The sequence below is a fragment of the Pseudomonas sp. MDT1-16 genome, assembly GCF_054898115.1.
Genome location: NZ_CM142717.1, coordinates 4,888,981 through 4,944,924 on the forward strand (window position 1 = coordinate 4,888,981; position 55,944 = coordinate 4,944,924).

At 59.6% G+C, this 55,944-nt stretch carries 51 protein-coding genes, 1 tRNA gene and 10 pseudogenes (1 of these 62 only partly in view); 29 read left to right on the forward strand and 33 right to left on the reverse strand.

Annotation, left to right across the window (positions count from 1 at the left end; all coding sequences use genetic code 11):
- The 11 genes from ACYZT3_RS22420 to edd all read right to left on the reverse strand — a co-directional run.
- Positions 1–824 carry the 5' portion of a D-hexose-6-phosphate mutarotase gene (locus tag ACYZT3_RS22420; RefSeq protein WP_282377275.1) on the reverse strand. Its footprint begins 31 nt before the window's first position, so the window shows 824 of its 855 coding nt (coding positions 1–824); it begins with the start codon at positions 822–824; its stop codon lies off the left edge, out of view.
- A gap of 107 nt (positions 825–931) precedes the next feature.
- Complete coding sequence (locus ACYZT3_RS22425) at positions 932–2,278, reverse strand: carbohydrate porin (protein ID WP_282377276.1); 1,347 nt, start codon at positions 2,276–2,278, stop codon at positions 932–934.
- A gap of 94 nt (positions 2,279–2,372) precedes the next feature.
- Entirely contained in the window at positions 2,373–3,533 is a 1,161-nt protein-coding gene (locus ACYZT3_RS22430) for an ABC transporter ATP-binding protein (RefSeq protein ID WP_461969232.1), read from the reverse strand.
- A gap of 3 nt (positions 3,534–3,536) precedes the next feature.
- Positions 3,537–4,382, reverse strand: coding sequence for a carbohydrate ABC transporter permease (locus tag ACYZT3_RS22435; protein ID WP_282377279.1), 846 nt, complete (start codon positions 4,380–4,382; stop codon positions 3,537–3,539).
- Entirely contained in the window at positions 4,375–5,283 is a 909-nt protein-coding gene (locus ACYZT3_RS22440) for a carbohydrate ABC transporter permease (RefSeq protein ID WP_282377280.1), read from the reverse strand. The genes ACYZT3_RS22435 and ACYZT3_RS22440 overlap by 8 nt, the downstream gene beginning before the upstream one ends.
- 155 nt (positions 5,284–5,438) lie before the next feature.
- Positions 5,439–6,746 (reverse strand): ABC transporter substrate-binding protein, encoded by a 1,308-nt coding sequence (locus ACYZT3_RS22445; RefSeq protein WP_462030794.1) that lies wholly within the window; start codon positions 6,744–6,746, stop codon positions 5,439–5,441.
- Positions 6,747–6,862: 116 nt separating this feature from the next.
- Positions 6,863–8,122 (reverse strand): D-mannose isomerase, encoded by a 1,260-nt coding sequence (locus tag ACYZT3_RS22450; RefSeq protein ID WP_462030795.1) that lies wholly within the window; start codon positions 8,120–8,122, stop codon positions 6,863–6,865.
- Between the two features lie 156 nt (positions 8,123–8,278).
- Positions 8,279–9,748 (reverse strand): ATP-binding protein, encoded by a 1,470-nt coding sequence (locus tag ACYZT3_RS22455; protein ID WP_462030796.1) that lies wholly within the window; start codon positions 9,746–9,748, stop codon positions 8,279–8,281.
- The gene (locus ACYZT3_RS22460; protein WP_056725962.1) at positions 9,738–10,469 is read right to left on the reverse strand and encodes a response regulator; all 732 of its coding nucleotides are present in this window, start codon (positions 10,467–10,469) and stop codon (positions 9,738–9,740) included. Before ACYZT3_RS22460 ends, ACYZT3_RS22455 begins: the two co-directional genes overlap by 11 nt.
- A 183-nt stretch (positions 10,470–10,652) precedes the next feature.
- Positions 10,653–11,603: a glucokinase gene (locus tag ACYZT3_RS22465; RefSeq protein ID WP_462030797.1), complete on the reverse strand. Its 951-nt coding sequence runs from the start codon at positions 11,601–11,603 to the stop codon at positions 10,653–10,655.
- On the reverse strand, positions 11,600–13,426 hold the full coding sequence (edd, locus tag ACYZT3_RS22470; RefSeq protein WP_462030798.1) for a phosphogluconate dehydratase: 1,827 nt from the start codon (positions 13,424–13,426) through the stop codon (positions 11,600–11,602). The genes ACYZT3_RS22465 and edd overlap by 4 nt, the downstream gene beginning before the upstream one ends.
- A 220-nt stretch (positions 13,427–13,646) precedes the next feature.
- Here edd and gap point away from each other — a divergent pair, with 220 nt between their 5' ends.
- From gap to ACYZT3_RS22520, 10 genes and pseudogenes are all read left to right on the forward strand, one after another.
- Complete coding sequence (gene gap / locus ACYZT3_RS22475; protein ID WP_462030799.1) at positions 13,647–14,648, forward strand: type I glyceraldehyde-3-phosphate dehydrogenase; 1,002 nt, start codon at positions 13,647–13,649, stop codon at positions 14,646–14,648.
- A 25-nt stretch (positions 14,649–14,673) separates the two neighbouring features.
- A complete protein-coding gene (locus ACYZT3_RS22480) occupies positions 14,674–15,138 on the forward strand; it encodes a methylglyoxal synthase (protein WP_282377288.1) in 465 nt (154 codons plus the stop codon).
- Positions 15,139–15,215: 77 nt separating this feature from the next.
- The gene (locus ACYZT3_RS22485; protein ID WP_282377289.1) at positions 15,216–15,734 is read left to right on the forward strand and encodes an RNA polymerase sigma factor; all 519 of its coding nucleotides are present in this window, start codon (positions 15,216–15,218) and stop codon (positions 15,732–15,734) included.
- A 155-nt stretch (positions 15,735–15,889) separates the two neighbouring features.
- A complete protein-coding gene (locus ACYZT3_RS22490; protein ID WP_462030800.1) occupies positions 15,890–16,801 on the forward strand; it encodes a FecR family protein in 912 nt (303 codons plus the stop codon).
- A gap of 122 nt (positions 16,802–16,923) precedes the next feature.
- On the forward strand, positions 16,924–19,488 hold the full coding sequence (locus ACYZT3_RS22495) for a TonB-dependent receptor (RefSeq protein WP_462030801.1): 2,565 nt from the start codon (positions 16,924–16,926) through the stop codon (positions 19,486–19,488).
- Between the two features lie 114 nt (positions 19,489–19,602).
- Positions 19,603–20,211, forward strand: a complete 609-nt coding sequence (locus ACYZT3_RS22500; protein ID WP_462030802.1) for a biliverdin-producing heme oxygenase — start codon at positions 19,603–19,605, stop codon at positions 20,209–20,211.
- A 148-nt stretch (positions 20,212–20,359) separates the two neighbouring features.
- Entirely contained in the window at positions 20,360–20,749 is a 390-nt protein-coding gene (locus ACYZT3_RS22505) for a YbaN family protein (protein ID WP_462030803.1), read from the forward strand.
- Positions 20,750–21,068: 319 nt separating this feature from the next.
- A pseudogene (locus tag ACYZT3_RS22510) lies at positions 21,069–22,208 on the forward strand (methyl-accepting chemotaxis protein); the annotation flags it as partial.
- 330 nt (positions 22,209–22,538) lie between these two features.
- Positions 22,539–23,066, forward strand: a pseudogene (locus ACYZT3_RS22515) (methyl-accepting chemotaxis protein); the annotation flags it as partial.
- 147 nt (positions 23,067–23,213) lie between these two features.
- Positions 23,214–24,545 (forward strand): CoA transferase, encoded by a 1,332-nt coding sequence (locus tag ACYZT3_RS22520; RefSeq protein WP_282382870.1) that lies wholly within the window; start codon positions 23,214–23,216, stop codon positions 24,543–24,545.
- Here ACYZT3_RS22520 and ACYZT3_RS22525 read toward each other — a convergent pair.
- Positions 24,523–24,696 (reverse strand): annotated as a pseudogene (locus ACYZT3_RS22525) (AlkA N-terminal domain-containing protein); the annotation flags it as partial. The gene ACYZT3_RS22520 and the pseudogene ACYZT3_RS22525 sit on opposite strands and share 23 nt — an antisense overlap.
- 189 nt (positions 24,697–24,885) lie before the next feature.
- Here ACYZT3_RS22525 and ACYZT3_RS22530 point away from each other — a divergent pair.
- The 8 genes from ACYZT3_RS22530 to ACYZT3_RS22565 all read left to right on the forward strand — a co-directional run bounded on the left by ACYZT3_RS22530 (position 24,886) and on the right by ACYZT3_RS22565 (position 31,211).
- Complete coding sequence (locus tag ACYZT3_RS22530) at positions 24,886–25,251, forward strand: DUF5064 family protein (RefSeq protein WP_282382873.1); 366 nt, start codon at positions 24,886–24,888, stop codon at positions 25,249–25,251.
- Positions 25,252–25,438: 187 nt separating this feature from the next.
- Complete coding sequence (locus tag ACYZT3_RS22535; protein ID WP_462030804.1) at positions 25,439–26,926, forward strand: sensor domain-containing diguanylate cyclase; 1,488 nt, start codon at positions 25,439–25,441, stop codon at positions 26,924–26,926.
- 6 nt (positions 26,927–26,932) lie between these two features.
- Positions 26,933–27,151, forward strand: a complete 219-nt coding sequence (locus tag ACYZT3_RS22540) for a cysteine-rich CWC family protein (protein WP_462030805.1) — start codon at positions 26,933–26,935, stop codon at positions 27,149–27,151.
- Between the two features lie 33 nt (positions 27,152–27,184).
- Positions 27,185–27,877, forward strand: coding sequence for a pseudouridine synthase (locus ACYZT3_RS22545; RefSeq protein WP_462030806.1), 693 nt, complete (start codon positions 27,185–27,187; stop codon positions 27,875–27,877).
- Positions 27,878–28,192: 315 nt separating this feature from the next.
- Entirely contained in the window at positions 28,193–29,077 is an 885-nt protein-coding gene (locus ACYZT3_RS22550) for an alpha/beta fold hydrolase (protein WP_282382881.1), read from the forward strand.
- A 162-nt stretch (positions 29,078–29,239) separates the two neighbouring features.
- A tRNA-Gly gene (locus ACYZT3_RS22555) sits at positions 29,240–29,313 on the forward strand.
- A gap of 466 nt (positions 29,314–29,779) precedes the next feature.
- Positions 29,780–30,043, forward strand: a complete 264-nt coding sequence (locus ACYZT3_RS22560) for a short-chain dehydrogenase (protein WP_282382883.1) — start codon at positions 29,780–29,782, stop codon at positions 30,041–30,043.
- 439 nt (positions 30,044–30,482) lie between these two features.
- Positions 30,483–31,211, forward strand: a complete 729-nt coding sequence (locus ACYZT3_RS22565; RefSeq protein ID WP_462030807.1) for a class I SAM-dependent methyltransferase — start codon at positions 30,483–30,485, stop codon at positions 31,209–31,211.
- Positions 31,212–31,262: 51 nt separating this feature from the next.
- Here the strand turns inward: ACYZT3_RS22565 and tam are convergent, their stop codons facing one another.
- Entirely contained in the window at positions 31,263–32,033 is a 771-nt protein-coding gene (tam, locus tag ACYZT3_RS22570; RefSeq protein ID WP_462030808.1) for a trans-aconitate 2-methyltransferase, read from the reverse strand.
- A gap of 379 nt (positions 32,034–32,412) precedes the next feature.
- On the opposite strand from tam, the pseudogene ACYZT3_RS22575 reads away from it, so the two are divergent.
- From ACYZT3_RS22575 to ACYZT3_RS22585, 3 genes and pseudogenes are all read left to right on the forward strand, one after another.
- Positions 32,413–32,917, forward strand: a pseudogene (locus ACYZT3_RS22575) (inclusion body family protein).
- 121 nt (positions 32,918–33,038) lie between these two features.
- Entirely contained in the window at positions 33,039–33,578 is a 540-nt protein-coding gene (locus tag ACYZT3_RS22580; protein ID WP_462032411.1) for an AidA/PixA family protein, read from the forward strand.
- A 122-nt stretch (positions 33,579–33,700) separates the two neighbouring features.
- Entirely contained in the window at positions 33,701–34,099 is a 399-nt protein-coding gene (locus ACYZT3_RS22585) for a low affinity iron permease family protein (protein WP_282382893.1), read from the forward strand.
- 53 nt (positions 34,100–34,152) lie between these two features.
- Here ACYZT3_RS22585 and ACYZT3_RS22590 read toward each other — a convergent pair whose 3' ends face one another.
- The 7 genes from ACYZT3_RS22590 to ACYZT3_RS22620 form a co-directional block, all read right to left on the reverse strand.
- Complete coding sequence (locus ACYZT3_RS22590) at positions 34,153–34,656, reverse strand: DUF4142 domain-containing protein (RefSeq protein WP_282382897.1); 504 nt, start codon at positions 34,654–34,656, stop codon at positions 34,153–34,155.
- A 73-nt stretch (positions 34,657–34,729) separates the two neighbouring features.
- Entirely contained in the window at positions 34,730–34,888 is a 159-nt protein-coding gene (locus tag ACYZT3_RS22595) for a stress protein (protein ID WP_282382899.1), read from the reverse strand.
- A 115-nt stretch (positions 34,889–35,003) separates the two neighbouring features.
- Positions 35,004–36,353, reverse strand: coding sequence for a sensor domain-containing protein (locus ACYZT3_RS22600; RefSeq protein ID WP_462030809.1), 1,350 nt, complete (start codon positions 36,351–36,353; stop codon positions 35,004–35,006).
- A 103-nt stretch (positions 36,354–36,456) separates the two neighbouring features.
- Positions 36,457–37,095 (reverse strand): LysE family translocator, encoded by a 639-nt coding sequence (locus ACYZT3_RS22605; RefSeq protein WP_462030810.1) that lies wholly within the window; start codon positions 37,093–37,095, stop codon positions 36,457–36,459.
- Positions 37,092–37,574 (reverse strand): fosfomycin resistance glutathione transferase, encoded by a 483-nt coding sequence (fos, locus tag ACYZT3_RS22610; RefSeq protein WP_282382908.1) that lies wholly within the window; start codon positions 37,572–37,574, stop codon positions 37,092–37,094. Before fos ends, ACYZT3_RS22605 begins: the two co-directional genes overlap by 4 nt.
- 4 nt (positions 37,575–37,578) lie before the next feature.
- On the reverse strand, positions 37,579–37,728 hold the full coding sequence (locus ACYZT3_RS22615) for a hypothetical protein (RefSeq protein WP_462030811.1): 150 nt from the start codon (positions 37,726–37,728) through the stop codon (positions 37,579–37,581).
- Positions 37,725–37,976, reverse strand: a complete 252-nt coding sequence (locus ACYZT3_RS22620; protein WP_462032412.1) for a PA3715 family protein — start codon at positions 37,974–37,976, stop codon at positions 37,725–37,727. Before ACYZT3_RS22620 ends, ACYZT3_RS22615 begins: the two co-directional genes overlap by 4 nt.
- A 263-nt stretch (positions 37,977–38,239) precedes the next feature.
- Between ACYZT3_RS22620 and ACYZT3_RS22625 the strand changes: the two genes are divergently transcribed.
- Both ACYZT3_RS22625 and ACYZT3_RS22630 read left to right on the forward strand, forming a co-directional pair.
- Complete coding sequence (locus tag ACYZT3_RS22625; RefSeq protein ID WP_462032413.1) at positions 38,240–38,479, forward strand: CopG family ribbon-helix-helix protein; 240 nt, start codon at positions 38,240–38,242, stop codon at positions 38,477–38,479.
- Positions 38,469–38,758: pseudogene (locus tag ACYZT3_RS22630) on the forward strand (type II toxin-antitoxin system RelE/ParE family toxin). Before ACYZT3_RS22625 ends, ACYZT3_RS22630 begins: the two are co-directional and overlap by 11 nt.
- Before the next feature lie 31 nt (positions 38,759–38,789).
- Here the strand turns inward: ACYZT3_RS22630 and ACYZT3_RS22635 are convergent.
- Positions 38,790–39,701: a LysR family transcriptional regulator gene (locus ACYZT3_RS22635; RefSeq protein WP_282382914.1), complete on the reverse strand. Its 912-nt coding sequence runs from the start codon at positions 39,699–39,701 to the stop codon at positions 38,790–38,792.
- 77 nt (positions 39,702–39,778) lie between these two features.
- Between ACYZT3_RS22635 and ACYZT3_RS22640 the strand changes: the two genes are divergently transcribed.
- A complete protein-coding gene (locus ACYZT3_RS22640; protein ID WP_282382918.1) occupies positions 39,779–40,267 on the forward strand; it encodes a DMT family transporter in 489 nt (162 codons plus the stop codon).
- A gap of 43 nt (positions 40,268–40,310) precedes the next feature.
- On the opposite strand, the pseudogene ACYZT3_RS22645 reads toward ACYZT3_RS22640, so the two are convergent.
- Positions 40,311–40,833 (reverse strand): annotated as a pseudogene (locus ACYZT3_RS22645) (MFS transporter); the annotation flags it as partial.
- Positions 40,779–41,281: pseudogene (locus tag ACYZT3_RS22650) on the reverse strand (LysR substrate-binding domain-containing protein); the annotation flags it as partial. The pseudogenes ACYZT3_RS22645 and ACYZT3_RS22650, both read right to left, overlap by 55 nt.
- Positions 41,282–41,511: 230 nt before the next feature.
- On the opposite strand from ACYZT3_RS22650, the gene ACYZT3_RS22655 reads away from it, so the two are divergent.
- Positions 41,512–42,747, forward strand: coding sequence for an aminotransferase class I/II-fold pyridoxal phosphate-dependent enzyme (locus ACYZT3_RS22655; protein ID WP_282382920.1), 1,236 nt, complete (start codon positions 41,512–41,514; stop codon positions 42,745–42,747).
- 21 nt (positions 42,748–42,768) lie between these two features.
- Positions 42,769–43,935 (forward strand): MFS transporter, encoded by a 1,167-nt coding sequence (locus ACYZT3_RS22660; protein ID WP_282382922.1) that lies wholly within the window; start codon positions 42,769–42,771, stop codon positions 43,933–43,935.
- Here the strand turns inward: ACYZT3_RS22660 and yiaY are convergent.
- Positions 43,932–45,080: an L-threonine dehydrogenase gene (yiaY, locus tag ACYZT3_RS22665; RefSeq protein WP_282382925.1), complete on the reverse strand. Its 1,149-nt coding sequence runs from the start codon at positions 45,078–45,080 to the stop codon at positions 43,932–43,934. The two genes, ACYZT3_RS22660 and yiaY, sit on opposite strands and share 4 nt — an antisense overlap.
- A 156-nt stretch (positions 45,081–45,236) precedes the next feature.
- Between yiaY and ACYZT3_RS22670 the strand changes: the two genes are divergently transcribed.
- Positions 45,237–46,256 (forward strand): DUF4917 family protein, encoded by a 1,020-nt coding sequence (locus ACYZT3_RS22670; protein ID WP_462030812.1) that lies wholly within the window; start codon positions 45,237–45,239, stop codon positions 46,254–46,256.
- Positions 46,257–46,370: 114 nt separating this feature from the next.
- Here ACYZT3_RS22670 and ACYZT3_RS22675 read toward each other — a convergent pair whose 3' ends face one another.
- The 3 genes and pseudogenes from ACYZT3_RS22675 to ACYZT3_RS22685 form a co-directional block, all read right to left on the reverse strand.
- The gene (locus ACYZT3_RS22675) at positions 46,371–46,715 is read right to left on the reverse strand and encodes a YegP family protein (protein WP_462030813.1); all 345 of its coding nucleotides are present in this window, start codon (positions 46,713–46,715) and stop codon (positions 46,371–46,373) included.
- Positions 46,716–46,772: 57 nt separating this feature from the next.
- Positions 46,773–47,078: pseudogene (locus ACYZT3_RS22680) on the reverse strand (ribbon-helix-helix domain-containing protein).
- A gap of 14 nt (positions 47,079–47,092) precedes the next feature.
- Positions 47,093–47,674, reverse strand: a complete 582-nt coding sequence (locus ACYZT3_RS22685; protein ID WP_462030814.1) for a DJ-1/PfpI family protein — start codon at positions 47,672–47,674, stop codon at positions 47,093–47,095.
- 285 nt (positions 47,675–47,959) lie between these two features.
- On the opposite strand from ACYZT3_RS22685, the gene ACYZT3_RS22690 reads away from it, so the two are divergent.
- Positions 47,960–48,850 carry a DMT family transporter gene (locus ACYZT3_RS22690; RefSeq protein ID WP_462030815.1) on the forward strand — a complete coding sequence of 297 codons (891 nt, stop codon included), beginning with the start codon at positions 47,960–47,962 and terminating at the stop codon, positions 48,848–48,850.
- Between the two features lie 74 nt (positions 48,851–48,924).
- Here the strand turns inward: ACYZT3_RS22690 and ACYZT3_RS22695 are convergent, their stop codons facing one another.
- The 4 genes and pseudogenes from ACYZT3_RS22695 to ACYZT3_RS22710 all read right to left on the reverse strand — a co-directional run.
- The gene (locus ACYZT3_RS22695; RefSeq protein ID WP_462030816.1) at positions 48,925–50,139 is read right to left on the reverse strand and encodes a class I SAM-dependent methyltransferase; all 1,215 of its coding nucleotides are present in this window, start codon (positions 50,137–50,139) and stop codon (positions 48,925–48,927) included.
- Between the two features lie 254 nt (positions 50,140–50,393).
- A complete protein-coding gene (locus tag ACYZT3_RS22700) occupies positions 50,394–51,011 on the reverse strand; it encodes a TPM domain-containing protein (protein WP_282383344.1) in 618 nt (205 codons plus the stop codon).
- Between the two features lie 37 nt (positions 51,012–51,048).
- Positions 51,049–51,346: pseudogene (locus ACYZT3_RS22705) on the reverse strand (TPM domain-containing protein); the annotation flags it as partial.
- Positions 51,338–51,493 (reverse strand): annotated as a pseudogene (locus ACYZT3_RS22710) (LemA family protein); the annotation flags it as partial. The pseudogenes ACYZT3_RS22710 and ACYZT3_RS22705, both read right to left, overlap by 9 nt.
- A 240-nt stretch (positions 51,494–51,733) precedes the next feature.
- Here ACYZT3_RS22710 and bglX point away from each other — a divergent pair.
- The gene (bglX, locus tag ACYZT3_RS22715; RefSeq protein ID WP_282383347.1) at positions 51,734–54,025 is read left to right on the forward strand and encodes a beta-glucosidase BglX; all 2,292 of its coding nucleotides are present in this window, start codon (positions 51,734–51,736) and stop codon (positions 54,023–54,025) included.
- Between the two features lie 123 nt (positions 54,026–54,148).
- On the opposite strand, the gene ACYZT3_RS22720 is transcribed toward bglX, so the two are convergent.
- A complete protein-coding gene (locus ACYZT3_RS22720; RefSeq protein ID WP_462030817.1) occupies positions 54,149–55,306 on the reverse strand; it encodes a phospholipase D-like domain-containing protein in 1,158 nt (385 codons plus the stop codon).
- 1 nt (position 55,307) lies between these two features.
- Positions 55,308–55,898 carry a YceI family protein gene (locus ACYZT3_RS22725; protein ID WP_282383351.1) on the reverse strand — a complete coding sequence of 197 codons (591 nt, stop codon included), beginning with the start codon at positions 55,896–55,898 and terminating at the stop codon, positions 55,308–55,310.
- Positions 55,899–55,944: the final 46 nt, after the last annotated feature.

The following is a 55,944-nucleotide window of genomic DNA, read 5'->3' on the forward strand; positions in this document are numbered from 1 at the left end:
TGCGCCCTCTCCCCCGGCGCCAAACTCAGGCTGTCCGTCCCACCGCTCGCCGCCTCCACACACACAAACTCCGACATCTCATTCCAGCTCACCCCCAACAACGGCCGCGAGCCCGGATGCCAGACCACCGTGTCCGCATCGTCACCGGTATCGATGCACAACTCCCGCCGCCAGGCATGGTCCTTGAGCTGTAATTCGCCGTCATGCTGGAACACTCGCTGGCAGCCACCCTCTACCCGCAACTCGCCTTCCTGATGACAAATCTGACGGTTCAACTGGTCGTAACCTTGCGCTCCATCGAGTCCAGACAGCGCTACCTCGCCGACGTCGCCAATACGCCAATACGCGTGCAACGCCTGACTCAATTGGCACGGCAGGCTGTCCTGATGCTCGGTACTCAGGCGTAGATCCATGCGTTCACCCAAGTGCGCATGCAAGTCCACTTGCCAGTCGCACAACTGAAGTTGCCAGTGCAGGCGCACGCCATCGTCATCAGTGCTGCTGTCCAGAAGCTTCCAGTCGATCAGCCGTGCCCAACCATGGGAAGGCCAGGCGTTTTCGCTCGGATGACGGCCATACCACGGCCAGCACACCGGAACGCCGCCACGAATCGCACCGACCTGCGGCCACTTCGCCGCGCACCAGAGCCAGGGTTTCTGGCCCTTTGGCTGAAAGTGCAACAACTGCGCACCCTGCCGACTGAACACCGCGTGACACAGCGGATGGTCGATCACCAGCACGTCGCGCTTCTGATAGCGCTCCCACGCAAACACCGGACGTTCGCGCAAGGATTTGAAGAAGCGTTGTAGCGGATGCTCATGCATGTGCCACGGTCCTGAAAATCACCCGGGGTGCGCCGCCCCAAAAAAAAGCGGACAGCCAAGGCTGTCCGCAAAAATGCGCACATAGAGAGGAGCTTATCGCAACAGCGTTAGAACACCGACTGAATTTTCAGGCCGGCGACCAGCGCGTTGTCGACTTCATCCACACCGCCCGGGTGAGTGATGTATTGCAGGTTAGGACGCACAGTCAGCCAGTTGGTAACGTGGAAGCCGTAGTTGATCTCGTAGTTGTACTCGGTGGTACGCAGTGGCGAGAACAGCGGATCCTCGTAGTCGGTGACACCATTGGAGGCGTTGACCAACTCGGCGTTTTTCTTCACGTCATCGTTGACATGAATACGGGCGAAACCGATACCCATGTCATCTTTTGGACGTGCATCGAACGGGCCCTTGTACACAAACATCAGCGACTGATAGTTGTCGACGACATTGGTGTCCTTGTCGTGGAACGTGGCGTTGGCTGCAATGTTCAGACCACGGCTCTTGTCACCGTTGTGGTCGGTCAACTGTTGCTGCGCCACGAACCAGTAACCGGACTTGCTGCTGTGGCTGCGATAGGCGTTGCCGCTGGTTGCCGCATCATTGCCGTTGTCGTCTTTACGAACGTCATCGGCCTTGGCCGTACTTTTGTAGTAACCGACACGGTATTCGCCCGGCAGGTTGTTAGGGTTAGGCAACCAGACCAGTTCGACCGGCAAGACGGTGCCTTTGGTACCACTGCCGCTGAGCTTGAAGCCGTTACCGTGCTCCAGTTGCGACGGGTTCTGGTTGTACGCGCCGATCTGCGCGTAGAACTCAGGCGAGATGTTGTACTTCACGCGGACAGCGGCCTGGCTGACTGGCCAGTTGTACCAGATGTTGGTCGCCCAGTTACCCACTTGGGAGCCGCAGAATGCCAGGTTCTGGAACTCGCATGGGAAGGTGTTGAAGTCTTCGCCTTCGCCGAAGTAACCGGCTTTGACGTCCAGTTTTCCGTCGAGGAACTGGTGCTTGATCCACAACTGGGTCAGACGGACCATATGGCCACGGCCGTAGACTTCCTGGGAGGAACTCAAGGTGCCGGCACGCGGGTCGCCGACACGGTCATTGGAGATGTTCTGACCGTTACGGTTGGTGAACTGGATCTTGGCCTGGGTGTTATCCCAGCCCCACAATTTTTGCAGGTCCAGTGCCACGCCCAGGCCAAACTGGTCAGCGTAACGCGCCGTCTTGTCGTTGTTGTAGCCGCCGTGGAGGTTGGCGCCCACTTCACCGACATAGTCCATCTTGATGTCGATACCCTGCTCGATCAGCCTGGTCCGCTCGCCGCCCCAATCACCGGTCATCCATTCGGAATCGGCGCTGAACGCGTCAGCTGCGTGCACACTACCGGCCAGCATCATTGCCGCAATGGCTGACAACTGGCAGATAAGCTGAGCGTTGTTGTTCTTCTTCATCCCTACATCCTCGTTTTATTGTTATTAACTGTTTTTATATAACGCGGTTTACATCCCCAGTGGGAGCGAGCTTGCTCGCTCCCACACTTGCTCTTCAGCGGCCTTTGAATTGGGCGACATTGGCACTGTGGGCCTTGGTTTCAGACTGACCGGCCACCCCCAGGCGTTCACCGGTCTTGGCATCGAACAGCAGCACTTTCGATGGGTCGAATTGCAGGGTCAGGGTCTCGCCCACGGCCGGCGCGACGTCCGGCGCCAGACGGCAGCAGACTTTGGTGTCGTTGAGATTGACGAACACCAGGGTGTCGGGACCGGTCGGCTCGGTGACCTGGACTTCGGCGCGAATGGTCGGCAAACCGTTCGGCTCGTTGCCCGCCAGCACGATCTGCTCCGGGCGCATGCCGAGGATCACTTCGCGGTCTTCAAGACCGGCGTCTTGCATGCCCAAAGGCAATTCGCAGCGCGCCTGTCCGCTGTCGAGCAGCGCCACCAGACGACCGTCCTTGCGCTGCAAACGCAGCGGGATGAAGTTCATCGGCGGCGAACCGATGAAGCTCGCCACGAACAGGTTGGCCGGGTTGTTGTAGATGTCTTTCGGCGTGCCAAATTGCTGAATGATCCCGTCCTTCATCACCGCAACCTTGTCGCCCAGGGTCATGGCTTCGATCTGGTCGTGAGTCACGTAAACCGTGGTGGTTTTCAGGCGCTGATGCATCAGTTTCATTTCGGTGCGCATCTCGACGCGCAGCTTGGCGTCGAGGTTGGACAGCGGTTCGTCGAACAGGTAAATCTTCGGCCGTCGCGCCAGAGCACGACCCATCGCCACGCGCTGTTGCTGACCACCGGAGAGCTGGCCGGGTTTGCGGCTGAGCAGATGTTCGATCTGCAACAGCTTGGCGACGCGAGCGACTTCTTCGTCGATTTCGGCGGCCGGCATTTTGCGAATCTTCAGGCCGAACGCGATGTTGTCCCGCACGCTCATGGTCGGGTACAGCGCATAGGACTGGAACACCATGGCAATGTCGCGATCTTTCGGACTCATGCCGCTGATGTCAGCGTCGTCCACCAGGATGGCGCCGCCGCTGATGTTTTCCAGACCGGCGATGCAGTTCATCAAAGTGGATTTGCCGCAGCCCGACGGGCCGACGAGGATCAGGAACTCACCGTCATCGATCTTCAGTTCGATGTTTTTCAGGGTGTCCGGCAAACCGGCGCCGTAGGTTTTGTTGACGTTGCGTAATTCGAGAGTTGCCATGTTCTACCCCTTGACCGCGCCGGACGTCAGCCCACGCAGGAAATACTTGCCAGCGAATATGTAGACCAGCAGAGTCGGCAGCCCGGCGATCATCGCGGCGGCCATATCAACGTTGTATTCCTTGGCCCCGGTGCTGGTGTTGACCAGGTTGTTCAGGGCCACGGTAATCGGCTGGGCATCGCCACTGGCGAAGACCACGCCGAACAGGAAGTCATTCCAGATTTGCGTGAACTGCCAGATCAGGCAGACCATCACGATCGGGATCGACATCGGCAGCAGGATCTTCCAGAAAATCGTGAAGAAGCCTGCGCCATCAAGCCGTGCAGCCTTGACCAGCGCATCCGGAATGCTCACGTAGTAGTTGCGGAAGAACAGCGTGGTGAACGCCAGGCCGTAGACCACGTGCACCAGCACCAGACCGGTGGTGGTGTTCGCCAGGCCGATCTTGCCGAGGGTAAACGAGGCTGGCAGCAGCACGGTCTGGAACGGCAGGAAGCAGCCGAACAGCAGCAGGCCGAAGAACAGTTGCGAACCGCGGAAGCGCCACATCGACAGCACGTAGCCATTCATTGCACCGATGAAGGTGGAGATCAGAACCGCCGGCACGGTGATTTTCACCGAGTTCCAGAAGTAGCTGCCCACGCTGTCCCAGGCCTTGATCCAGCCAATGCCGTCAATCACTTGCGGCCAGCTCAGCAGGTTGCCGGTGCGGATGTCTTCCGGGGATTTGAAACTGGTCAGCAGCATCACCACCAACGGGATCAGGTAGATCGCGGCGGCCAGCAGCAAGGTGGCGTAGATGGCGATGCGGCTGAAGCTCAAGGCCGGTTTGCCAAGTTGATTACTCATGGCGTTTTCCTCGCAATTCGGAGTACAGGTACGGCACCAGAATCGCCAGGATCGCGCCAAGCATCATCATGGCGCTGGCCGAACCAATGCCCATCTGGCCACGGCTGAAGGTGAAGGAATACATGAACATTGCCGGCAAGTCGGACGAGTAACCGGGACCGCCCGCCGTCATCGCCGCCACCAGATCGAAGCTCTTGATCGCGATGTGCGCAAGGATCATGAAGGCGCTGAAGAACACCGGGCGCAAGCTCGGCAGAACGATCTTCATATAGATGGTCGGCAGGCTCGCGCCGTCGACTTGCGCGGCACGGATGATCGATTGATCGACACCACGAAGGCCCGCCAGGAACATCGCCATCACAAACCCGGAGGCTTGCCACACAGCGGCGATCACCAGGCAATACACCACGCGATCCTGATCCACCAGCCAGTCGAGACGGAAGCCTTCCCAGCCCCAGTCACGCAACATTTTGTCCAGGCCCAGACCCGGGTTGAGCAGCCATTTCCACGCGGTACCGGTGACGATCATCGAGAGCGCCATCGGGTACAGGTAAACGGTGCGGATGAAGCCTTCCTTGCGAATGCGCTGATCCAGCAGCACCGCCAGGAACACCCCCAGCACCAGGCTGATGCCAATGAACATGCCGCCGAAGACCGCGAGGTTTTTGCTCGCGACCCACCAGCGGTCGTTGTCCATCAGGCGGATATACTGCTGCAGGCCGACCCATTTGTAGCTCGGCATGAAGCTGGAATTGGTAAAGGACAGAACGAATGTCCAGATGATGTAACCGTAAAAACCAACCAGGACGATCAGCATGCTTGGCGCCAAAACCAGTTTGGGGAGCCAGCGCTGCAGTGCGTCGAACGGTGAGGCTTTGCTGAAAACCGCCACAGAGCTCATCGGGATAATCCAGTGGAGAGAAGAAAAGTCGGCACGGTGATCCCTTGTGGGAGCGAGCCTGCTCGCGAAGGCGGTGTCTCAGTCGACATCATTTCTGAATGTCAGACCGCTTTCGCGAGCAGGCTCGCTCCCACAGGGTCACGCGGCGTCTGGGATTACTGGGCGGCTTTGACGGCCGATGCCAACTGGGCGCTGGCCTTGGCCGGGTCCGCATCCTTGTCGTTCATGAAGTTGGTCACCACATCGAAGATCGCGCCCTGTACGGCCAGGGAAGTGGCCATGTTGTGCGCCATGCTCGGTTGCAGGCCACCCGTCTTCTCGTCAGCCAGGAAATCCTTGGCCGCCGTTTGAGCGCAAGAATCGAAGCCCAGACCGCTCATATCGTTAAGCATGTCGGTACGCACCGGGATCGAGCCTTTGTTGATGCTGAAGATTTTCTGGAAGTCTTTACCCAGCGCGACCTTGGCCAGGTCTTGCTGAGCGGCGATGTCGCCTTTGCGATCCGCTTTCAACTTGAACACGGCCAGCGAATCGATGTTGTAGGTGAAGGCTTTTTCGGTGCCCGGGAACGGCACGCACTGGTAATCCGTGCCGGCTACTTTCTTGGCCGCGGTCCATTCGCTCTTGGCCCAGTCGCCCATCATCTGCATACCGGCCTTGCCGTTGATGACGTCGGCGGCGGCGATGTTCCAGTCACGACCGGCGCGGTTCGGGTCCATGTAGCCAGTGATTTTTTTCAGCTCGGTGAACGACTTGGTCATCTCGGCACCCGAGAGGGTTTTCTGATCCAGCTCTACCAGGGCTTTTTTGTAACCGTCAGCGCCCATGACCGAGAGCACCACGTCCTCAAACACGGTGCTGTCCTGCCAAGGCTGGCCACCGTGGGCAAGCGCGATGAAGCCTGCGGCTTTGAGCTTGTCGCCGGCGGCATAGAATTCTTCGAGGGTGGTTGGGGCTTTTTCGATCCCGGCTTTCTTGAAGACTTCCGGGTTGATCCACAGCCAGTTGACGCGGTGAATGTTCACCGGCACGGCGACGTAGTCACCTTCGTACTTCACGGTGTCGGAGACTTTCTTCGACAGCAGGCCATCCCAGCCTTCGGACTTGGCAACGTCTTTCAGGGTATCGGTGCTGAGCAGGCCAGTGCTGCCCCACTCCTGGATGTCTGGTCCTTTGATCTGTGCAACGCCCGGCGGGTTACCGGCGACGGCGCGGCTTTTGAGTACGGTCATGGCAGTGGAACCGCCACCACCGGCGACTGCGCCGTCCTTCCAGGTGAAGCCGTCTTTTTCGACTTGGGCCTTCAGAACATCGACCGCTGCCTTTTCACCACCAGAGGTCCACCAGTGAACGACTTCCACCGAACCTTTGGAATCGGCGGCAAGCGCACTCAGCGGGAATGCAGACAGGGGAAGCAATGAAGCGAGAGAAATGACAGTGGCGAGGCGAGTGATCGCATTCATCTGAAGTACCTTTCTTGTTGTTATGCATGCAAGTCTGGTGCTTGCGCTACATAGGATTCTAAACAGGAGTTGTCCCTTCGCAGGTAACGAAGGGACGTTCGAATGTCACCGTATGGTTACACAGGAGCGCTCTGGGATAACTGTGCCAGGGCAGTCGCCATGCTGGGTGCCAGAGGCAGTCGCGGGATCAATACGGCTTGCCAGGCGTGATAGAGATCAGGCTTACCGGCCCAGATATCGGCGCTCGGGCGGTTCTGCGGATCGAGTTCGTGGTGCCAGCTGCCGTTTTCACGGTCGATGAAATGGTTGTCGCAGAATTCCCAAAATAGTCGGTACCAGCTTTCGTATTGCGCATCGCCAGTGCGTTTAAGCAGTGCACTGGCGGCGGCGCTGGCTTCGCAATGGGTCCAGTGCAAACGATGGCGGACCACGGCGCGATTGTCCCAGTCGAGGGTGTAGACAATCCCAGGCGTACCGTCGACGTTCCAGCCGTGGCGGCAGTTGTGGTCGAAGAGTTTTTGCGCGTCAGTGGCCAGCCAACCTGGCGTGAGCATCCCTGCCTGCACCCGCGCCGCTTCGAGGTGCAGCAACAGCCGCGCCCATTCGAAACCGTGGCCCGGCGTAGTGCCGTAAGGGCGAAAACCGTCGGCCGGGTTGTCGTGGTTGTAGTCGCGAAGCGGCTGCCAGTCGCGGTCGAAATGCTCGACCACCAGGTAATCGTTGGCGGCGGCGTGACCGTGGATCACCCGCTCGACGATGCGCTGGGCGCGGCACAGCCAGCGGTTGTCGTCAGTGACATCCGCCAGCGCAAGGAAGGCTTCGGTGGCGTGCATGTTGCTGTTGGCGCCGCGATAGCGTTCCTCTTCACTCCAGTCGCGGTTGAAGGATTCGCGCATCGCGCCCTCCTCCTCGCTCCAGAAATGCGTGTCGATGACGTTGATCGCGTCATCGAGCAAAGCTTGCGCGCCGGGACGCTGGGCGACTACAGCGGAACTGGCGGCCAAGGCCACGAAGGCATGCAGGTAAGCAGCTTTGCAGGTGTTGCCGTCGCGATGATGTGCGGCGGCGAACCAGCCACCGTGCTCGGCATCGCGCAATGGGCCGCTGAGGGCTTTGACGCCGTGATCCACCCGCTCGGCAAAACCCGGCAAGCCCTGAATGTGGGCCATGGCAAAGCTGTGGGTCATGCGGGCGGTGTTCATGGTTTCGGCTTGAGCGTTGGCCGGGAGGTGGCCCTTTTCATCGAGATTGCCGAAGCCTTCGGGAAGCGTTGAAGCCTTGGCAAACGCCAGCAGGCGCAGACCTTCGGCGGCGAGCCATTGTTGATGGGCAGGTGCGTTCAGCCAACTGCTGAAAGCAGGTAGGAAGGTGTCCATGGGGTACCTTTTTTGTTGTTATGACTGGGGGGCAGTCTAAACAACGGTCGGGGGTGGGCTTGTAACGAAGGGCGCGAGTTATGTCACCGGGTTGTGACATTTGACTGGAGAAATGTGTTGAAAGGTCTGACGCCGAAGAACGATAACGCGGTATCGCTAATCCACACTGCGCGGCAACTGCAACGTCACCCGCAACCCACCTTCACGCAAATTCTGCAGGCTGACCTCACCCCCATGGCTATGCGCAATATTTCGCGCAATCCCCAACCCCAACCCATAACCCTGCTGCTGCCCAGCCAGGCGAAAGTGCGGTTCGAACACCTGCTCCATCCGTTGCTCAGGCACCCCTGGCCCCTCATCGTCCACATGCAGGATGAACGCACTCTGGTCGTCATCAATGTGCAAATGCGCTTTCTGCCCATACTTCAAGGCATTGTCGATCAGGTTGCCGATGCAACGCTTGAGCGCCAAAGGTTTACCGGGATACGCCGCCAGCGCACGCCCTTGTTGAGTGACGCGACCATTGCCGTTGGGCGCCAGGTACGGCTCCACCAGACAATCAAGCACGTGGTTGAGGTCCACCGGTTCGATGTTTTCGTGGATGTCAGTGTCTTTCACGCATTGCAGCGCGCCTTTGACCAGCAGCTCCAGCTCATCCAGATCACGGCCGAACTTGGCTTGCAGTTTTTCGTCTTCGAGCAATTCAACCCGCAGCCGCAACCGGGTAATCGGCGTGCGCAAGTCATGGGAAATCGCGCTGAACAACTGGCTGCGCTCGGTCAGGTAGCGGCTGATGCGCTCGCGCATCGCATTGAAGGCGCGGCCCACTTCGACCACTTCGCTGCCGCCTCCCTCCGCCACTGGCTCGACTTCCGCGCCGAGTGACATGTCCCGTGCTGCCCGCGCCAAACGCTTGAGCGGCCCGCTCTGCCAGTGCACCAGCAGGCCAATGAACAACAGCAAGAAACCGCTGGTGAGCACGATGAACCAGACTTGCTGCGCCGGCAGGCCTTGCTCTTCAAGACTGGTGTAGGGCTCGGGCAACAGTGAGGCGATGTACAGCCACTCGCCCGGTGCCATTTGGATTTGGGTGACCAATACCGGCGGATTCACCGGTTCCAGGGTCAGCGCGTAATGGGCCCAGGAGCGAGGTAATTCATCGAGTTTCAGGCCGCCGTTGAAGATCCGCAGGTCTTCGGGGCTGACGAACGTCACCGAGATATCCGTGTCCTGGCCCAGCGACTGGCGCAGCACTTCGTCCACCGCTTTGAGTACTGCTTCTTTGCGCGGGGTGATCGGCAGCACTTCCATGCCCAAGGGTTTGTCATTGAGCGTCACCACGAAACGGGTGCCGCCCATGCTGCGCAACTGGTCGAGCACCAATGGCCGAAACGCTACCGGCAGAGAGCGGAAGTAACTGACGCTGGCCGTCATCGAATGGGCGAGGCTACGGGCGCTGGTGACCAGGCCTTCAAGCTGGGTGGCGCGCAGTTGCGAGACCCAGATCACGCTCGACAACGCCTGGGCGAACAACACCGCCAACAGCGTCAGCAACAGCATCCGCCCAAGCAGCGAGCGCGGCATGGGGATTCGTGCGGCGACTTTGCGGAAAAACTCAGTGGCCATTGCTGGCAACCACATTGGCGGCCAGTTGGTAGCCGCTGCCGCGCACGGTACGGATGAGCCGCGGCGGTTTTTCGGTGTCGCGCAGACGCTGGCGCAGACGGCTGACCGCCATGTCGACGATGCGATCCAGCGGCATCAAATCGCGGCCTCGGGTGGCGTTGCCGATGGTGTCGCGGTCGAGAATTTCCTGAGGGTGATCAAGGAACAGTTTCAGCAGCGCGAAATCGGCGCCGGAGAGAATCACTTCTTCGCCGTCGATGTGGAACAGTCGGTGACTGACCATGTCCAGGCGCCAGTCATCGAAGGCCAATACTTCACCGCCCGAACGCTCCTGACCGAACTGCGCGCGGCGCAACAAGGCTTTGATGCGCGCCTGCAATTCCCGTGGGCTGAAGGGTTTACCAAGGTAGTCGTCCGCCCCCAATTCCAGACCGATGACGCGGTCGGCCTCGTCGGAACTGGCGGTGAGCATGATGATCGGCACCTGCGCCTGACGCGGGTGCTGACGGATCCAGCGGCATAGGCTGAAGCCGTCTTCGTCCGGGAGCATCACATCGAGGATCACCAGATCGCTCGGTGCCTCGTTCAGCGCCTGACGAAAGCCTGCACCGTCGGGCGTGGTGCGAACCTGGAAACCGGCGCGGGTCAGGTAGGTGTCCAGCAACTCGCGTATCTCTTGATCGTCATCGACCAACAAAATCGACTTGTTGACTGAGCTCACAGGAAGGCGTCCTTGTTGTGTGAATTGGGCGGATTATGCCTGATCGATCATGGTTCTATGTTGTTTGTACTGGCCTCTTCGCGGGCAAGCCTCGCTCTTACAGGTAGAGGGTTGGTCGCCATTTTTGTGAACGACTCCAATTCTGTAGGAGCGAGGCTTGCCCGCGAATGAGGCGACTCGGTCTTAAGCCTGATCGAGTGCCACACCTGCGCCAACAAGGCCGGAATACGGCGCCGTCACCAGCCACACCGGGATGCCTTTGAAGTAATCGCTCATGCAGCCCTTGTCCGCAAAGCACCGGGCAAAGCCGCTTTCGATGAAGAAATCGGCGAACCGCGGAATCACCCCACCCACGATGTACACGCCACCGCGTCCGCCCGTGGTCAGCACGTTGTTGCCGGCCACACGACCCAGCCAGCAGCAGAACTGCTCAAGCACTTCCAGGGCAATTGGATCGCCGGCCAGACCGGCAGCGGTAATCGACTCGGGAGAATCCAGCACCGGCTCATGACCGTCTACCGCACAAATCGCCCGGTACACCCGAGGCAAACCGCTGCCGCTCAAGGCTGTTTCAGCGCTGACATGGCCGATCTCATTGAAGATGTGTTGCCACAGCTGAGTTTCCCGCGGACTGCTCAGCGGCAAATCGACGTGACCGCCCTCCCCCGGCAACGCGGCGAAACGACCTTCACCCAGATCCAGCAACGTGCCGACGCCCAGGCCCGTGCCCGGACCGATAACTACCGCCGGCCGCAACGGTTCCGGCGTGCCTTCGCAGACCACCCGAAACTCGTCCGGCTGCAAACGGGTCATGCCCAGTGCCATGGCCGAGAAGTCGTTGACCAGCAACAGTCGATCCACCTGCAAGGTCTTGCAGAAACCCTTGCGGCTGAGTCGCCAGTGATTGTTGGTGAACTTGAATTCATCGCCACTCACCGGTCCGGCCACCGACAGGCACACCGAACCGATCGAACCCGACGCCAGGCCTAGCCCGCTCAGGTAGAGGGCAATAGCCTCTTCCGGGCTGGCGTGAGCGGCCGTCGCCAGCACCTGGATCGATTCCAGCTGCTGGTTTTTCCACAACGCGAAACGTGCGTTGGTCCCACCGATGTCACCGACCAAAGCCAGTTTCAATTAAGCGTCTCCAGGGCAGAAGTAAAGGCGCTGGCGCCTTGCTCCGCCGAGCTGAAGGCCATGCGCATGAAACCAAACAGCTCGCGACCGCTGCCGATGTTATTGCCCAACAGGCCCTTGGCAGGTTCGCGCGCTGCGAATTCTTCGGCGTCCACCTTAAGCTCCAGAGTGCCTTTGACGCCATCGACGCGGATGATATCGCCCTCTTGGACGCGCGCCAAAGCGCCGCCCACATACGCTTCGGGGCTGACGTGAATCGCCGCCGGGATTTTCCCCGACGCACCGGACATGCGCCCATCCGTCACCAGCGCCACTTTGAAGCCGCGATCCTGCAGCACGCCGAGGAACGGCGTCATCTTGTGCAGCTCCGGCATGCCGTTGGAGCGCGGACCCTGGAAACGCATCACAGCGACGAAATCCTTCTCCAGCAAACCGGCCTTGAATGCATCGGCCAGATCCTGCTGATCCTGGAACACCATGGCGGGTGCTTCGACGATCTGGTTCTCCAGCGCCACGGCGGAAACTTTCATCACGCCACGGCCGAGGTTGCCTTCCATGACCCGCAAGCCGCCCTCTGGCGAGAACGCGCGAGCGACCGGACGCAGGATGGTTTCGTCGAGGCTTTCGATCGGGCCTTCGCGCCAGACCAGTTCGCCATTTTCGAGGAACGGTTCCATGGTGTAGCGGCTCAGGCCATGGCCCAGAACCGTATTGACGTTTTCGTGCAGCAAGCCGGCTTCCAGCAGTTCGCGGATCAGGAACGACATGCCGCCCGCGGCCTGGAAGTGGTTGATGTCGGCTTTGCCGTTCGGGTAGACGTGGCTCAGGGTCGGCACCACCTCGGAGAGGTCGGCCATGTCCTGCCAGGTCAATTGAATGCCCGCCGCCATGGCGATCGCCGGCATGTGCAGCGTGTGGTTGGTCGAGCCGCCGGTGGCGTGCAGGGCCACGATGGAGTTGACCAGCGAACGTTCGTCGACGATTTCGCCGATCGGCATGAAGTCGCCGCTCTGCTTGGTCAGACGGGTGACCTGATGCGCCGCTTCGCGGGTCAGGGCATCGCGCAACGGCGTGTTCGGGTTGACGAAAGAGGCGCCCGGCAAGTGCAAGCCCATGACTTCCATCAGCAACTGGTTGGTGTTGGCGGTGCCGTAAAAAGTGCAGGTACCCGGGCTGTGGTAGGACTTCATCTCCGATTCCAGCAGCTCCTCGCGGCTGGCCTTGCCCTCGGCGTAGCGCTGGCGAACGTCGGCTTTCTGCTTGTTGGAAATGCCCGAGACCATCGGCCCGCCCGGCACGAAGATCGTCGGCAAGTGACCGAAGCGCAGCGCGCCCATCATCAGGCCCGGCACGATCTTGTCGCAGATGCCGAGCATCAGCGCGCCGTCGAACATGTTGTGGGACAGCGCCACGGCGGTGGACAGCGCGATCACTTCGCGACTCGGCAGGCTCAGTTCCATGCCCGGCTCGCCCTGGGTCACGCCATCGCACATGGCCGGGGTACCACCGGCGAACTGGCCGACGGAGCCGATTTCACGCAGGGCTTTTTTGATCTGTTCAGGAAAGACTTCGTACGGCTGGTGCGCCGAGAGCATGTCGTTATAGGACGAAACAATCGCAATGTTCGCGGAGTTCATCATTCGCAAACTGTTCTTGTCGTCGGTGCCGCACCCGGCTACGCCGTGGGCGAAGTTGGCGCACTGCAGCTTGCCGCGCATAGGACCGTCGCTGGCAGCTCCACGAATCAGTGCAAGGTAAGCCTCACGCGTGGCGCGGCTGCGGGCGATAAGCCGTTCGGTGACCTCAAGAACGCGGGGATGCATGTGTAGAACTCCAGGCTAACGGATGTGGCGACCTGATTGTCTATGCTGATCAAGAACCGTAGTGATTGGGATGACAGACGGTTTTCTTGATCGGTCGGACCAGTTGATTCAGGTCACTCGTTGTAGATTGAACAAAATATTGCCATTAAAAAGGCTTGTTTTCTATTTTTATGCGAATAATCTTGTAATTCCAACAACAAATCGACGGCGGCCCTGTTAAATGACTCTTCGAATCGCAATCAATGGTTTTGGCCGAATTGGCCGTAACGTCCTACGCGCACTGTATACCCAAGGTTATCGTCAGGACCTGCAGATCGTTGCCATCAATGACTTGGGCGACAGCTCGATCAACGCTCATCTGCTCAAGTACGACACTGTTCACGGCACGTTCGACGCCGATGTTCAGCACGATCAGGAAAGCCTGACCGTCAACGGCGACCGTATTTCTGTCAGCGCCATTCGTAACCCGGCCGAACTGCCCTGGGCCGCGGAAAAGATTGATGTCGTGTTCGAATGCACCGGTTTGTTCACCGACCGAGCCAAAGCCGCCGCGCATATTACGGCCGGCGCACGCAAAGTGATCATCTCGGCCCCGGCCAAAGGTGCCGACGCCACCGTGGTGTATGGCGTTAACCACGACATTCTGCGCCAATCGCACCAGATTATTTCCAACGCCTCGTGCACCACCAACTGCCTGGCCCCAGTGGCCCAGGTGCTGCACCGCGAGCTGGGCATCGAAAGCGGTTTGATGACCACTATTCACGCCTACACCAACGACCAGAACCTGACCGACGTCTACCACACCGACCCGTACCGCGCCCGTTCGGCTACCCAGAACATGATCCCGAGCAAGACCGGCGCTGCTGAAGCGGTCGGTTTGGTGCTGCCGGAACTGGCGGGCAAACTGACCGGCATGGCGGTGCGTGTTCCAGTGATCAATGTGTCGCTGGTGGACCTGACCGTGCAACTCAAACGCGAAGCGTCGGCCGATGAAGTGAACGCGCTGCTGAAAGAAGCCAGCCAACACTCGAAGATTCTTGGCTACAACACCCTGCCGCTGGTCTCCAGCGACTTCAGCCACAATCCCCTGTCGTCGATCTTCGACGCCAACCACACCAAGTCCAGCGGCAAGCTGCTCAAGGTATTGGCCTGGTACGACAACGAATGGGGCTTCTCCAACCGCATGCTCGATAACTGCCTGGCGCTGTGCAACGCCGAATAATCGTTGCCACCTGTAGGAGCATTCGATGATCGGTATCAGCTTTACGCAAAAGACCATGGCAGCGCGCAAGCGTATTGCCTTGGTCGCCCATGACCACTGCAAGGTGTTTTTGCTGGACTGGGCCGAGCGGCAGAAAGGCAGGCTCGCACAGCATGAACTGGTCGCCACCGGCACCACCGGGTTGTTGTTGCAACAACGCCTGGATTTGCCTGTGGAGAGCATGATCAGCGGCCCGTTGGGCGGCGACCAGCAACTCGGTGCGCGAATCGCCGAGCAGCGGGTCGACATGCTGGTGTTCTTCTGGGACCCGTTCGAACCACAGCCGCACGACCCGGACATCAAGGCGTTATTGCGAGTCGCGGCGGTCTGGAACATTCCCGTCGCCTGTAACGAATGCAGTGCCGACTACCTGCTCAGCAGCCCGATGATGGAGCAGGCGCACGAACACCGGATCCCCGACTACGCGACCTATCTGTTGGGTCGCGCCTAAACCTTCACAAATCAATACTTGACCACTCGAGCGGATGATAAGCATTATCATTTGCTCGAAATGGATCAGGTCCTCCCGTGAGTCAATCTCGCTTCAATCACGTCTTCATCGCCCAGCGAGTCTCTCTGCTGCGCACGTTGGAGCGGATGGTCAACAATCACAGCACCGCCGAAGACCTCCTGCAGGAGACCTACCTGCGAGTGACCCGGGCGCTCAGTGAGCGGGCCATCGATCACCTTGAACCCTTCGTTTTCCAGACCGCCCGCAACCTGGCGCTGGACCATTTGCGTGCGCGGCGCATTCAGTCCCGCACCCTGCTCGACAACGTCCCGCTTGACGTGGTGGAAAGCGTCGCCGCCCCCGCCAGCAGTGCCGAGGACGCCGCCCATGCCGAACAATTGCTTGAGCGTTTGAACGTGAGCCTCAATGAGCTCAGCCCCCGTCAGCAGCAGATTTTTATCCTCAGCCGTCTGCACGGGCACAGCTATCTGGAGATCGCCGAGAAGCTCGGCGTGTCATTGAGCACCGTGCAAAAGGAGCTGAAACTGATCATGGCGGTCTGCGTCGGCGTGGCCGAACGGTTAAACGGCGACTGAGTCCACAGGGCTTTGCTACCCTTGCCCCACTTTCAAGCCTCATTAAAAAAACAGCCGTGCCAAGACACTGCCGAGGAAACACCGTGACGGACACGCTTCCAGTGCCTCCCCCCGCCCCCCCTCCGCCCTCCCCAGCGCGGGACCCCGCACGTGCGATGGACCAGGCCCTGGACTGGCTGATCGTGCTGGACAGTCCGAGCGAGGAACAGACCCGACAGTTTCACGACTGGCTGGCCGCCAATCCGTTGCATGCCGAGGCGTTCGCCAAGGCTCAGGCGATCTGGGAGGGCCCGCAGGTCGTGCAATGTGCGCAAAGCCTGGCCGCCCGCCCGCCGAAAGTGACTGTCCTGTCGCGCCTGCGGCCTCACTGGAAACCGCTGACCACCGCCGCCGTGCTGATCCTCGGTGTGTTCAGTTTCAGCAATCTGCCCATGCGCCTGCAGGCTGATCACCTGACCGTGGTCGGTGAACGTCAACGTCTGCAATTGGAGGACGGCTCGAAGGTCCTGCTCAATACCAATTCGGCCTTCTCCAGCACCATCAACGATCAACAGCGCATTGCCCGCTTGTATCAGGGCGAAGCGTTTTTCGAGGTGGCGGGCAATCGCGGCCAGCCGCTGGAAATCGACGCCGGACCAGTCAAGGCCAGCGTTCGGGACACCGCATTTGCGGTGCGATATCTGGACGGTGTGGCACAGGTTCGGGTGCAGCGTGGGGATGTCGACTTGCGAGCGACCCGCGACGACGCGCGAATTCGATTGTCCGCCGGAGAAAGCATCCGCATCGGCCCCAACGGATTTGATCGCCCCGCCAAACTCGATGCCGAGACCGATCTGGCGTGGGTCCAGGGTCGACTGGTGTTCGAAAACTGTCCGCTGAGCCAGGTGCTGGCGGAGCTGCGTCGTTACTATCCAGGCTGGATCATCATCAACAACAACGAGCAGTTGGCCGACATCGCTGTCACCGGCAATTACCGACTCGACCAGCCGTTGGACGTGGTCCGTTCGCTGGCCCACATCACCTCGGCGCGGCTTCAGGAATTCCCGGCGCTGGTCATCTTGAACTAAATGAGAATTATTTTTACTCGATAGCCAAACCCCGTACGTCTCGTTATAGCCAATGCAATTGATTCGCATCTCTGGATGCCAACCAGCACCTATACAGATTCGTGCGACACGGAGCGCTATCGATGTCCTCTCGCCTTACCCGCCAACCCTCTTCACCTTCTCGCCTGCTGACGCTGCTGACCGCCGCCATCCTGATGGCAGGCAGCGCGCCGCTGATGGCCGCCACCGCTGCAGAGCAACCGACCCGCAACATGGGCGATTACGCGTTCGCCATCCCTCAGCAGTCGCTGGTCTCGGCACTCAATGCCTTTACCGCCGTGACAGGCTGGCAAGTTGGCTTGCCGGCAGAACTGGCTGAAGGCGTGGCCTCGCCGGGCGTACGGGGTTCGCTACTGCCGGAGAAAGCCCTCGATCGCCTGTTGGTGGGGACCAACCTGAGCTATCGCAAACTGGGCAACAACAACATCGTGCTGGAGAAGCGCAGCAACAGCGGCGCGCTCAACCTGGAACAGGTGACCATCAGCGCCACCCGTCAGGAACAGGACGTGAACAGCGTGCCGAGCACCGTCACCGTCCAGACCCGCGAAGCGCTGGACCGTAACAATGTGAATAACATCAAGGATCTGGTGCGCTACGAGCCCGGTGTTTCGGTGAGCGGCGCCGGTCAACGCGCCGGTCTCACTGGCTACAACATCCGCGGCATCGACGGCGACCGCGTACTGACCCAGATCGACGGTGTGCAGGTGCCCGACAGCTTCTTCAACGGCCCGTACGCCCAGACCAACCGCAACTACGTCGACCCCGAGATCGTCAAGCGCGTCGAGATCCTGCGCGGCCCGGCGTCGGTGCTCTACGGCAGCAACGCCATCGGCGGCGCGGTCAGCTACTACACGCTGGACCCGGACGACATCATCAAACCGGGCAAAGACGTCGGCGCACGCCTGAAGACCGGCTACAGCTCGGCCGACGACAGCTGGTTGACCTCCGGTACCGTGGCCGGTCGCACCGGCGACTTCGACGGCCTGTTGCACTTGAGTCAGCGCAATGGTCATGAAACAGAATCCTACGGCGAAACCGGCGGCACCGGCCTGACCCGCACCGAGGCCAACCCCGAGGACGTGCGCACCACCAACGTGCTGGCCAAGCTGGGCTGGGACTACGCCGACGATGCGCGCTTCGGTCTGACCTACGAGCACTACAAGGACGACCGCGACACTAACCAACTGAGCGCGGTGGGCGGCCCGTTCAACGCAGGACGCGGTTTCGGCTTCTATAAATCCCGTACCGGCAACGACACCGTCACCCGCGAACGCTTCGGTCTGGAACACAGCTTCGGCCTGGACAGCGTCCTGGCTGACAACATCAAATGGACGCTGAACTACCAGATCGCCAAGACCGACCAGCGCACCGAAGAAATCTACGCGCCGTCGCGCACCGTGCTGCGCAACCGCGATACCACCTACAAGGATCGCCAATGGGTGTTCGATGCCCAGGCTGACAAGTCGTTTGCCATCGCCGACACCGATCACCGTGTCACCTATGGCACCACCCTCAAACAGGACAAAGTCACCGGTCTGCGTACCGGCAGCGGCACCTGCCTGACAGTGGCCGGCGCCTGCCGGGTCATCGGTGCCGCCAGCGCTGCCGACACCCTGAAACCCGCCAGCGACTTCCCGGACCCGACCATCAACAGCTACAGCGTGTTCGCTCAGGATCAGATCAGCTGGGGCAACTGGACTTTCCTGCCCGGTGCACGCTATGACTATACCCAGCTCAAGCCACACATCACGGACGAGTTCCTGGCCACCGCAGACCAGAGCGGCAACGGTGCGGTGAGCGATGACACCAAAACCTGGCATCGTCTGTCGCCAAAATTCGGCACCACCTATAGCTTCAACGACAACTACACCGGGTATGGCCAGTACGCCGAGGGCTTCCGGACGCCGACCGCCAAGGCCCTGTATGGTCGCTTCGAAAACCTGGCCGGCGGCTATCAGGTCGCACCTAATCCCGACCTGGAGCCGGAAAAGAGCAAGAGTTATGAAACCGGTTTGCGCGGCCAGTTTGAGGCGGGCACTTTCGATATGGCGGTGTTCTACAACAAATACCGCGACTTCATCGACGAAAACGCCATGACTCCCGGCTACACCGAGACCACGTTCCAGAGCAACAACATCAAGCACGCCACCATCAAGGGTCTGGAGCTCAAGGGTCGCCTGAACCTGGATAATTTCGGCGCACCAAACGGTCTCTACACCCAAGGTTCGGTGGCCTACCTCTATGGCCGCAACGATGACAGCGGCGAGCCGCTGAACAGTATCAACCCGCTGACCGGCGTGTTCGGTCTGGGTTATGACCAGGACAACTACGGTGCCCTGTTGAGCTGGACACTGGTTAAACGCAAGACCCGCGTCGACAGCACCAGCTTCAAAACACCGGACGGCACCAGCACCCAGTTCAAGACCCCGGGCTATGGCGTGCTCGACCTGGCCGGTTTCTACAAGGTGACCGACGATGTAACCGTCAACGCCGGCCTCTACAACCTGACCAACAAAAAGTATTGGCAGTGGGACGACGTGCGCGGTTACGACAGCGTCGGCGAAGCCTCGGTGACGCAACCGGCCAACCTCGATCGCCTGACTCAACCGGGTCGCAACTTCGCGGTCAATCTGGTCTGGGACATCTGACCTGATTCACCTCACGGCGCCGCGGAATAGAAGCAGCGCCGGGAGGTTTTTTTACTGTCCGGCGCCCCGTCATTCGTCTCGTTACCAAGCGCCTCTTTTTCTCAAGGACTTCTCATGACCACTCAGGACACTGCTCAACGCCCGACTCTGCGTTCGCAACGCTTGAACCAGATCACCCATGAACCTCACACCCAACTCGATGCGCTGGTCAAAACGCACGCACCGTTTGAAACCCAGGCCAACTTCGCGCGTTTCGTGGTTGCTCAATATTTGTTTCAGTCGGAACTGGTGTCGCTGTACAACGATGCCGAGCTGACGTCCATCGTTGCGGACCTGCCGGCACGCTGCCGTGCGGAAGCGGCCAAGGCTGACCTGGCTGATCTGGACACTGAAGTGCCGGCGCCCGTCGCAGGTGCCGTGAAGAATCCAGCCAAAGCCGAGGCCCTGGGTTGGCTCTTCGTGTCTGAAGGCTCGAAACTCGGTGCGGCGTTCCTGATCAAGCGTGCCGTAGGCCTGGGGTTGAGCGAAACCTTCGGCGCTCGTCACCTCGCGGAACCGGCCGGTGGCCGCGCTGAAGGCTGGAAAAGTTTCGTCAAAACCCTCGACGGGCTGGCGTTCAGCGCTCAGGAAGAAGCTGAAGTGGAGAAAGGCGCAATCAATGCGTTCAACCGCTTTACCGTGCTGCTGGAACAGGCTTACGCCTCCACCCCTGAACTCGCCTGACAACACCGCACCTGTAGGAGCGAGCGATGCGGCGATCCGACTTGCCCGCGAAAAACGATAACGCGGTCTGTCTGAAGTACCGCGTCGTACCATTCGCGGGCAAGTCGGATCGCCGCACCGCTCGCTCCTACAAGTCACCGTAAACTTTATGAGCACCACTTCAAAACTCGCGCGAATCCTCTTCGGCCTGCTGGCCTACGTCAGCCTGGGCATCGGCCTGATCGCCATCGTCGTACCCGGCCTGCCGACCACCGAGTTCATCCTGCTGGCTGCTTGGGCCGCGACCAAAAGTTCGCCGCGCCTGAGTGCCTGGCTGGAAAATCACCGGCTGTTCGGACCGATCCTGTGTAACTGGCGCAACGGCAAAATCATCGCCCGCCGAGCCAAGGTCAGCGCCACCGTCAGCATGCTGCTGGGCGCCGGGTTGATGCTGGTGATGCTCGATCATGGCTGGCCGATTTACCTGGCCATCGCCGGCATGAGCCTGGGTAATGTGTGGATCTGGTCACGGCCGGAATCACTGCCGACAATCTCCTGAATTTCTGTCCTTTTCAGGGCATTTTCCTGCGCAAACGTTTACCTGCTACCGTTCGTCGGATTTGCGTTCATGCAACCGCCGCCCCCGCCGATGTGCATGAAATGGCGCTGAATGGACTTGGCAAGCCGGGTCGATCCCGACTCACAGCCAACACCTCATCCATTCGCGAGTTCGTCCTATGTTCGACTCTCTCTCCATCCGCCTGAAAATCGTCCTGCTGTCCGGTCTGTGCCTGCTTGGCGTGGTCGTCTTGATCGTCGGCATGAACCTCTACCAGACCGATCAGAACGATGAACTGGTCAGTGCCTCCAGCAGCAAGATGCTCACCGCCAGTGTGCAGAACCTGCTCCAGGCCAAGGCCGCCGAGCAAGCGGTGCGGGTGCAGAAGACCTTCGGCGAAAGTCTGCTGGTGGTGACCGCCCTGGCCGATCAGATCAAGGACTTGCGCACCCTGGCGAGCAAGCGCTCCCTTGAAGCTGGCGCCCTGCGCGAAGAGTTGAACCAGAGTCTGAAAACCGCCTTCGATCGCAACAGCAAAGTGCTGGGGATCTGGCTGGCGTTCGAGCCCAACGGGCTGGACGGCAAAGACAGCGAGTTCGCCAACGATGCGGCTCGCCAGTCCAACGAAGCCGGTCGTTTCGCCAGCTACTGGAGCCGTGCCGGCGGTGCCGGGATCAACACGATCATGGTCGAAGACGACATGACCAAAACCACCTTGAGCCTTAGCGGCACACCCTACAACAGCTGGTACACCTGCCCTCGCGACAGCAAGCGGACCTGCCTGCTCGACCCCTATGCCGACACCGTCGGCGGCAAGGAAATGCTGATGACGACCATTTCCGTACCGCTGCTGGTGGATGGCAAATCCATCGGCGTGGTCGGTGTGGACATTGCCCTCGACGCGCTGCAAGCGGCGACTGTCGACTCCCAACGTGATCTGTTCAACAGCGCCGGGCACATGCTGATCGTCTCCGGCAGCGGCGTGCTCGCCGGTTACAGCGAGGACGCGAGCAAGGTCGGTAAAAGCATCGGTGACACCTTGGGCGCGGACGGCAAGGACGTCCTGCAAATGCTCAGCGCTGGCACGCCGAAGATCCTCGAACAGGGCGACCTGATTCGCGCGGTGTACCCGGTCAGTCCGATTGCCGAGTCCAAAGCCTGGGGCGTGGTGATCGACCTGCCGAAACAAGTGCTGCTGGCCGACTCGGTAAAGTTGCAAGCCGTACTCGATGACGCCCAGCAAAGCGGCACCCTCAAAGCGGTGTTGGTGGCGGTAATTGCCGGCCTGGTCGGACTGTTGCTGATCTGGCTCACGGCGTCCGGCGTGACTCGGCCAATCAATAGCGTGGCCGAGATGCTCAAGGCGATTGCCAGCGGCGACGGCGACCTGACTCAGCGTCTGCACTACGGCAAGAAAGACGAACTGGGCGAACTGGTGAGCTGGTTCAACCGTTTCCTCGACAAGCTGCAACCGACCATCGCGCAGATCAAACAAAGCATCACCGATGCGCGCGGCACGGCCGACCAGTCCTCGGAAATCGCCCGCCAGACCAGCGAAGGCATGCAGGTGCAGTTCCGCGAAATCGACCAGGTCGCCACCGCGTCCAACGAAATGAGCGCCACCGCCCACGACGTCGCCAACAGTGCCTCGAACGCGGCTAACGCGGCCAAGGGTGCCGACCAGTCGGCCCGTGACGGCATGTCGATCATCGAACGCAGCACCCGCGACATCAATCAACTGGCCGACGAAGTCAGCAAAGCGGTGACGGAAGTCGAAGCGCTTGCGGTCAACAGCGAGCAGATCGGCTCGGTGCTCGAAGTGATCCGCAGCATCGCCGAACAAACCAACCTGCTGGCGCTCAACGCGGCGATTGAAGCAGCCCGTGCCGGCGAGAGCGGTCGCGGGTTTGCGGTGGTCGCCGATGAGGTGCGCAACCTGGCCAAACGCACACAGGATTCAGTGGAAGAAATTCGCATCGTGATCGAACGCATCCAGACCGGCACTCGCGGCGTGGTTGCCACCATGCATTCGAGCCAGACCCAGGCCCACAGCAACGCCGGACAGATCCAGCAAGCGGTGCAGGCCTTGAGCAAAATCAGCGACGCGGTGACGGTCATCAGCGACATGAACCTGCAAATCGCCAGCGCCGCCGAACAGCAGAGCGCCGTGGCCGAAGAGGTCAACCGCAACGTCTCGGCGATCCGCACCGTCACCGAAACCTTGACCGGGCAGGCCACCGAGTCAGCGCAGATCAGCAGCCAGCTCAACGCGTTGACCACCCATCAGATGAAATTGATGGATCAGTTCAGGGTGTAATGATCGTTCCCACGCTCTGCGTGGGAATGCAGCCAGGGACGCTCTGCGTCCCCAAAGCGGACGCGGAGCGTCCGGTGAGGCATTCCCACGCGGAGCGTGGGAACGATCTATCAACTATGATCGAGCTCTCGTTCCGGAGGGCCTTCGATGACTGATTTACTCACGTCCATTCAAGCCGCACTCGGCTTGCCTCATACCCAGGTCAAGTTCACCTCGAGCGGCGCCCTGCCCTCGGCGTTTGCCGTCACCGACCTGGCGTGCGCCAGCATTGCCGCTGCCGGCCAGGCTGTCAGCGAATGGCTCCGGCAACAAACCGGTCGCTTGCCCCCCCTTGAGGTCGACCGCCGCCTGGCCTCTTTCTGGTTCGCCACTTCGATCCGCCCGATAGGCTGGAGCGTCCCGCCGCTCTGGGACCCGGTTGCCGGTGACTACGCCACACAGGATGGCTGGATCCGCCTGCACACCAATGCACCCCATCACCGCGCCGCTGCCGAAAAAGTGCTCGGCGCCTGTGCCGACCGTGCAGCGATGGCGAGCAAGGTTGCTCAATGGGTCAAACGTGATCTGGAGCAGGCCGTGGTCGATGCCGGTGGCTGCGCCGCCGAGATGCGCACCTGGGCGCAATGGCAGGCGCATCCCCAAGGCCAGGCCGTGAACGCCGAGCCGCTGATTCAGTTTGCTGACAACCGCCGACAGAACGCGAAACCATGGCAAGGCTCGGTGGCGCAACCGCTGGCCGGGATCAAGGTCCTGGATTTAACCCGAGTGCTCGCCGGCCCGATTGCCAGCCGCTTTCTGGCAGGCCTTGGCGCCGACGTTTTGCGTATCGACCCACCGATCTGGAACGAACCCGGCGTGGTGCCCGAAGTCACCCTGGGCAAACGCTGCGCGCGCCTGGACCTGCACGACAAGACGGATCGCACGGTGTTCGAAAGCCTGCTCAAGGACGCTGACATTCTGCTTCACGGCTACCGCGCGGATGCACTGGAACGCCTGGGTTACGGCGTCGCCGAACGCCAGAAACTGGCGCCCGGCCTGATCGATGTCAGCCTCAATGCCTACGGCTGGAGCGGCCCGTGGCAGAACCGCCGCGGTTTCGACAGCCTGGTACAAATGAGCAGCGGGATCGCCGACACTGGCATGCAGTGGAAACACGCGAACAAGCCGACGCCATTGCCATTGCAAGCGCTCGATCACGCTACCGGGTATTTGATGGCGGCCAGTGCGATTCGATTGTTGGGGCGTAGTGGATCGGCGCGGTTGTCGTTGGCGCGTACGGCGAAGTTGCTGATTGAAAACGGCGCGGGGACGGATGAGCCGTTGCGGGCAGAAGATGACAGCGATCAAGGGCTGTTGGTTGAGCAGACGCCCTGGGGACCGGCGCATCGGTTGCAGGTGCCGCTGAAGATTATCGGGACGCCGTTGCAGTGGGCGATTCCGGCTTCTGAATTGGGGGCGCATCGTGCGCAGTGGACTTGATCGAAAGTGTGCCATGAACACCGTTCAACCCGGTGCTGTGCGAGTAAACGCCATCGACCTCGACCTCGACCCCAACAATCGCCCGCGCCGACAAGAACCCCAGCATCGCCGGCCAGTCATAGGGCGGCAGGAACTCCAGCAGCACCGTCATAACACCTCCAATTGCCGATGAGACCACGCTGACCAGGATGAACCAAGTTCTCCCGACAGACTGGAAAAGTCGTGATGATCGGTTCACTCTCGGACTCGGCGACACCCGGATTAGCGATCAATAAAAGAAACTCCGAGGGCAGGCTTGAGGTCTGCTCTGATTCAATGCCTTTTTGAAGGAGAGACGCCAATGGCAACGTTCGAGCCCGGTCACCTGCACATCGAGCGCCACGCGCTGAACAAGGAAGATTACAGTTTCAGCCTGAGCATCGACTATGAAGTCGCCCAGGACCCCAAGGAAGGTCAAGGCATGCTCTTCAAGATGCATGGTTCAGTCGAGGGTAAGGACCTGAAGGAAGAGTTCTTCTTGCCCAAGGATCAGGCATTCGACTTCGCCCGGCATGCCACGCGCATTGCGCAGAAGTACGGGATGCCCAAAGAGGCCAGTATCGGCACGATACATAAGGAGTACGACGCCATGTTTGAAGATGTGCGGGCGCAGCTGGATGTGAAATCCGGTGACCCGGTCATACCTGAGCATTTGGATCGAATCTGAAGGCGACCCCCTCTCCCTCTCCCTCTCCCCACTGGGGAGCGGGCTGGTGAGGGGTCGATCTGCCCAACAACTCAGCTCTTTATCAAGACATTCAAAATCGCCCGCCATTCCCCCCACAAATGCAGCAGTTATTTCCCCACAGTGCCATTAGAATGCCTGCCATCGGGTCACTGCCAACGGAATCGTCATGCCGCTTCACTCGCCGCTGTATTCGCAACGTTCGTTGGTCCTCACGCTGATCGCGCTGCTGGGCGCAGGTTTTCTCGCCACGTCCTTCCTCAGTTACTACGCCTCGCGAGCGTCGATCCGCGACAACATCATCAACACCGAACTGCCGCTGACGTCGGACACGGTCTACTCGGAAATCCAGAAAGACCTCGTCAGACCGATCCTGATTTCCTCGATGATGTCCCGCGACACCTTCATGCGCGACTGGGTGGTGAACGGCGAAAAAGACCCCGAGAAAATGACCCGTTACCTCAACGAGGTCATGACCCACTACGGCGCCTACACCGCTTTTTTCGTCTCCAACACCAGCCTCACCTACTACCACGCCAAGGGCGTACTCAAACAGGTCAAAGTCACTGAACCCCGCGATGCGTGGTATTTCCGCGTACGAGACATGGCCGATCCCTACGAAATCAATGTCGACCCGGACCTTGCCAACAAGGACAACCTGACCTTCTTCATCAACTACAAGGTCTACGACTACAACAACCGTTTCATCGGCGCGGCGGGCGTCGGTCTGACGGTGGATGCGGTGATCAAGCTGATCGACAAATACCAGCAGCGTTACCAGCGCAGCGTGTACTTCGTCGACAACTTCGGACGCCTGGTGCTCACCGGGACCGAGGGCGGCCCGCAAGGCGCGAAGATCGGGCAGAGTCTCGGCGAACTCGACAGTATGAAAAGCCTCGTCAGTCAGTTGCCCAAGCCACACAGCGGCAGCTACGAATACTCCGTCCGGGGCCAGGGACATTTCCTCAATGTGCGTTTCATTCCGGAGCTGAACTGGTACTTGTTCGTCGACAAACGCGAAGACGGCGCCCTCAGTGAAATCCGCCAGTCGCTGTACCTCAACCTGTTGATCTGCCTGATCGTCACGCTGATTGTGCTGATCCTGCTCAACCGGGTGATCAAGCGCTATCAGGGCAAGATCCAGGCCCAGGCGATCCTCGACAGCCTGACCGAGTTGCCGAACCGTCGCGGCTTCGACTTGCTGGCGGCGCAAGCCATGCACGAAGCCCAGCGCGAGCCCAAACCACTGACCGCGATGCTGCTGGATCTGGACCACTTCAAGGCCTTGAACGACACCTACGGCCACCTTGCCGGCGATCAGGTGCTGATTGGTTTCGCTCGGGATCTGGAGAGCTGTCTGAGACATTCCGACATTGTCTGCCGCTGGGGCGGTGAGGAGTTCATCGTGCTACTCAAGGACACTGACGGTGAGACCGGTCTGATGATCGCCGAGAAAATTCGTCAGCATGTCGAGCAACAGCGTTATGCCTACAACGATAAGGCCTTGCAGCTGACCGTGAGCATCGGCGTTACCACCCTGCAGACCGATGACACCTTGCACACGCTGCTCTCGAGGGCTGATCATGCGATGTACCGGGCCAAGCAAGCCGGCCGTAACCGCACCTGCGTGGAAATGCCTCACTCCAGTTATGCATAACCCTAAATGAGCAAGCCTGACCTCTGCCCAGCGTGCGGCGCCTCCAACGACTGTACACTGGCCGACCCGCGAACCGCCGATCGAGCCTGCTGGTGCTACGGCGTCAGCATCGACCCGGCAGTGCTCGAAGCGCTGCCGGCCGGCCTGCCCGACACATCCTGTTTGTGCCCCGGCTGCGCTCGGGTCGAGGCGCAGTTGCAAGCATCCGCCCGGCCAATCACGTAAGATGCGCGGCCCTTTTCCCACCGACCTCTAACCATGCGTGTTGACCGTTTCCTCAGCAACCTGCCGCGCTTCAACCGTAAGCAGGTGCGTCTGTTGCTGGTGGAAAAGCGCGTCAGGATCGACGGGGAAATCGTCAGTGACCCTCACGCCGAAGTACGCGAGTTCAGCCGTGTCGACGTCGATGACGAGGTGCTGCAAGTCGGCAAACCGGTGCGTCACTTCATGTTGCACAAACCAGCCGGCTGCGTCAGCGCCACCCGTGATTCGGAGCACCCGACCGTACTCGACCTGATCCATGAGCCGGACAAGGATGAGCTGCACATCGCCGGTCGGCTGGACTTCAACACCACCGGTCTGATGCTGATCACCAACGACGGCAGCTGGTCGCGACGCCTGACCCAACCACAGACCAAACTGCCCAAGGTTTATTACGTCGAGACCGAGCAGGACATTGGCCCGGAGTATGCCGTCGCGTTCACCGAGGGGCTGTACTTCGCCTTTGAGGATCTCACCACCCAACCCGCCGAGCTGGTGCTGCTCGGGGCAACATCGGCGCGGCTGAGCATTGTCGAAGGTCGGTATCACCAGGTGAAGCGGATGTTCGGCCATTTCGACAACAAGGTGCTGCGCCTGCACCGCGAAAGCATGGGCCCGCTGGTGCTCGACAGTGCGCTGAAACCGGGCGAGTACCGCGCATTACGCACCGAAGAGATTCAATTGATCTAAGCAGGCGACCGCTCAGCAGAAGTTGTCGAACAATTTGCCAAAGATACTTGCGCGATGACGTGACCGCTGCTTGAATCAGGACGCCGGCCGAAATGTGACCGGCTAGTCACAACATACTTCTAAGAAACTTTTTTGCCGGTAGAGAACCCTCAGGTTCCGCCTCTCCCCCGGCAAACTGCCCGCCAATAACAATACCCGTCGACCGGACTGCAATGGATCGACATGGGCCTCTCAAATTCCAGGCGTATGCCTACCTGTCACAAAGCTCGTGCAATCTGATTTGCACGCATACCCGCTTGCCAGGAGTCTTATGACATGAGGCCAGAAATCGCTGTGCTGGATATACAGGGTCAGTATCGGGTTTACACGGAGTTCTATCGCGCAGACGCCGCAGAGAAGACCATTATTTTGGTCAACGGCTCGATGGCCACGACTGCGTCGTTTGCACAAACCGTGAAAAATCTTCACCCGCAGTTCAATGTGGTTTGCTACGACCAGCCCTACGCGGGCAAGTCCAAAGCCCACAACCTGCATGAGAAAATGCTGTCCAAGGAAGTCGAAGGGCAAATCCTCCTGGAACTGATCGACCACTTTGGCGCCGAACACGTGCTGTCGTTTTCCTGGGGTGGCGCCGCAACCCTGGTCGCCCTGGCCCACCAGCCACGACGAATCGAAAAAGCCGTGATCAGCTCGTTCTCCCCGGAGATCAACGCGCACATGCTCGACTACCTCGAGCGCGGTGTCGATTACCTCGGCAGCCGGGACGGGGACCGGGTCGGCAACCTGGTGAACAGCACCATCGGCAAACACTTGCCGACACTGTTCAAGCGTTTCAATTATCGGCACGTCAGTTCCCTTGCCGAGCATGAATACGGGCAGATGCACTACCACATCAGCGACCTGCTCAACAGCGATCGCCAGTGCTTTCTGAAAGCCGCGGAGAAAATCAAGGTGCCCGTGCTGTTCATGAACGGCGAATGGGACGAGTACACCGCTGCCGATGGCGCTCAGTTGTTTGCCAACCATGTGCAACACGCCACCTTCACCACCCTTGGGGCGACCGGGCACTTTCTCGACATGGAACACAAAGCTGCTTGCCGAGACAGCCGCACCGCATTGCTGGGCTTTCTGAAACCTTCGCAACACGAAAGCCGACCGCGTTACCACTACATGCAGGACCAACATGCATTGGCCATCTGAAACAGAGTCATCGCGAGCAAGCTTCGCCCTGTAGGAGCAAGGCTTGCCCGCGAATGACCGTCACGCGGTCACTGCATGTGTTTCACCCGGCGATAAAGCCATCGCGCACAAAGAAAAACTTCATTTCCACGCGCACATCTGGTACAAAGTCAGCCGCTCTGAGCGGGTGTCGTATAATGGCATTACTCCAGCTTCCCAAGCTGATAACGAGGGTTCGATTCCCTTCACCCGCTCCAATCGAATTTTGGTCTCACGTCGTTTTTTGACGGGGGATGCAGTAAAGAAAAACCGGCCTTGATGGCCGGTTTTTTTGTGCATGAGATTTGGTGAAACGCTGGTTCTCCCCCCATTATTTGGGGCTCTGAGCGAAGTCGGCCTCCAGAAAGGCAAGGTCCTACACGACTCTGGGAATTGTCCGTACACTTGCGCATTGCTGTGTTTTTGTCACGAAGCCTATAGTCCGTTCACGCCCAAATGGCGTATCGGGTTTGGCGACTCGATGACAACGACCCAGAAGCCTCGGAGTTTTTTCGGAGCGTTTCTGACTGCACCTGGCTGCGCTTTTTTTGGTGGCTGTGCGTGGGAGACCTTTGGGTCTGCCGGTTTTACCGTTGTCCGGTTCGCCAACCCGCGTACAGCTACCACCCTTTTGTTTGGCGACGATTGAGTGGTAGGTCTTTCACCTACTAACGGTAATCACTCATGAACGAATATATGGCTTTAACCAGCAACGCCGACGACCTTCCCTCGCTGTATGTAAATACCACCCAACCGCTGCATTCACTGCTGAGCACTGCCCGCTACAGAATTGGTGCGGTTACGCAGATCCTGGAAAACCTCGCAATGCGCGGCGACATCACCACCGATTCGGTGATTCTCAGCGACTTCGCAATGCTCTGCTGCATTCCCTTGCGCGATGGCTGCGATGTGCTGGACGTCATTGCTCGACGTATTGATGCGCAATAGTTCTGATGTGATACGGGACGCCTCTTTCGGGGTGTCCTCAATTTGTAGCCGCTGGCGAAGCCTGCGTTCGGCTGCGCAGCAGTCGTAAACCCTGTACGCGCGGACCTCCTGAAACACCACATCACCTGATTTTACGTCTGCTTCGCAGCCGAACGCAGGCTTCGCCAGCTGCTACAAAAAGTGTGTGTTGCCTGCAATTTTTTTACTGATCGGCAATACCCCTGAATGGCCGGCTCTCTTTGATAAGAGCACTGCTTATAAACCCCCCACGCCCAACCCCGTTCCCCTTCCCCGCTCAACCCGCTAGCATCTCCCCTATCTTCAACCACCCTCTCCCCTGCGCGGCCATCAGCGAACACGCGCCATAAACCTCCGAGGGAACCCAATCGGCCGCACATCAGGTGCTGCCCGTGAACGATCTCAACAGAGCCCCCCGAACATGACTCAAAATATCTACGACGATCCAGAATTTTTCCAGGGCTACAGCCAAATAGCCCGTTCCATTGGCGGCCTCGACGCAGCACCGGAATGGCCTGCGCTCAAAGCAATGCTGCCATCAATGAAAGGCCTGAAGGTGGTCGACCTCGGCTGCGGATACGGCTGGTTCTGCCGCTGGGCCAGTGATCAAGGTGCCGACAGCGTGCTCGGCCTGGACGTCTCGGAAAAAATGCTGGAGCAGGCACGCAACACTACGTCGGCGACGAATATCCAATACGCCCGTGCCGATCTGGAACAACTCGCTTTACCCGCAGCCAGTTTCGACCTCGCCTATAGCTCTCTGGCGCTGCACTACATCAAGGATCTCCCAGGACTGTTCGCCAAAATCCACGCGGCCCTTAAACCCGGTTCACGCTTCGTATTTTCAATTGAACACCCGATCTTCATGGCCCCGCGCAATCCGGGCTGGCTGATTGATAGCGAAGGTAACAAGCGCTGGCCGGTGGACAGTTATCAATTGGAAGGAGAGCGTGTGACCAACTGGTTGGCCGAAGGCGTGATCAAGCAGCACCGAACCATCGGCACCTTGCTCAATACGCTGATTGGCGCAGATTTCAGGATCCAGCATGTCAACGAATGGGGGCCGACCAATGCAGAAATGGCGGCGCAACCGGCCCTGGCCGAAGAGCGGGAGCGCCCGATGATGATGCTGGTCAGCGTTCAGCGCTGAGTGCCAAGCAAAGGGACAGATAACGTTCAGCGTGATCCGTCCCTTTTTGCACTAACGGGTCGCGACAATAAACAACCGCGGGAATGGCAACAGCACCGAACCATCGCTTAGGGCGGGATACGCCTGCTCGAGCGCGGCTTGATACTGGTTGAGGTATTGCGCTTTTTCCGCCTCATCCAGCGGTTGGAGAAACGGCCGCAATCCGCTGCCTTTGAACCACTCGACCACACCCGACGCGCCACCCGCGAGCGGGTGATGGTAGGTGGTGCGCCAGATATCGACCCGGGCGCAGTGGGAGCGCAGCATCGAGTAGTAATCGCTGGCGCTCGCCATTTCCGTGCGTTGCCCGGCGGCGTCCGCCAACTTGCTGGCCCACGGCCCATCGGCAGCGACTTCGCGCATCAGACGATGGGACGGCTCGTTGAGATTGTCGGGCATCTGAATGGCCAGGCTGCCGCCCTGGGTCAGTCGGGCCGCCAGCGAAGGCAATAGCGTTGCGTGATCGGGCACCCACTGCAACACCGCGTTGGCGAAAATCACATCGAACGGGCCGTTCTCGTTCCAGGTATCAATGTCAGCCGTATCGAATTGCACCTGAGGCAGGCGCTTGCGGGCGGCGTCGATCATATCGGTCGAACTGTCCAAGCCACGCACCGTGGCATTGGCGAAGCGCTCAACCAGCAACTCGGTCGAATTGCCGGGGCCGCAACCGATGTCGATTGCCGAGCGCGCTTCCACTGCAGGTATTGCGGCCAGCAGGTCACGCGCGGGGCGTGTGCGTTCATCTTCAAAAGCGACGTATTGTTTGGCGGACCAACTCATTGCGTTCTCCTGTCGGTGCGTTGTCATGGGCAGGGCAGATAACGGTTCGCTACGATACGCCGACCGATGTGCTCTGTCCTATCCGACCTATGGCGAACGATGGTCAGTTGACCCAGCCCCCTCGCTGCCAATGCCAGCCATTATTACGCTGCTCCCAGTGCGGATGTATAACTGGTGCCAACAACAACGAGAATTTGAATGAGCGCTTTCTAATCGCCAAATCGTCTGAATTCATAACTAAACCGACCGTTCGCAAGGCCAGCTCATGCCCGTGCCAGGTGGGTTCCGCCCGTAGTGTTTTCGCAACGACCGCAAGGCAAGCAAGCGTTGTGGTGCCTGGAAAGATACCAGGCATTCACTATGAAAATGGAGCGTTACTATGTCTCGAATCACGGATGTACTTGTTTCCATCGACACCGAAACCATTCTGAAAAACCACCCGAACATCAGCCAAGAATCCTGCGTCGCCAACGCTGATCGACGTCAATCATGGGTACATGGTGACCAATCAGAACAACGTGGTCAGCGGCCAGGCAGGCGGCGAACTTAACTTGAGAGCCCAGGTGGGCGACTTGATTCGCTGGCGTGAAACCAGTCTGTCGCAGAGCTTCGAGACGGCAGTGATTTTCTACAAGTTCGTTGGCAACGTCGGCAACGAATTGATCTCCACCCCCACGCCGCGCAAGGCTACCGCCTGTGTTGCCGTTCCCAACACCAGCAACCCATCGGTGCCGAGCTGCCAGAAAGTCGATAACCATTACTGGTCTTCGGAAACCCTTTCGTGCGGTAGCGTGACCTACCACTTCCATTTCCTGATCGTTGATCGCGACTGCAAGATTGTCGGCTGCTGCTCGTGGGATCCGTTCATTACCATCCGTAATTGACGATGACCAGGCCCCTTGGCAACGAGGGGCCTACCGAGTTTGTTGCCGCCTCGGCCGTGACGGGATGTCTTTGAACCGATGCGGCTGCCGTCTTGCATCAACATCATGAAAGGAATCCATGATGACTTCCGAACCGATTGCCTCCCCCTCGGCGAGTATCGCGCCAGCCAATAATGTGCTGCTGATCGTCGATGCCGAATCGCTGCTTTCACGTTATCCGCAGCCCAGTCTTGAGCCGCAAAACCCTACCGAGATTGAGGAAGGTTTCATCTTCGCCATCAGCGGCACAAACACAACACAAAGTACAACAAATGACAGCTTAATGACGCTTCTCGCCAGTAACGGAAAGGACTTTCATATCCGTGGCAGGACCGTCAGCCTGCTCGCCGAACACAGCGTGGTGTTCTACGAGAGGTCTGTAGGTGATGCCGGGGTACTTTCACCGCCTGAACTGGTGGTCCACGCAGACCTGACTGTCCCCGCACCCGCCCCCGAAAACCCGACCCAACCGGGCAGCCACACGGCCGATGATCATTACTGGCACTGCACGCAGCTCACCACAGGGGTTGAGACGTGCGCTCTGAAATTCATGCTGATCAATAAAGGCTGCGAGCCGTTGGGATACTTCAGTTGGGCAGTGGACGTGAAGTTGACGGAGTGAACAGAAATCCAAAAAAACCGACCTCATGGATCGGTTTTTTATTGAACATGTAAATGTAATAAGAATTTCCCACACACCGTCGCTGTCTGAAAACCAGACGCATCCCTATAAGGAACACGGCAATGAAATTCGCAAAAATCTCGCAAAAACTTGCCCTGTGGGCCGGCAGTCCCCGGACGTTCCTGGGGGCGATTGTTCTGATTTTCCTGTGGGGCCTGAGCGGGCCTGTTTTTCATTTCGACGATACCTGGCAGCTGATCATCAATACCTCGACCACCATCATTACGTTCCTGATGGTGTTCCTGATTCAGAACACTCAGAACCGCGACACGGACATTTTGCATTTGAAGGTCGATGAGTTGCTGCGAGTAACGAAAGAGGCGCAGAACGCGATGCTGGGGCTCGAATCGCTGGACCTGAAGCAGTTGGAAGCGCTGAGAAAGCAGTATCGGCAACTTGGCGAGGGCGAAACGATTTCACTGGACGGCACCGTCGTCCAGGAACCAAGAAGTAGGATTTGAATGAATGTTGATCCAGGATTCACGGGTGACCAGGTCACCCGCGGACCGGGTAACTATCGGCTAGCTTGCAACACCCTGGCCATTTGCAGGTGGTTCTGCAGTTTGGGCAGGGTTTCCTCGGCAAACGCTTTGATTTCAGGCACGTCGGTGGTCTGCGCTTGCTGTTGAAGCTGTTCGATGGCTTCCTGAGTGGTTTTCACCTGACTGGCCGCGTAGGCCTGGTCGAAGCTCGCGCCGTCCTTCACTTGCGGCATCAAGGCTTTGGCTTTATCGACGACCTCTTCGCGCGGGGCCACCGGCAAATCGAGCTGCTTGGCGATTTTCGCCAGATGCTGATTGGCGGTGGTGCGGTCATTGATAACGACGATGGTGTAGTCCTTGACCTCTTTTGATTCGGTTTTCTGGTGCGCCAGGCGGCTGGCTTCGATATCGGCCATGCCTTTGGCCGACGCATCGTTGATGAATTCGGCGGGGGACTGGGCAAAGGCACTGCTGGCACACAGGCCCAGTAACGTGGCAAAACTGGCATTGCGTAATCGGGTGGCCATCCGGCTCATGGTCGCGCCCTCCTCGTAAAAAATTCAAACGGGAGCTTACGCTCCCGCCTCTCAATCAAAACTACCTCCACCACTACTTCGACTTCTGACCACCTTTGCGGCCCATATCTGGTTTCGCAGGCTCTTTATCGACAGTCGTGGTGGTAGTTTTCCCACCTTTGCGACCGGCTTCAGACGCCTTCGTTCGATCGTTGGTGGTGTTTCCCGAGTTCGAGTTTCTTGAATTAGGCATGATTCTCTACCTCTTGGTAATGATCGCGGCGAGCAGGAGCCCGCATAAGATCAGAATTTCAATGTCCAAAAAGGTTTAGAAAACCTGGCATCGCCGCGACGAACGGTGACGAAACTCAGCCCCCGGTGCGCAGGTGATGCTGGCGTTTGGCGGTGTACATCGCCTCGTCGGCGTGTCGGAACAACTGCTTTTCTTCAGTGCCGTGGTCGGGGTATCGCGCAACGCCGATGCTCGTCTGGATGATGAGGCTGTGGCCATCCAGGCGCAGGGGTTGAGCCAGGACCTGACGGATTTTTCCCGCCACGCGGTCGGCGTCTTCCGAGGCGCGAATGCTGTGTAACAACACCACAAACTCATCACCGCCGATGCGCGCCACCGTGTCGGTTTCGCGCACGCAGCCTTTGAGCCGATTGGCGACCGCTTGCAGCAGCATGTCGCCCACCGCATGGCCGTGGGTGTCGTTAACCTCTTTGAAGCGGTCGAGGTCGACGTACAGTAACGCCATTCGGCCGCTGTCCGCCCGGGCCAGGGTCAGCGAAGCTTTGAGCCGGTCACGGAGCAATTCGCGATTGGGCAGCTGGGTCAGTTGATCGTATTGCGCCATGCGCTGCAGTCGGGCATGCAATTGCTTGCGTTCGATGGCGGTCGCGACTTGGGCGCACACGTATTGCAGCAACTCCTTGTCCTGTTCGGTGTAGCGCTCGCCACCGGGCACGCTTTTAACGATCAGCGCACCGATGGTGCCGTTTTGTGAACTCAACGGCACGCCCAGCCAGCAGGGCGAATGCGGGCTCGCGACCAGTGCCTCAAACCCTTCTGGCAAGTTGTTCTGATCCGGGGTCAGCAGAATCGGCTGGCCGCTGCGAATCACCTCGGCACAGAGACGTCCAGTGATGGTCCCAGGTTGCTCGGGTTGCAGCTCATAGTCGTCGACGTGATAGGGGAAATTCAGCTGCGCGCAGTGTTGGTCATACAGCGCCACGGAGAAATTCAGTGCCGGCAGCCATTCACCGATGATCAAATGGATGCGTTTGAACAGCGCCAGCAAATCTTCCGCCGCGTGGGCGGCTTCAGAGATCGCATACAGCGCCGCTTGCCGGGACTCGGCCTGCTTGCGCTCGGTGATGTCGCGCGCCACGGCGATGCGCAATTGGTCGACCTCCGACCAGCGTGCCGACCAGAGGATGTGCACCACTCGGCCATCCTTGCGCAGGTAGCGGTTTTCGAAATTGAGCTTGGGTTCGCCGCCCATGATCTCCCGCGCGGCGTCGAGGGTGCGCTGACGATCGGCGGGATGCACCAGGTCGATCATCGGCTGGCCGATCAGCTCTTCGGGGGTGTAACCGAAAATACGCTCGCAGGCCGCGCTGACAAATACGAAGCGACCTTGTGTGTCGACCGCACAGACGGCGTCCAGCATGAGATCGATGTAACTCGCCGACGGCGCGGAATTTCTGGTTGCCATGGTGCAGGGCGCATGTCCGAACAATGCAGCAATAAAGAACCATCCCTGACCGGTCATACGCCCGTGCGATGACGTTGCAACTGACGCTTCCCTGCGATCAGTTTCAAGCCTTGTTCGTCACCAGCCCGGGCAATGCATGCGCCAGGGCGTTGATGGCGAAACCGATAAACATCACCCCACACAGCCGGGTGATCAACAGCTCATGGCGCAGGTACACGTTGCGCACCCGTCGCGCACCGACAATGCCAATGAGGATAGCGTAGGCCATGAGGCCACCGACGAAGCTCAGGACAATCAACCACGGCAGCATTGACCAATGCAGCAGTTCGGCACGGCTGGACAGCAGCGCGGTAAACGTCGCCACCGCCACCGGGTAAGCCTTCGGATTGGTCAGGCCAAACAGAATGCCGTGCCAGAACGGCTGCCGAGCCGGCCCCTGTGGCGCTTCGACACTGCTGCGACGAGCGCGAACCGCGCGCAGGCCGAGCCAGAACAGATACAGCCCGCTGAGCACGCCCAGCACATCGAACGCGGCACTGCCGATTTCCCGCGCACCGACAATCGCGATCAGCGCAGTGCTGCACCAGACCACATCCCCCAGCAAATGCCCGCAGAGAAACCCCGCCCCTGCCCTCCGACCACGCGCCGCACCGATGCCGAACACCGCCAGCACACCCGGCCCCGGCGTGATGCCGTAAATAAAGCCCGAGGCGAGAACGGCCATTAGCAGCGATGGGGTCATGGGGAGTCCTGTTGAGCTGGGGTGAATGCACGCAAGTCTATCTCAGGTCTCCGGGGATCGACTGACTGATCGTCGAAGAGCTTCATCCCCGCATACGGACGCTCGCGACAGGCTGCCAGCCGAGACGCCAGGTCACCGACGTGGGCTTCGAGCTTGTGGCCGTCCGGGTCGAGAAAATAGAAGGACGCGCCTTCGCTAAGGTTGTCGCGCCATTCCAGGACGTTGGCGGATTGCAGGCGATCGACGAACAAGGGGAAATCCGCTGCGCTGACGGTGAAGGCGTAATGGGTGTAATCGGCGGCAGGCTTAGAGCTGCGCAGCGGATCAACAGACAGACAAAGCCACAAACCCGGCAGTGAAAGATAGGCGCCGGTGTCCCAAGAGGCTTCGAGGCGCAACTGCAACAAATCTTGATAGAACGCCACGCTGGGGTTCAGGTCGGTGACGGCAAGGGTCAGGTGGTTGAGGCCGGTGAGCATGTTGTCAGTAACCTTTGAGTTCTTCAGGCACGCCGTAATGTTTGCCATCGTAGCTCAGCGTGATCTGTGTTTTTTTCAGATCGCTGGTGTTAGAAAGGCAGTCCTCGCCTGATTTGAAGTTTTTCAGCACGGTGGTGCTTGAAGTGACGATCAAGTCTGCAAATCCGTTGTGAGTTGATTTGCCGATATCGACGGTTCTGCGTATGTCCTGCCCTTGGCAACCACCAGCCCCTCCAGCACTGGACGCAGGGTATTACCATCCCTGAGGTACAACGCAAGATCGGTTTTGGAGTAGGGCATAGCACTTGATCGGTGACCAAAGTCCGACCGCAGGCCAAAGGCTCGGACATCCGACGCCAGCTTGTAACGCGCCGTATCAATGACAAGACCTTCAGAACCGATTGCGTCGGAATCGTAAGCGGCCGAGCAGTCTGGTGTTGGTAGTCATCACCAAACCACACAGCGCCGAACATCCCATCAACCCGGACTTCAATGTCATGTCCCTGTTCCTTGTGTGCTTCAAAACCAAACAATTTCAGCAGCGCACTATCCCCGGCTCGGAGTGTCCGTTCAACCAATTGTTACGACAGACGAATGGAGGTAGCGTCCTCCCCTGCACGACGATGTCGTATCGTTGTATTACAAGCCACTACATCGAGACCGTCATGTCCGTCATGTCTTTACGTCTGCCAGACGAAATCGCCGATACCCTCGCCAATCTTTCCAAGGCCACTGGCCGCAGCAAGTCATTTCTTGCCGTGGATGCGTTACGTGAATACCTGGCACGGGAAGCCTGGCAAATCGAAGAAATTCAAAAAACTCTGAAGGAAGCAGACGCAGGAGACTTCGCGACACCTGAGGAAGTGAAAGCAATCTCCGATAGGTGGACTGCCAATGCGCGTTGAGTGGTTGCGTACCGCATTAAAAAATCTCGATGACGAAGCCGCTTCGCTTGTATAGCAATTGAGAATCCGAAAGCCGCAGCGGACTTCGTCCAAGCCATCCTTGCCAGCGTCGATCACCTTGCACGCTTCCCGGCAACCGGCCGTGAAGGCCGCCTGCCCGGCACTCGAGAATGGGTCTTGCCAGACCGACCTTATCTAATTCCCTATCGAGTTCGCCAAGGACGCCTGCAGGTACTAAGGGACTTCCATACCAGGCGTCTTCCGCCTACCAGTTGGTAAACACTACAAAATCAGGGCACTGGATAGAACGTCATCCGTGCCTAATCCCCTCCCCAATCCGCCCATTCAACCAGTTCAACGCCTGATCCCCGCCCCGTCGCTTATGCCAAACCAACACAAACGTAAACGAGGGAATATGAAACGGCGGCGGAACAACAATCAACGACCGCTCATCAATCTCGCGCAGCCCACGTGAAGCAACGGTAAGGATCAGGTCCGTGCCGCTGATGAATTCCGGGGCAACGCTCCAGTGCGGCAGGCTGATCGCAACTCGGCGGCGTTCACGCAGCGCAGTCAGGGCCCGTTCGATTTCCGGGGTGCCACTGCCGCGCATTTCCAGCAGGACGTGGGGTCGGGCGAGGTAGGTCGGCAGGTCGAGCACGCCATCGGCGGCCAGGCTGTTGCGGTCGACCAGACAGGCGTAGTGCTCTTCGAACAGCGGGGTGCTGCGCAATTCGTTCGGCAGCTCTGGAAAGACGCCTGCCGCCATGTCGATGTCGCCGTTGAGCACAGCATCAAGCATGCCTTCGCGGCTGGCATGGCTGATTTGCAGATCGATGCCCGGTGCTTCCCGGCGCAAGGTCCGTATCAACCTCGGCAGGACGATGGCAGCGCCGTAGTCGGACATCGCCAGGCGAAAGGTGCGCTTGGCGGTGGCCGGATCGAAAGCATTCGGTGCCAGCAGCGATTGCACCTGAGCCAGGGCTTCGGCCAAAGGCGCCATCAACTCCAGGGCTCGCGGTGTTGGCACAAGAGTGGCGCCCGCCCGCACCAGTAAAGGATCGCCGAGCAGATCACGTAGTCGCGCCAAGGCATGACTGACGGCCGGCTGACTCAGGTGCAGGCGCTCGGCGGCACGGGTCACGTGTTGTTCGCTGAGCAAGGCGTCGAGGATCACCAGCAAGTTGAGGTCGATGCGCCGAAGATCATTCATCTGATGCATGTTCTGGATAGCAATTTGGAATTTAAATCTGCGCGACGAATACTCTAGAGTCCAGCAAAACCTGTTGGAGAATTACCATGAGTACGTTGCATTGGGCCGGGCTGTTGCTGCTGGCCGTGATTGCCGGGGCGGTGGTGCCTTTTCAGAGTGCGATCAACGCCAACCTCACGCGTGGGTTGGGTCATCCGTTATGGGCGACGCTCGCGTCGTTATTGGTGAGCATCGTGGTGGTGTTGCCGATTATGTTGGCGATGCGATTGCCGCTGCCATCACTGGCGTTCATCACCAGGGCGCCGCTGTGGATGTGGGCTGGTGGTGCGTTCGGGGTGTGTTTTATCTCGTTGGCGCTGATGCTGCTGCCCAAGCTTGGGGCGTCGGGGTTTATTGCTTTGGCGCTGGCGGGACAGGTGGTGGCTTCGCTGGTGCTGGATCACTTTGGATTGTTTGGCTTGATGGAACGGCAAATGACGTTGCCGCGGGTGTTTGGGGCGGTGTTGTTGATTGCCGGTGTGGTGTTGATTCAGTTCGGTGATATGCCGGCCAAAGCGGTGATCGCGACATCCTGATCGTTCCCATGCTCTACGTGGTCGATCATCAGCCTGCGATCTTTTAAAACTTGTCGAGCGTGCGCAGCTTCTGCGGCAACCCCCACATCAACAGCGCAAACGGCGATCAGCGCAGCGACGCCGATGACATACAGCGCCGGCGTGGTGCTGCCGGTCAGGTCTTTGATCCGCCCTACCATCACCGGGCTGACAATGCCGCCGAACTGGCCGAGGGTGTTGATCACCGCGATCCCGCCAGCAGCCCCTGCCCCGGCACCGGCCAGCAGTTTTTGCGGCAGGGTCCAGAAACTCGGGATGGACGCGATAATCCCGGCACCGAGCAAGCCCAGCGCGACAATCAGGAAGGTCGTGTGGATAGCGAAGATCCCCGCACAGAAGAACCCCACCGCGCCCACCGCGACTAACCCTGCGACAAACTTGCGCCGCTCACCGGTCGAGTCGGACAACCGCCCGATCACCACCATGCTGATGGCGCCGCAGATGTAAGGGATGGTGGTCAGCAAACCAATCATCACCGGGCTCTCGGTGCCAGTGTGCGGTTCATGGTGAGCGATACGGCTGGCCAATCCGCTCCGCGCAACTGTTCGAACAACATTCGGCTCACCGGCGACAGCGCCGCTTCATCGCGCACGACCAGAACCAACGCACGATCCGACCAGTCATCCGTTAACGGCACCGCATGCAAACCCAACGCCCTGCCAAATAATTCATAGGCCTTTTGCGGCAGGATGCCGATGCCGATGTTGGCCTGGACCATCCGGCACATCGCGTCAAAACCCGGTACATGAATCCGTAACCGCAGCACCTTGTCGGCCTGGCGCGCGGCTGCGTGGGTGCGCATGTTGATCGAACTGGCGGAATGCAGACCGACGTAGTCGCTGCCCAGCGTGTCGGCGAACGCCAGGCTGGAACGGCTCGCCAACGGATGATTGGGCAGCATCAACACCACCAAAGCACGCTGTGCAGACCTTTGACGTCGCTGTCACTGGAGCAGATTCCCAGGTCGGCCACGCCAGCAGGGGAGGGCTCGATGCTTGGGTTCGGCTGAGTCGCCAGGATAGCCCTGTTCCCAAGCAATTAGCCCACAACATCACGAGGCATCGCCCTACACATAAATCTCTTGTAACACTCAGCCGTACCGGAAACAGCCGATTCAAAGCCCCCGCCGCGTTCTGTAAAGTCTGGAAACACACACGGACTGCAACACACTCATGGATCGTTTCACTCAAGGAAGTCATCTTCACATGGACCAGACAACACACGCGGCAAACCTCTACACCAACTACCGCAAAGTCATCGCGTTGGCCGATCACGATTGGGAGAGCGCTGAAGCCGGAAAAATTTCGGGGCTTAACGTCGAAATCAAAAGTGCCAACCGGATGCTCGATCAGTACGGGCGCGCTTTTCATCATTTCTGTACGACGTCTTACCTGGGCCTGGATCACCATCCCGATATTCTTGACGGCGCCATGAACACACTGTGGGAAACCGGCACCCTTCGCGTCGCCAATTCAAAGAACCGCTGCAAGCTGGCGATTCTGGAACAGTACGAAACCGAACTTTCCGAGCTGTTCGGCGCCAGTTGCCTGAGCACCCTGTCGTGCAGTGCGGCAAGTGCCGCCATTCTGCCGTTGCTGGCCAGCGGCGTGTTCACGCAAAACCGCCCTCCCGTGATGGTCTTTGACCGGTTGGCGCACTACTCGATGAATCACCTGAAAGCCGCCTGCGCGGATGAAACCACGGTCGTGACCTGTCCTCATAACGACATGGATTTTCTTGAGACGCAGTGTCAGCAACACCGCACCGTTGCGTATGTTGCCGACGGTGCGTACAGCATGGGTGGGGTCGCGGACATGGACAGTCTTTTGTATCTGAAGGACCGCTACGGGTTGTTTCTCTATCTGGACGACTCCCACGCGCTGTCCGCCGTCGGAACCTTTGGCGCAGGCCTCGTGCGCCCCAGGTTGCATGCCCTGGAGGGTGACTGCCTGATCGTCGCCTCGCTGGCCAAGTCGTTTGGCGCCAGCGGCGGTCTGGTGATGCTGGGCAATGAACGGCAGAAGAGGCTCATTGCGCGTTACGGCGGCCCCAGCAATTGGTCGCAAAGTCTGAACAGTGCAGCCATTGGCGCGGGCAGAGCGTCCATCCAGCTTCATCGCACACCGGAATTTGCCGCGTTGCAGGAAAAACTTCAGGCTAATATCCAGCTGTTCGACAGCCTCATACGAACCGATCAACACAACAGCAACATGGCCATTCGACTGGTCAACTGCGGCGAAGCAGCACTGGCGAACAGCATCGCCATGGAGCTGGCCAATCACGGCTTCTTCACCTCGGCAGTCTTTTTCCCAGTGGTCGCACAAGGCAAGGCAGCCATCAGAATTACCCTGCGCGCCGACATGGAGCCGACGCTGATCCGACACTTTTGTGAACTTATTACCGAGCTTTTACGCACTCGAGGCCGGGAAATCGGCTGTTGAACTGAAACCAGGGAAGATTCAATGAAGAGCAGCACCACCCTCCTCGTCACCTGCAGCACGGTTTTTCTCGCTCAATTAGGCATGAGCATTTACCTGCCGGCGCTGCCGGAAATGGCCCGGGATTTGTCTTCCGACGCCTCGCAGGTTTCCTGGGGGCTGGCGGTGTATCTGATCGGCATGGCGCTGCCGATGTTGTTCTGGGGCAGCCTGGGCCAGCGTATCGGCCGCAAACCGGTGCTGCTCGCCGCACTCGGCATCTACGTTTTGGGCAATCTGGCGTTGCCCCTGAGCCAGACGCTTGAATCGTTCCTGGCGTTTCGACTGGTTCAGGGCATTGGCGCCAGCGGCATTTCGGTCATGGCGCGGGTGCTGATCCGCGACAGTTTCCGCGGCGACCTACTGGCCAAGGCGTTGTCCTGGATTTCGATTTCCTTCGTGGTGGCGCTGGGTATCGGCCAATACCTGGGGTCGATCATCCAGGTGGCGCTGGGCTGGCCAGCGATGTTTTACCTGTTGGGTGGTGTGAGTCTGATGATGGCGCTAATCGTGGCCCGGGTTAGGTTCCCGGTGCTGGCCGAGGAGAATGCCCCGTCATCCGCCTGGCCGAGCTACTGGCGCATCTTGCGTCATCGAGCCTTTCTGTTGCCGGCCCTCACCGGCGGCCTCGGGTACGGAGTGATTGTCGCGTTCAACACCGCAGCGCCGCTGATTCTGCAAGGACCGTTCAACTGGTCGGCCGTGGAATACGGGTTGTTAGGCTGGCCGATCAGCGCGGCGTATTTTCTGGGGGCTTTGGGGGTCAATGGCTTTGTACTTCACACCGGTCAACGCGGGTTGATGACGGCGGGGGTGGGGCTGGTGCTGGCCGGCAGCGCGGTGATGTTGCTGGGGAGTGTCGCGGGCACTTCAGTGGCCCTGCTGTTTTGGTTGCCCTATTGCTTTGCGGTGTTCGGCCAGTCGTTGACTTACCCGATCAGCCTGTCCCTGGCCAATGACGGTTCGCCGGTCGGTGGTGCGTATGCGATGGCGTTGAGCGGTTTCATTCATCAATTGATGGCCGCCGTTATCGGCGGGATCGCCAGTTTGATCGCAAGCCCGCAGGCCTGGCCGTTGTCGCTGTTGTGTACCTTGCTGGCGTTGGGCGCGATGCTCTGCGTGATGCTCGCGCCCGGTCACAAAACTTCTTAAAACGCGCTGCGGAAAATCTCCTCAATCTGGCGCTGATCCGCCGCTCGAGGATTGGTCACGCCACACGCATCTTTCAAGGCATTGGTGGCGAGGATCGGGATGTCGTTGAGCTTGGCGCCGAGCTCACGCAAACCAGCGGGTATTTCCACGTCTCCGGACAGGCTGCGGATTGCCGCGATGGCTGCCTGGGCGCCTGCTTCCGGGGTGAAGCCGTGAACATTGGCGCCCATCGCACGGGCGACATCCGTGAGGCGATCGGCGCAAACCAGTGCGTTAAAACTTTGTACGTGGGGCAGCAGTACCGCGTTGCACACACCATGAGGCAAGTCGTAGAACCCGCCCAACTGGTGAGCCATGGCGTGGACATAACCCAGGGATGCGTTATTGAACGCCATGCCGGCGAGGAACTGCGCGTAAGCCATGTTTTCCCGCGCGGCCATGTCACTGCCGTCACGAACGGCCAGGCGCAGGTTGTTGCTGATCAACGTGATCGCCTTCAGTGCGCAGGCATCGGTGATCGGATTGGCCGCCGTGGAAACGTAGGCCTCGATGGCGTGGGTCAATGCGTCCATGCCAGTGGCAGCCGTCAGGCCCTTGGGCATGGCGACCATCAGCGCCGGGTCGTTGACCGACAGCAGTGGCGTGACGTTGCGATCGACGATGGCCATTTTTACGTGACGGGATTCATCGGTGATGATGCAGAAACGGGTCATCTCGCTGGCGGTGCCGGCGGTGGTGTTGATGGCGATCAGCGGCAGTTGTGGCTGGGTGGATTGATCGACGCCTTCGTAATCGCGAATCTGCCCGCCGTTGGTCGCGCATAACGCGATGCCTTTGGCGCAGTCATGGGGCGAACCACCGCCCAGGGACACCACGAAATCACAGCGAGTCTCCTTGAGCAGACCCAGACCGCTTTCGACGTTGGCGATGCTCGGGTTCGGCTTGGCGCCGTCGAAAATCACCGAATCGATGTCCTGTATCGCCAGTTTCTCGGCAATCATCTTCGCTACGCCCGCCTTGGCCAGCCCGGCGTCGGTGACGATCAGCGCCTTGCGAAAACCGTACTTGCGAATGGCGTCCATGGCTTCGTCCAGGCAACCAATGCCCATGATGTTCACGGCGGGGATGAAAAACGTGCTGCTCATGAGCGAGTCTCCTGGCTGAGGCCGAATCGGCAGCGCCGATCCAGCGGGTACCCACAGGATCGACCTATCGGCCGCGCAGTAACTTGATCTGGCTCAAGTCTTGGTCGTGATAAAGTCGCCGCCCATCAGACCCTTTGCTTTGAGACTTTGACCGCAATGACCGATTTCCAGGATGTTGATGCCCAACTTGAAGACTGGAACGCCTTGCGCACCACCGCCTCGTTCGGCGGCCTGCTGGTGGGCAACGGCGCCAGCCGCGCCGTGTGGGACGACTTCGGCTACGACTCGCTGTTCGAAAACGCCCGCACCGTCGAAGAAAAGCCCCTGAGCCAGTCCGAGCTGAGCGTATTCGACGCCCTGCAGACGCGCAGCTTCGAGCAGGTGCTCAGCGCGCTGAAAACCACCAGCCGGGTCAACAAGGCCTTGGCCGTGAGTTCCGCCGCACCGCGCAATCGTTACTACGCGATCAAAGAAGCGCTGATCAACAGCGTGCACGCGGTGCACATCCCGTGGCGGCTGGTGGTGCCCTCGACGCTGGCGGCGATCAATCAGGAGCTGAGCCGCTACCGGACGGTGTTCACCACCAACTACGACCTGCTCAATTACTGGGCAATTCAGCATCAGCCTGACGCGATCACCGACCTGTTCCAGGGGGCGGAGCCGAGCTTCGATCTAAGCGCCACGGCGACCGATAAAACCCGCCTGCTGTACCTGCACGGAGGCCTGCATCTGGTGCGCAATCAGGACGGCACGGCGCGCAAACTGATGTCGACCGAGGGCACGTTGCTCGGCAGCTTCGCGATCAACAACACGATCAAGACCCTCGACGACGTGCCGCTATTCGTCAATGAAGGTCCGGCGCAGGACAAGCTCAAAACCATTCGCAGCTCGGACTATCTGTCGTTCTGCTACGACCAGCTACTCGGTCATGGCGACGGATTGTGCCTCTTCGGTCACGCCCTGGGTGAGCAGGACAGCCACATCATCCACGCCTTGCGCCAGGCGAAACCGCAGGGGGTGGCGATCTCGATTAATCCGCGCAGCAAGGCGTTCATTCAGCACCAGAAGCGGCATTACGCGAAGGTGTTCGAGGGCACTAATGTGGAACTGCGGTTTTTTGATTCAAAGACCCATGCGCTCGGCAGCCCGAAGCTGACGGTGCCGGTCGAAGCCTGAAGATCGTTCCCACGCGCCGCAAAGGAATGCAGCCCGTGACGCTCCGCGTCACTGGACGCGGAGCGTCCCTAGAGGCATTCCCACGCGGGAGCGTGGGAACGATCAGCGGTGGATTCAGAGCACCGGCAAGGTCTTGTCCTTGATCACCGTGGTCGGCCCGTTGGCCTTTACGCTGGCGATGCCTTTATCCATCGCGGCAGCGGAGGCGTAAGCCTCGCTGCTGCCAATGATCTCGTGGTTACCGGCCTTGAGGTTGAAGTAAGGGTGGCCATCCTTGGTGGTTTTCTTCTCGTAGCGTTCATCCAACGGGCTGTTGCTCTGAACCGACGTGATGCCTTTGTCGGCGGCAGCGCGGGTGGTGTACAGCTCGCTGGACAGAATGGTTTCCGCATTGGCGGCCTTCAGTACAAACTTGAATTGACCATTGCTGCTTTTGCTCACTTCATACCATCCAGACATGCTCTTTCTCCTTGGCAATTGAGAGGTTTCGCGCTTCAGAGTAAAGACCACCCTGCCCTACTTCACCACCGCCCGAACCACCGATAATTCCGGCGCCTGCACCCGTCGCTGACTCAGGTACCGCGTACAGCTGACCCGCAAAAACGAGGCGAAATTCACCACCTCGCCGCGGTAGTCCATCACCTATTCATACAGCTTGGCGATCAATTGGTTGGTGGTCATGCCGTCGACCTCGGCGATTTCGCTGAGGATGTCCCAGAACTGATTCTCCAGCCGCAGGGTGGTGACCACCCCGCAGATGCGCAGCGAACGGGAGCGCGATTCGTAGAGGATCGGATCGGCTTTGACGTAAAGCTCGCACATGGACAGGTCCCTCGTTACAGCGTGATTTGGGTGCCCAGCAACCCGAGGAAGCCGGCGAGCCAACTCGGGTGCGCCGGCCAGGCCGGAGCAGTGGCCAGATTGCCTTGAACGTGTCCTTCCGTCACCGGGATATCGATGAACGTACCACCGGCCAGGCGCACTTCCGGCGCACAGGCCGGGTAAGCGCTGCACTCGCGACCTTCAAGAATCCCCGCTGCCGCCAGCAATTGTGCACCGTGACACACGGCGGCAATCGGTTTGCCGGTCTTGTCGAACGCTCGCACCAGTTCCAGGACTTTTTCGTTCAGGCGCAGGTACTCAGGCGCACGACCGCCCGGTACCAGCAGCGCGTCGTAGTCCGCGGCATCGACCTTGGCGAAGTCAAAGTTCAGGGCAAACAGGTGGCCGGGCTTTTCGCTGTAGGTCTGGTCGCCTTCAAAGTCGTGGATTGCCGTGCGTACGGTCTGACCGGCGGTTTTGTCCGGGCAAACGGCATGCACCGTGTGGCCGACCATCAGCAGCGCCTGAAACGGTACCATCACTTCGTAATCTTCGACGTAATCGCCGACCAGCATCAGAATTTTTTTAGCCGCCATGGGGAGGACTCCTCTGGGAAATATGGGGTCATGCAGGAGTATTCAAGGTAGTCCTTATCCGCAGGGTCGGGTAATAACCAGCTACTACCTGACGACCGAGTTATCGTTCTTCGCGAGCAAGCCTCGCTCCTACAAGGGCACCGCAATACCTGTAGGAGCGAGGCTTGCCCGCGAAGGCGTCTTCAAACTGTACGGATAACTCTGCGCCTATCTGTAACAGCAGCAGACGCCGAGTTTATGGCTAGATGAAGACTCTCTCCGTCGCCCTCGATTCTGGTTGCCATCATGTCCTCGCGCGAAAACACCGGCATGGCCCTCGGCCTGCTCGGCGTTGTGATTTTCAGCCTCACCCTGCCCTTCACACGGATCGTCGTGCAGGAACTCCATCCGCTGCTCAACGGCCTGGGCCGTGCGCTGTTCGCGGCGGTTCCGGCAGCGTTGTTGTTGCTGTGGCGCCGGGAAAAATGGCCGACCTGGAAACAAGTCAAAGGCCTGACCCTGGTCATTGCCGGGGTGATCCTCGGCTTTCCGGTACTCTCGGCCTGGGCCATGCAAACCTTGCCGGCGTCTCACGGCGCACTGGTCAACGGCCTGCAACCGCTGTGCGTTGCGCTGTATGCCACGTGGTTGTCCCACGAGCGACCGTCGAAAGCGTTCTGGGCCTGCGCCGCACTGGGCAGTGCGCTGGTGCTCGGTTATGCGCTGATCAGCGGTGCCGGCAGCATTCAGGCCGGTGATTTGCTGATGCTAGGGGCAATTGCAGTGGGTGGCCTGGGTTATGCCGAGGGCGGCCGTTTGGCCAAGGAGATGGGCGGCTGGCAGGTGATCTGCTGGGCGCTGGTGCTGTCGACGCCGTTGCTGATCGGTCCGGTGGTGTACCTGGCGTTGCAACATCAGGGCGAGATTTCGGCCAAGACCTGGTGGGCCTTCGGTTACGTCTCGCTGTTTTCGCAGTTCATCGGCTTCTTTGCCTGGTACGCTGGGTTAGCGATGGGCGGCATTGCCCGGGTCAGTCAGATCCAGCTGTTGCAGATTTTCTTCACCATCGCCTTTTCGGCGCTGTTCTTCGGTGAGCACATCGAGCCGATCACCTGGCTGTTTGCCGCCGGGGTGATCGTGACCGTGATGTTGGGACGCAAGACATCGGTCAAGCCCGCGCGGGTCGCCACGGCGTAATCTTGTAGGAGCCAGGCTTGCCGGCGAAGGCGATCGTGAGGACGCTTTCGCCGGCAAGCCTGGCTCCTACAGGATCAGAGGTAGCCGTCGGCTCGGAGCAGGGTTTCGAGGCAATGTTCGCTGATGTGGTAGAAATCCTTCAGTTCCTGAATCTTCACCAACAGCTGAGTCGGGTCTACCGGCTCGGCGCGTTTGACCGCCAGGATCATCTTGTTCTTGTTGGTGTGGTCCAGTGAAATGAACTCGAACACCTTGGTCTCGTAACCGCAGGCTTCCAGGAACAACGCACGCAAACTGTCGGTGACCATTTCCGCCTGCTGCCCCAAATGCAGACCGTATTGCAGCATCGGTTTGAGCAGCGCCGGGCTCTGGATTTGCAGGCGGATCTGTTTGTGGCAGCACGGCGAGCACATGATGATCGAGGCGCCGGAACGAATGCCGGTGTGAATCGCATAGTCAGTGGCGATGTCGCAGGCATGCAGCGCGATCATCACGTCCAGCTCGCTCGGCGCCACGCTGCGCACATCACCGCACTTGAACACCAGTCCCGGATGCTCGAGCTTTGCGGCTGCGGCATTACACAGGTTGACCATTTCTTCGCGCAGCTCGACACCCGTCACCACGCCTTCGGCCTTCAAGGTGTTGCGCAGATAGTCGTGGATCGCGAACGTCAGGTAACCCTTGCCCGAACCGAAGTCCGCTACCTGAACCGGCTTGTCCAGCGCCAGCGGTGACGTGGTCAGCGCGTGGCTGAAGACTTCGATGAATTTGTTGATCTGCTTCCACTTGCGCGACATCGCCGGGATCAGCTCATGCTGCTTGTTGGTCACGCCGAGGTCGGCAAGGAACGGTCGGCTCAGGTCAAGGAAGCGGTTCTTCTCGCGGTTGTGCTCGGCGGACGGCACCTCGCGCAATTGCTGAGGTTTGCTCTTGAACAGCGAAGACTTGCCCTTTTTGCTGTATTCGAGCTGGGCTTCGTCAGTCAGCGACAGTAAATGCGCATTTTTGAACGAGACCGGTAACAGCGCGGCGATGGTCGCTACACCCTCGACAATCGGCAGGTTCTTGGTGATGTCGCGAGTCTTGTAGCGGTAGACGAAGGACAGACAGGGCTGATCCTTGACTGTCAGCTGTTTGATGATCAGCCGCTGCAGGTCCGCCTCAGTGCCGACGTACTTGGCCAGCACCAGTTTGATGAAGGCGTTGTCGTCGAGGCTGGATTGCAGCAGGTCGATAAACTGAGCGTGGTGATCCGGCGCGAGGCTGGCGGGAGTGGCGGTGACAGACATGGGAAAAACGGCCTCGGGCGGTGCGGATCGGGGGATGGCGGGTATTTTAGGGGGGATGGGGGTTTGGGACACGCAGTTATTTACCGAACGGTGCGATCTGTAGCAGCTGGCGAAGCCTGCGTTCGGCTGCGCAGCAGTCGTAAAATCAGCACACGCGGTGCATCAGGAAGACCGTGAATAGCGGATTTACGACTGCTTCGCAGCCGAACGCAGGCTTCGCCAGCTGCTACAGGGGGATGCGTCGCTGCTGAGATTCAGCCTAGAACCACCAACCGATTCGGTAACTCATTCCTCACATGCGTCACCGGCACATGCACCTTAAGCAACTCGCCGCACGCCTCTACGCAGGACACAAATCCCTGCAACGTCTGCCCCTGTTTCACCTGTTGAGTAAACGCGGCAACTATCACGTCCCAGTTCTTGTTATCCAGGCGCGTGGAGATCCCCTCATCCACCAGAATCTCCACATAGCGCTCAGCCTCGGAGACGAAAATCAGCATGCCAGTGCTACCCACCGTGTGGTGCAGGTTTTGCTCCAGAAACTGCCGGCGCGCCAGGTTCGAGGCGCGCCAGTGACGCACCGAGCGCGGGATCAGGTGCGTGGTGATTTTCGGCATCCGGAACACCAGGCACAGCACGATGAAGGTGATCCATTGCACCAACAGCAAACTGTGCAGGGTCATCCAGCCCGTCAGGTAATGCACGATACCCGGCACCACCAGCGCCAGCAGGCTGGCCCAGAGCAGCGGGATGTACGCGTAGTCGTCGGCGCGGGCTGCGAGCACGGTCACCAGTTCGGCGTCGGTGTCGCGCTCGACTCGGGCAATCGCCTCGGCGACCTTGCGTTGTTCGTGTTCAGTCAGTGATGCCATGTTTAAGAATGCCCACTCGCTATTGTTGTTACCTGCAGTCATACACCGTGGACGGTTCATCCAGCGGATTGCCGCCCAGACGATCTTCCAGGCCATACCGACTTCAATCCGCCGCTTGCGATCGTCACGCGCAACGATCAGTAGCGCGCCGGTGTTTTTGTCCTTCTGGCCGATGCCCCAATAGCGCCCAGCTGCTCGCCGGTGGCTTCTTCATGGGCGTGAAGCGGTTGCGTCAACTGCTCGCGCACCGCAGGCTCGATCATCTGGGCGGTATCCACCACCCGCTCATCCGTGGTGATGCTTAAAACCCGTCCCGGCGCTTGCTGGAACTTCACTTGAGGCGCTTTTTCCGCATCAGGGCTGGTGGCCTCGAAGGTTTCGCGGTTCGGCAAATCGCTGTACATCACCGTGCGCCACAAGCGACCGGGGTAGGTACGGATTTCCGTGTTGTATCTCTGCACGGCGAAGATGAAATCACGACGCTCTGATTGACGCTCCCTTGCACATTCCGTTGAAAAACAACCTTCGAACTTTGAACCCGGCTCTTCGGGCATAATCTGCTGCCGCCACTGGATTGCATCGCGCCAATGGGCTAAAAGATGCCCCAGCGCTAAAACACTGCACAAGTGTGCCTGCATTTACCTGAACAACAATAGTCGCTCCCTAAATTTTGGCTGACCGGCGCGTATTCACTGCCGTTTAGGCTTTTGAGAAAACTATTCATGAAGAAGCTGTGTTTGCTGGGCCTGTTCGTCAGCCTGGCCAGTCATACCGTATTGGCCGCCACGACGCCCGCACCTCTGGAAAACAAGGACGCGTTCATCAGCAACCTGATGAAGCAAATGACCCTCGATGAAAAGATCGGCCAGTTGCGCCTGATCAGCATCGGCCCGGAGATGCCTCGAGAGATGATCCGCAAGGAGATCGCGGCCGGCAACATCGGCGGCACGTTCAACTCGATCACGCGCCCGGAAAACCGTCCGATGCAGGACGCGGCCATGCGCAGCCGGTTGAAGATCCCGATGTTCTTCGCCTATGACGTGATCCACGGTCATCGGACCATTTTCCCGATCCCGATAGCCCTGGCCTCGAGCTGGGACATGAATGCCATCGGCCTGTCCGGGCGCATCGCCGCCAAGGAAGCCGCGTCGGACGGCCTAGACATCACCTTCGCGCCGATGGTCGACATCTCCCGCGACCCGCGTTGGGGCCGGACTTCCGAAGGCTTCGGCGAAGACACGTATCTGGTTTCGCGCATCGCCGGCGTCATGGTCAAAGCTTTCCAGGGCACAGGCGCGAACGCGGCCGACAGCATCATGGCCAGCGTCAAGCACTTTGCCCTGTACGGCGCGGTCGAGGGCGGTCGTGACTACAACGTCGTCGACATGAGCCCGGTCAAGATGTTCCAGGACTACCTGCCACCGTACCGTGCGGCGATCGACGCCGGTGCTGGCGGGGTGATGGTCGCGCTGAACTCGATCAACGGCGTGCCAGCCACTGCCAACACCTGGCTGATGAACGACCTGTTGCGCAAGCAATGGGGCTTCAAAGGCCTGGCCGTCAGCGACCACGGGGCGATTTTCGAGCTGATCAAACACGGTGTTGCTCGCGATGGACGCGAAGCCGCGAAGCTGGCGATCAAGGCCGGCATCCACATGAGCATGAACGACACGCTCTACGGCAAAGAACTGCCAGGGCTGCTGAAGGCGGGAGAGATCCAGCAGAGCGACATCGACAACGCCGTGCGTGCGGTGCTCGACGCCAAGTACGACATGGGCCTGTTCAAAGACCCGTACCTGCGCATCGGCAAGGCTGAAGATGATCCGGCCGACACGAACGCCGACAGCCGCCTGCACCGTGCCGAGGCCCGCGACGTTGCGCGCCGCAGCATGGTGTTGCTGAAGAACCAGGGCGAAACCCTGCCGCTGAAGAAAACTGCGAAAATCGTCCTGGTCGGTCCATTGGCCAAGGCACCGATCGACATGATGGGCAGTTGGGCCGCCAACGGTCGTCCTGCGCAATCGGTGACGCTGCTCGACGGTATGACCAACGCACTGGGCGCGCAATCGACGCTGATCTACGCCCGTGGCGCCAACATCACCAGCGACAAGAAAGTCCTCGATTATCTAAACTTCCTCAACTTCGACGCACCGGAAGTGGTGGATGATCCGCGTTCGGCCCAAGAGCTGATCGACGAAGCGGTGAAAGCCGCCAAGGACGCTGATGTAGTGGTCGCTGCGGTCGGCGAGTCCCGTGGCATGTCCCACGAATCCTCGAGCCGCACCGACCTGAACATCCCGGCCAACCAGCGCGATTTGATCAAGGCCCTGAAGGCCACCGGCAAACCGCTGGTGCTGGTGTTGATGAACGGCCGTCCGCTGTCGATTCTCGAAGAGAAAGATCAGGCTGACGCGATTCTGGAAACCTGGTTCACAGGTACCGAAGGCGGCAACGCCATCGCCGACGTACTGTTCGGCGACTACAACCCGTCGGGCAAATTGCCGATCACCTTCCCGCGCTCGGTGGGTCAGATTCCGACCTACTACAACCACCTGAGCATTGGCCGGCCGTTCACCCCAGGCAAACCGGGCAACTACACCTCACAGTATTTCGATGACACCACCGGCCCGCTGTTCCCGTTCGGTTTCGGTCTGAGCTATACCGATTTCAGCCTGAGCGACATGGCGTTGTCGTCGACCACGCTGAACAAGACCGGCAAGCTTGACGCCAGCGTCATGCTGAAAAACACCGGCAAGCGCGACGGCGAAACCGTGGTGCAGTTGTACATCCAGGACGTGACCGGCTCGATGATCCGGCCGATCAAGGAACTGAAGAACTTCCAGAAAATCATGCTCAAGGCCGGCGAACAGAAAGTCGTGCACTTCACCATCACTGAGGACGACCTGAAGTTCTTCAATGCCCAGCTCAAGTACGCTGCGGAACCAGGCCAGTTCAACGTGCAGATCGGCCTGGATTCCCAGGACGTGACGCAGCAGAGCTTTGAATTGCTGTAACCCTGCGCGCAATGATCGTTCCCACGCTCCGCGTGGGAATGCCTCAAGGGACGCTCCGCGTCCAGTGACGCGGAGCGTCACGGGCTGCATTCCCACGCGGAGCGTGGGAACGATCTGGCGTCACTATCCCCGTCGATCCAGCAGATTCACCACCAGCCGATCCACCCATCCCCACACCCGTTGCTTCACCCGCCGCCACAGCGGTCGGCGTTTCCATACCTCCAGGCTGACTTCCTGGCTCTGCGCAAAGTCCTTCTCAAAACTCGCCGCCACCGCCCGCGTCAGCCCAGGGTCCAGCGCCTCAAGGTTGGCTTCCAGGTTGAAACGCAAATTCCAGTGATCGAAATTGCACGAGCCGATGCTTACCCAGTCGTCGATCAGGACCATTTTCAGATGCAGGAAACACGGCTGGTATTCGAAGATCTTCACCCCGGCCCTGAGCAATCGCGGGTAGTAGCGATGCCCTGCATAACGCACCGACGGGTGATCGGTGCGCGGCCCGGTCAGCAGCAGTCGCACGTCAACACCGCGCGCAGCCGCCCGGCGCAATGAACGACGGACTTTCCAGGTCGGCAGGAAGTACGGGGTCGCCAGCCAGATCCGCCGCTGGCCGCTGTTCAGCGCGCGAGTCAGCGATTGCAGGATGTCCCGGTGCTGGCGGGCGTCGGCATAGGCGACCCGGCCCATGCCCTCGCCCATGGACGGCACGCGCGGCAGACGCGGCAAGCCAAAATGCGCAGCGGGTTTCCAGGCACGCCGATGCCGGTTGGCGATCCATTGGCGGTCGAACAGCAACTGCCAGTCGATGACCAATGGGCCGGTGATTTCCACCATCACTTCGTGCCATTCGCTGGTGTCTTCGCCCGGCGTCCAGAACTCATCAGTCACCCCGGTGCCGCCCACCACGGCCATGCTCTGATCGACCAGCAACAGCTTGCGGTGATCGCGGTAGAAGTTGCCGACCCAGCGCCGCCAGCTCAGGCGATTGTAGAAACGCAGCTCCACACCCGCCGCCATCAAACGTCGACGCAAGGTCAGGGTGAACGCGAGGCTGCCGTAATCATCGAACAGGCAGCGCACGCGCACGCCACGTTCGGCAGCCTGGACCAACGCCTGAACCATCGCCTCGGCACAGGCACCCGCCTCCACCAGGTACAGCTCCAGCTCGACCTGTTCTTCGGCACGGGCAATCGCGACCAACATCCGAGGGAAAAACTGTGGACCGTCGATCAGCAGTTCAAAACGGTTGCCTTCACGCCAGGGGAAAATTGCGCCGGCCATGTCAGCGCGCCGTGAAAATCAGTACCGCGCTCACCGGCACCGACAAACTGATGGCCGACAAACCGGCGACCTTGCGCAAGTTTTCCAGGCCGGGGGCCAGGTCGAAATCCGCGGCGTTGATGATCAGCGGTTCGAGGGTCACCACCTGGAAGCGTCGGTCATCGAGACGGGTTGCCAACAGTTCGGCGGTGTATTCGTGTTGTTTGCCATGGAGGTTGACGGTCAGCGGCAGGCGCAATTCAAGTTGCGCACCGGGCGCCAGATCATTGATCGGCCGCAGATCGATTTGCGCGGTGATCAGCGCTTCGGGGAAGGCCTGGATGTCAAACAAGTCCTTGCGCATGCGCTCATCGCGCAGCGGGATGCCGCTGTTGACCGAGTCCACCTCGACTTCGACCTCGGCCAGGCCTTTGGGGCTGACCTTGCCGTGCAGCACCAGAAAGCGCTGCACTTCGGAGGTGTTGGTGTTTTTGGTGCTGATGAAAGACAGCCGCGAGGACTCGCCGTCCAGATACCAATCGGCATGGGCCGACAGGGCGGCACCGGCCAGCAGCAGGAAGGCGAGGGTTTTGCAGAGGGAGCGGTTGAACATAGAGACTCGTGGGGCAAATAAACCTGCACGAACCTTAACCGCCCGG

What these genes read in the sequence shown, in the direction of transcription:
- ACYZT3_RS22425 (WP_282377276.1), bottom strand. Translation starts at nt 2,278, where the DNA reads ATGAAGAAGAACAACAACGCTCAGCTTATCTGCCAGTTGTCAGCCATT.
- ACYZT3_RS22430 (WP_461969232.1), bottom strand. Translation starts at nt 3,533, where the DNA reads ATGGCAACTCTCGAATTACGCAACGTCAACAAAACCTACGGCGCCGGT.
- ACYZT3_RS22435 (WP_282377279.1), bottom strand. Translation starts at nt 4,382, where the DNA reads ATGAGTAATCAACTTGGCAAACCGGCCTTGAGCTTCAGCCGCATCGCC.
- ACYZT3_RS22440 (WP_282377280.1), bottom strand. Translation starts at nt 5,283, where the DNA reads ATGAGCTCTGTGGCGGTTTTCAGCAAAGCCTCACCGTTCGACGCACTG.
- ACYZT3_RS22445 (WP_462030794.1), bottom strand. Translation starts at nt 6,746, where the DNA reads ATGAATGCGATCACTCGCCTCGCCACTGTCATTTCTCTCGCTTCATTG.
- ACYZT3_RS22450 (WP_462030795.1), bottom strand. Translation starts at nt 8,122, where the DNA reads ATGGACACCTTCCTACCTGCTTTCAGCAGTTGGCTGAACGCACCTGCC.
- ACYZT3_RS22455 (WP_462030796.1), bottom strand. Translation starts at nt 9,748, where the DNA reads ATGGCCACTGAGTTTTTCCGCAAAGTCGCCGCACGAATCCCCATGCCG.
- edd (WP_462030798.1), bottom strand. Translation starts at nt 13,426, where the DNA reads ATGCATCCCCGCGTTCTTGAGGTCACCGAACGGCTTATCGCCCGCAGC.
- gap (WP_462030799.1), top strand. Translation starts at nt 13,647, where the DNA reads ATGACTCTTCGAATCGCAATCAATGGTTTTGGCCGAATTGGCCGTAAC.
- ACYZT3_RS22480 (WP_282377288.1), top strand. Translation starts at nt 14,674, where the DNA reads ATGATCGGTATCAGCTTTACGCAAAAGACCATGGCAGCGCGCAAGCGT.
- ACYZT3_RS22490 (WP_462030800.1), top strand. Translation starts at nt 15,890, where the DNA reads ATGGACCAGGCCCTGGACTGGCTGATCGTGCTGGACAGTCCGAGCGAG.
- ACYZT3_RS22495 (WP_462030801.1), top strand. Translation starts at nt 16,924, where the DNA reads ATGTCCTCTCGCCTTACCCGCCAACCCTCTTCACCTTCTCGCCTGCTG.
- ACYZT3_RS22500 (WP_462030802.1), top strand. Translation starts at nt 19,603, where the DNA reads ATGACCACTCAGGACACTGCTCAACGCCCGACTCTGCGTTCGCAACGC.
- ACYZT3_RS22505 (WP_462030803.1), top strand. Translation starts at nt 20,360, where the DNA reads ATGAGCACCACTTCAAAACTCGCGCGAATCCTCTTCGGCCTGCTGGCC.
- ACYZT3_RS22520 (WP_282382870.1), top strand. Translation starts at nt 23,214, where the DNA reads ATGACTGATTTACTCACGTCCATTCAAGCCGCACTCGGCTTGCCTCAT.
- ACYZT3_RS22530 (WP_282382873.1), top strand. Translation starts at nt 24,886, where the DNA reads ATGGCAACGTTCGAGCCCGGTCACCTGCACATCGAGCGCCACGCGCTG.
- ACYZT3_RS22535 (WP_462030804.1), top strand. Translation starts at nt 25,439, where the DNA reads ATGCCGCTTCACTCGCCGCTGTATTCGCAACGTTCGTTGGTCCTCACG.
- ACYZT3_RS22540 (WP_462030805.1), top strand. Translation starts at nt 26,933, where the DNA reads ATGAGCAAGCCTGACCTCTGCCCAGCGTGCGGCGCCTCCAACGACTGT.
- ACYZT3_RS22545 (WP_462030806.1), top strand. Translation starts at nt 27,185, where the DNA reads ATGCGTGTTGACCGTTTCCTCAGCAACCTGCCGCGCTTCAACCGTAAG.
- ACYZT3_RS22550 (WP_282382881.1), top strand. Translation starts at nt 28,193, where the DNA reads ATGAGGCCAGAAATCGCTGTGCTGGATATACAGGGTCAGTATCGGGTT.
- ACYZT3_RS22560 (WP_282382883.1), top strand. Translation starts at nt 29,780, where the DNA reads ATGAACGAATATATGGCTTTAACCAGCAACGCCGACGACCTTCCCTCG.
- ACYZT3_RS22565 (WP_462030807.1), top strand. Translation starts at nt 30,483, where the DNA reads ATGACTCAAAATATCTACGACGATCCAGAATTTTTCCAGGGCTACAGC.
- tam (WP_462030808.1), bottom strand. Translation starts at nt 32,033, where the DNA reads ATGAGTTGGTCCGCCAAACAATACGTCGCTTTTGAAGATGAACGCACA.
- ACYZT3_RS22580 (WP_462032411.1), top strand. Translation starts at nt 33,039, where the DNA reads ATGACTTCCGAACCGATTGCCTCCCCCTCGGCGAGTATCGCGCCAGCC.
- ACYZT3_RS22585 (WP_282382893.1), top strand. Translation starts at nt 33,701, where the DNA reads ATGAAATTCGCAAAAATCTCGCAAAAACTTGCCCTGTGGGCCGGCAGT.
- ACYZT3_RS22590 (WP_282382897.1), bottom strand. Translation starts at nt 34,656, where the DNA reads ATGAGCCGGATGGCCACCCGATTACGCAATGCCAGTTTTGCCACGTTA.
- ACYZT3_RS22595 (WP_282382899.1), bottom strand. Translation starts at nt 34,888, where the DNA reads ATGCCTAATTCAAGAAACTCGAACTCGGGAAACACCACCAACGATCGA.
- ACYZT3_RS22600 (WP_462030809.1), bottom strand. Translation starts at nt 36,353, where the DNA reads ATGGCAACCAGAAATTCCGCGCCGTCGGCGAGTTACATCGATCTCATG.
- ACYZT3_RS22605 (WP_462030810.1), bottom strand. Translation starts at nt 37,095, where the DNA reads ATGACCCCATCGCTGCTAATGGCCGTTCTCGCCTCGGGCTTTATTTAC.
- fos (WP_282382908.1), bottom strand. Translation starts at nt 37,574, where the DNA reads ATGCTCACCGGCCTCAACCACCTGACCCTTGCCGTCACCGACCTGAAC.
- ACYZT3_RS22625 (WP_462032413.1), top strand. Translation starts at nt 38,240, where the DNA reads ATGTCCGTCATGTCTTTACGTCTGCCAGACGAAATCGCCGATACCCTC.
- ACYZT3_RS22635 (WP_282382914.1), bottom strand. Translation starts at nt 39,701, where the DNA reads ATGCATCAGATGAATGATCTTCGGCGCATCGACCTCAACTTGCTGGTG.
- ACYZT3_RS22640 (WP_282382918.1), top strand. Translation starts at nt 39,779, where the DNA reads ATGAGTACGTTGCATTGGGCCGGGCTGTTGCTGCTGGCCGTGATTGCC.
- ACYZT3_RS22655 (WP_282382920.1), top strand. Translation starts at nt 41,512, where the DNA reads ATGGACCAGACAACACACGCGGCAAACCTCTACACCAACTACCGCAAA.
- ACYZT3_RS22660 (WP_282382922.1), top strand. Translation starts at nt 42,769, where the DNA reads ATGAAGAGCAGCACCACCCTCCTCGTCACCTGCAGCACGGTTTTTCTC.
- yiaY (WP_282382925.1), bottom strand. Translation starts at nt 45,080, where the DNA reads ATGAGCAGCACGTTTTTCATCCCCGCCGTGAACATCATGGGCATTGGT.
- ACYZT3_RS22670 (WP_462030812.1), top strand. Translation starts at nt 45,237, where the DNA reads ATGACCGATTTCCAGGATGTTGATGCCCAACTTGAAGACTGGAACGCC.
- ACYZT3_RS22675 (WP_462030813.1), bottom strand. Translation starts at nt 46,715, where the DNA reads ATGTCTGGATGGTATGAAGTGAGCAAAAGCAGCAATGGTCAATTCAAG.
- ACYZT3_RS22685 (WP_462030814.1), bottom strand. Translation starts at nt 47,674, where the DNA reads ATGGCGGCTAAAAAAATTCTGATGCTGGTCGGCGATTACGTCGAAGAT.
- ACYZT3_RS22690 (WP_462030815.1), top strand. Translation starts at nt 47,960, where the DNA reads ATGTCCTCGCGCGAAAACACCGGCATGGCCCTCGGCCTGCTCGGCGTT.
- ACYZT3_RS22695 (WP_462030816.1), bottom strand. Translation starts at nt 50,139, where the DNA reads ATGTCTGTCACCGCCACTCCCGCCAGCCTCGCGCCGGATCACCACGCT.
- ACYZT3_RS22700 (WP_282383344.1), bottom strand. Translation starts at nt 51,011, where the DNA reads ATGGCATCACTGACTGAACACGAACAACGCAAGGTCGCCGAGGCGATT.
- bglX (WP_282383347.1), top strand. Translation starts at nt 51,734, where the DNA reads ATGAAGAAGCTGTGTTTGCTGGGCCTGTTCGTCAGCCTGGCCAGTCAT.
- ACYZT3_RS22720 (WP_462030817.1), bottom strand. Translation starts at nt 55,306, where the DNA reads ATGGCCGGCGCAATTTTCCCCTGGCGTGAAGGCAACCGTTTTGAACTG.
- ACYZT3_RS22725 (WP_282383351.1), bottom strand. Translation starts at nt 55,898, where the DNA reads ATGTTCAACCGCTCCCTCTGCAAAACCCTCGCCTTCCTGCTGCTGGCC.